General features: G+C 71.5%; 55 protein-coding genes and 3 pseudogenes. 30 read left to right on the top strand and 28 right to left on the bottom strand.

Features of this window, described 5'->3' with window-relative positions:
- Window positions 1-636, bottom strand: a 636-nt coding sequence (locus tag EAO76_RS39215) for a non-oxidative hydroxyarylic acid decarboxylases subunit B (protein WP_148841099.1), incomplete at its 3' end; no start/stop codon positions are given.
- Between the two features lie 193 nt (window positions 637-829).
- On the opposite strand from EAO76_RS39215, the gene EAO76_RS39220 reads away from it, so the two are divergent.
- On the top strand, window positions 830-1,801 hold the full coding sequence (locus EAO76_RS39220; protein ID WP_148841016.1) for an AraC family transcriptional regulator: 972 nt from the start codon (window positions 830-832) through the stop codon (window positions 1,799-1,801).
- A gap of 254 nt (window positions 1,802-2,055) precedes the next feature.
- Here the strand turns inward: EAO76_RS39220 and EAO76_RS39225 are convergent, their stop codons facing one another.
- Window positions 2,056-2,457: a VOC family protein gene (locus EAO76_RS39225; protein ID WP_148841017.1), complete on the bottom strand. Its 402-nt coding sequence runs from the start codon at window positions 2,455-2,457 to the stop codon at window positions 2,056-2,058.
- Window positions 2,458-2,736: 279 nt separating this feature from the next.
- On the opposite strand from EAO76_RS39225, the gene EAO76_RS39230 reads away from it, so the two are divergent.
- Window positions 2,737-4,371, top strand: a complete 1,635-nt coding sequence (locus tag EAO76_RS39230; protein WP_148841018.1) for an amidohydrolase — start codon at window positions 2,737-2,739, stop codon at window positions 4,369-4,371.
- Between the two features lie 108 nt (window positions 4,372-4,479).
- Here the strand turns inward: EAO76_RS39230 and EAO76_RS39235 are convergent, their stop codons facing one another.
- Entirely contained in the window at window positions 4,480-5,241 is a 762-nt protein-coding gene (locus tag EAO76_RS39235) for a hypothetical protein (protein ID WP_148841019.1), read from the bottom strand.
- Between the two features lie 269 nt (window positions 5,242-5,510).
- Here EAO76_RS39235 and EAO76_RS39240 point away from each other — a divergent pair, with 269 nt between their 5' ends.
- Both EAO76_RS39240 and EAO76_RS39245 read left to right on the top strand, forming a co-directional pair.
- Window positions 5,511-6,269, top strand: coding sequence for a GntR family transcriptional regulator (locus tag EAO76_RS39240; protein WP_148841020.1), 759 nt, complete (start codon window positions 5,511-5,513; stop codon window positions 6,267-6,269).
- A gap of 123 nt (window positions 6,270-6,392) precedes the next feature.
- A complete protein-coding gene (locus tag EAO76_RS39245; protein ID WP_148841021.1) occupies window positions 6,393-7,652 on the top strand; it encodes an MFS transporter in 1,260 nt (419 codons plus the stop codon).
- A gap of 74 nt (window positions 7,653-7,726) precedes the next feature.
- On the opposite strand, the gene EAO76_RS39250 is transcribed toward EAO76_RS39245, so the two are convergent.
- Entirely contained in the window at window positions 7,727-8,002 is a 276-nt protein-coding gene (locus EAO76_RS39250) for a hypothetical protein (protein WP_148841022.1), read from the bottom strand.
- 113 nt (window positions 8,003-8,115) lie between these two features.
- On the opposite strand from EAO76_RS39250, the gene EAO76_RS39255 reads away from it, so the two are divergent.
- On the top strand, window positions 8,116-8,400 hold the full coding sequence (locus EAO76_RS39255; RefSeq protein WP_148841023.1) for a DUF6191 domain-containing protein: 285 nt from the start codon (window positions 8,116-8,118) through the stop codon (window positions 8,398-8,400).
- 127 nt (window positions 8,401-8,527) lie between these two features.
- On the opposite strand, the gene EAO76_RS39260 is transcribed toward EAO76_RS39255, so the two are convergent.
- On the bottom strand, window positions 8,528-8,995 hold the full coding sequence (locus tag EAO76_RS39260) for a DUF5707 domain-containing protein (RefSeq protein WP_148841024.1): 468 nt from the start codon (window positions 8,993-8,995) through the stop codon (window positions 8,528-8,530).
- Window positions 8,996-9,738: 743 nt separating this feature from the next.
- Between EAO76_RS39260 and EAO76_RS39270 the strand changes: the two genes are divergently transcribed.
- The 3 genes from EAO76_RS39270 (at window position 9,739) to EAO76_RS39280 (ending at window position 11,937) form a co-directional block, all read left to right on the top strand.
- Entirely contained in the window at window positions 9,739-10,689 is a 951-nt protein-coding gene (locus tag EAO76_RS39270) for an alpha/beta fold hydrolase (protein WP_148841025.1), read from the top strand.
- Entirely contained in the window at window positions 10,665-11,006 is a 342-nt protein-coding gene (locus EAO76_RS39275; protein ID WP_148841026.1) for a DUF5713 family protein, read from the top strand. Before EAO76_RS39270 ends, EAO76_RS39275 begins: the two co-directional genes overlap by 25 nt.
- Window positions 11,007-11,175: 169 nt before the next feature.
- Entirely contained in the window at window positions 11,176-11,937 is a 762-nt protein-coding gene (locus EAO76_RS39280) for a MerR family transcriptional regulator (protein ID WP_148841027.1), read from the top strand.
- 150 nt (window positions 11,938-12,087) lie between these two features.
- Here the strand turns inward: EAO76_RS39280 and EAO76_RS39285 are convergent, their stop codons facing one another.
- On the bottom strand, window positions 12,088-12,756 hold the full coding sequence (locus tag EAO76_RS39285; protein ID WP_148841028.1) for an NAD(P)-dependent oxidoreductase: 669 nt from the start codon (window positions 12,754-12,756) through the stop codon (window positions 12,088-12,090).
- Window positions 12,757-12,850: 94 nt separating this feature from the next.
- On the opposite strand from EAO76_RS39285, the gene EAO76_RS39290 reads away from it, so the two are divergent.
- A complete protein-coding gene (locus EAO76_RS39290) occupies window positions 12,851-13,285 on the top strand; it encodes a helix-turn-helix domain-containing protein (protein ID WP_148841029.1) in 435 nt (144 codons plus the stop codon).
- Between the two features lie 52 nt (window positions 13,286-13,337).
- On the opposite strand, the gene EAO76_RS39295 is transcribed toward EAO76_RS39290, so the two are convergent.
- Complete coding sequence (locus EAO76_RS39295) at window positions 13,338-14,183, bottom strand: class I SAM-dependent methyltransferase (RefSeq protein WP_148841030.1); 846 nt, start codon at window positions 14,181-14,183, stop codon at window positions 13,338-13,340.
- 131 nt (window positions 14,184-14,314) lie between these two features.
- On the opposite strand from EAO76_RS39295, the gene EAO76_RS39300 reads away from it, so the two are divergent.
- A complete protein-coding gene (locus EAO76_RS39300; RefSeq protein ID WP_148841031.1) occupies window positions 14,315-14,938 on the top strand; it encodes a TetR/AcrR family transcriptional regulator in 624 nt (207 codons plus the stop codon).
- Between the two features lie 366 nt (window positions 14,939-15,304).
- Here the strand turns inward: EAO76_RS39300 and EAO76_RS39305 are convergent, their stop codons facing one another.
- Complete coding sequence (locus EAO76_RS39305; protein WP_148841032.1) at window positions 15,305-17,605, bottom strand: leucine-rich repeat domain-containing protein; 2,301 nt, start codon at window positions 17,603-17,605, stop codon at window positions 15,305-15,307.
- Window positions 17,606-17,932: 327 nt separating this feature from the next.
- Here EAO76_RS39305 and EAO76_RS39310 point away from each other — a divergent pair, with 327 nt between their 5' ends.
- Both EAO76_RS39310 and EAO76_RS39315 read left to right on the top strand, forming a co-directional pair.
- A complete protein-coding gene (locus EAO76_RS39310; protein WP_148841033.1) occupies window positions 17,933-18,250 on the top strand; it encodes a hypothetical protein in 318 nt (105 codons plus the stop codon).
- A 63-nt stretch (window positions 18,251-18,313) separates the two neighbouring features.
- Window positions 18,314-19,054 carry a class I SAM-dependent methyltransferase gene (locus EAO76_RS39315; RefSeq protein ID WP_262376137.1) on the top strand — a complete coding sequence of 247 codons (741 nt, stop codon included), beginning with the start codon at window positions 18,314-18,316 and terminating at the stop codon, window positions 19,052-19,054.
- A 44-nt stretch (window positions 19,055-19,098) separates the two neighbouring features.
- Here EAO76_RS39315 and EAO76_RS39320 read toward each other — a convergent pair whose 3' ends face one another.
- Window positions 19,099-19,836 carry a GNAT family N-acetyltransferase gene (locus EAO76_RS39320; protein WP_148841034.1) on the bottom strand — a complete coding sequence of 246 codons (738 nt, stop codon included), beginning with the start codon at window positions 19,834-19,836 and terminating at the stop codon, window positions 19,099-19,101.
- A 91-nt stretch (window positions 19,837-19,927) separates the two neighbouring features.
- Window positions 19,928-20,725, bottom strand: a complete 798-nt coding sequence (locus tag EAO76_RS39325; protein ID WP_148841035.1) for an SDR family NAD(P)-dependent oxidoreductase — start codon at window positions 20,723-20,725, stop codon at window positions 19,928-19,930.
- Window positions 20,726-20,967: 242 nt separating this feature from the next.
- Here EAO76_RS39325 and EAO76_RS39330 point away from each other — a divergent pair, with 242 nt between their 5' ends.
- Window positions 20,968-21,462, top strand: coding sequence for a MarR family winged helix-turn-helix transcriptional regulator (locus tag EAO76_RS39330; protein WP_148841036.1), 495 nt, complete (start codon window positions 20,968-20,970; stop codon window positions 21,460-21,462).
- Between the two features lie 57 nt (window positions 21,463-21,519).
- Here the strand turns inward: EAO76_RS39330 and EAO76_RS39335 are convergent, their stop codons facing one another.
- Window positions 21,520-22,443, bottom strand: coding sequence for an aminoglycoside phosphotransferase family protein (locus EAO76_RS39335; protein ID WP_187438976.1), 924 nt, complete (start codon window positions 22,441-22,443; stop codon window positions 21,520-21,522).
- Window positions 22,444-22,528: 85 nt separating this feature from the next.
- Complete coding sequence (locus EAO76_RS39340; protein ID WP_148841037.1) at window positions 22,529-23,374, bottom strand: prephenate dehydratase; 846 nt, start codon at window positions 23,372-23,374, stop codon at window positions 22,529-22,531.
- A 477-nt stretch (window positions 23,375-23,851) separates the two neighbouring features.
- Here EAO76_RS39340 and EAO76_RS39345 point away from each other — a divergent pair, with 477 nt between their 5' ends.
- A complete protein-coding gene (locus tag EAO76_RS39345; protein WP_148841038.1) occupies window positions 23,852-24,604 on the top strand; it encodes a 2-phosphosulfolactate phosphatase in 753 nt (250 codons plus the stop codon).
- Between the two features lie 22 nt (window positions 24,605-24,626).
- Here EAO76_RS39345 and EAO76_RS39350 read toward each other — a convergent pair whose 3' ends face one another.
- Window positions 24,627-25,523: an alpha/beta fold hydrolase gene (locus EAO76_RS39350; RefSeq protein WP_148841039.1), complete on the bottom strand. Its 897-nt coding sequence runs from the start codon at window positions 25,521-25,523 to the stop codon at window positions 24,627-24,629.
- A 202-nt stretch (window positions 25,524-25,725) separates the two neighbouring features.
- Between EAO76_RS39350 and EAO76_RS39355 the strand changes: the two genes are divergently transcribed.
- On the top strand, window positions 25,726-27,804 hold the full coding sequence (locus EAO76_RS39355; RefSeq protein ID WP_148841040.1) for an AfsR/SARP family transcriptional regulator: 2,079 nt from the start codon (window positions 25,726-25,728) through the stop codon (window positions 27,802-27,804).
- Window positions 27,805-27,840: 36 nt separating this feature from the next.
- On the opposite strand, the gene EAO76_RS39360 is transcribed toward EAO76_RS39355, so the two are convergent.
- The 3 genes from EAO76_RS39360 to EAO76_RS39370 form a co-directional block, all read right to left on the bottom strand.
- On the bottom strand, window positions 27,841-28,149 hold the full coding sequence (locus EAO76_RS39360; RefSeq protein ID WP_148841041.1) for a hypothetical protein: 309 nt from the start codon (window positions 28,147-28,149) through the stop codon (window positions 27,841-27,843).
- Between the two features lie 372 nt (window positions 28,150-28,521).
- Entirely contained in the window at window positions 28,522-29,268 is a 747-nt protein-coding gene (locus EAO76_RS39365; RefSeq protein ID WP_148841042.1) for a GntR family transcriptional regulator, read from the bottom strand.
- Window positions 29,269-29,404: 136 nt separating this feature from the next.
- A complete protein-coding gene (locus EAO76_RS39370) occupies window positions 29,405-30,688 on the bottom strand; it encodes an amidohydrolase family protein (RefSeq protein WP_262376138.1) in 1,284 nt (427 codons plus the stop codon).
- A 114-nt stretch (window positions 30,689-30,802) separates the two neighbouring features.
- On the opposite strand from EAO76_RS39370, the pseudogene EAO76_RS47850 reads away from it, so the two are divergent.
- Window positions 30,803-31,000, top strand: a pseudogene (locus EAO76_RS47850) (ATP-binding protein); the annotation flags it as partial.
- 7 nt (window positions 31,001-31,007) lie between these two features.
- Window positions 31,008-31,403 (top strand): hypothetical protein, encoded by a 396-nt coding sequence (locus EAO76_RS39380; protein ID WP_148841044.1) that lies wholly within the window; start codon window positions 31,008-31,010, stop codon window positions 31,401-31,403.
- A gap of 7 nt (window positions 31,404-31,410) precedes the next feature.
- On the opposite strand, the gene EAO76_RS45020 is transcribed toward EAO76_RS39380, so the two are convergent.
- Window positions 31,411-31,566, bottom strand: a complete 156-nt coding sequence (locus tag EAO76_RS45020; protein ID WP_187438977.1) for a hypothetical protein — start codon at window positions 31,564-31,566, stop codon at window positions 31,411-31,413.
- A 962-nt stretch (window positions 31,567-32,528) separates the two neighbouring features.
- Between EAO76_RS45020 and EAO76_RS39390 the strand changes: the two are divergent.
- A pseudogene (locus tag EAO76_RS39390) lies at window positions 32,529-32,798 on the top strand (transposase family protein); the annotation flags it as partial.
- A 210-nt stretch (window positions 32,799-33,008) separates the two neighbouring features.
- Here EAO76_RS39390 and EAO76_RS39395 read toward each other — a convergent pair.
- On the bottom strand, window positions 33,009-33,590 hold the full coding sequence (locus EAO76_RS39395; protein WP_187438978.1) for a DUF4303 domain-containing protein: 582 nt from the start codon (window positions 33,588-33,590) through the stop codon (window positions 33,009-33,011).
- Between the two features lie 473 nt (window positions 33,591-34,063).
- Between EAO76_RS39395 and EAO76_RS39400 the strand changes: the two genes are divergently transcribed.
- From EAO76_RS39400 to EAO76_RS39410, 3 genes are all read left to right on the top strand, one after another.
- Window positions 34,064-34,504 (top strand): hypothetical protein, encoded by a 441-nt coding sequence (locus EAO76_RS39400; RefSeq protein ID WP_148841046.1) that lies wholly within the window; start codon window positions 34,064-34,066, stop codon window positions 34,502-34,504.
- Window positions 34,505-34,579: 75 nt separating this feature from the next.
- On the top strand, window positions 34,580-34,891 hold the full coding sequence (locus EAO76_RS39405) for a hypothetical protein (RefSeq protein WP_187438979.1): 312 nt from the start codon (window positions 34,580-34,582) through the stop codon (window positions 34,889-34,891).
- Window positions 34,892-35,090: 199 nt separating this feature from the next.
- Window positions 35,091-35,483, top strand: a complete 393-nt coding sequence (locus EAO76_RS39410; protein ID WP_148841047.1) for a DUF2185 domain-containing protein — start codon at window positions 35,091-35,093, stop codon at window positions 35,481-35,483.
- A gap of 235 nt (window positions 35,484-35,718) precedes the next feature.
- Here EAO76_RS39410 and EAO76_RS45025 read toward each other — a convergent pair whose 3' ends face one another.
- Window positions 35,719-35,895: a hypothetical protein gene (locus EAO76_RS45025; protein WP_187438980.1), complete on the bottom strand. Its 177-nt coding sequence runs from the start codon at window positions 35,893-35,895 to the stop codon at window positions 35,719-35,721.
- A 481-nt stretch (window positions 35,896-36,376) separates the two neighbouring features.
- Window positions 36,377-37,239, bottom strand: a protein-coding gene (locus EAO76_RS39415; protein WP_399463609.1) for an IS5 family transposase whose coding sequence is annotated in 2 segments (ribosomal slippage) — window positions 36,377-36,882 and window positions 36,882-37,239 — 864 coding nt in all. Because the reading frame shifts where the segments join, the coding sequence is not laid out codon by codon here.
- Between the two features lie 530 nt (window positions 37,240-37,769).
- Here EAO76_RS39415 and EAO76_RS39420 point away from each other — a divergent pair.
- From EAO76_RS39420 to EAO76_RS39445, 5 genes are all read left to right on the top strand, one after another.
- On the top strand, window positions 37,770-38,069 hold the full coding sequence (locus EAO76_RS39420; protein WP_148841048.1) for a hypothetical protein: 300 nt from the start codon (window positions 37,770-37,772) through the stop codon (window positions 38,067-38,069).
- A 251-nt stretch (window positions 38,070-38,320) separates the two neighbouring features.
- A complete protein-coding gene (locus EAO76_RS39425; protein WP_148841049.1) occupies window positions 38,321-38,959 on the top strand; it encodes a hypothetical protein in 639 nt (212 codons plus the stop codon).
- Window positions 38,959-39,201, top strand: coding sequence for a hypothetical protein (locus EAO76_RS39430; protein WP_148841050.1), 243 nt, complete (start codon window positions 38,959-38,961; stop codon window positions 39,199-39,201). Before EAO76_RS39425 ends, EAO76_RS39430 begins: the two co-directional genes overlap by 1 nt.
- Before the next feature lie 1,407 nt (window positions 39,202-40,608).
- On the top strand, window positions 40,609-42,087 hold the full coding sequence (locus EAO76_RS39440) for a phage/plasmid primase, P4 family (RefSeq protein WP_399463596.1): 1,479 nt from the start codon (window positions 40,609-40,611) through the stop codon (window positions 42,085-42,087).
- 205 nt (window positions 42,088-42,292) lie between these two features.
- Complete coding sequence (locus EAO76_RS39445) at window positions 42,293-42,676, top strand: DUF6009 family protein (RefSeq protein ID WP_148841051.1); 384 nt, start codon at window positions 42,293-42,295, stop codon at window positions 42,674-42,676.
- 161 nt (window positions 42,677-42,837) lie between these two features.
- Here EAO76_RS39445 and EAO76_RS39450 read toward each other — a convergent pair whose 3' ends face one another.
- The 6 genes from EAO76_RS39450 to EAO76_RS39480 all read right to left on the bottom strand — a co-directional run bounded on the left by EAO76_RS39450 (window position 42,838) and on the right by EAO76_RS39480 (window position 49,648).
- Window positions 42,838-43,377, bottom strand: coding sequence for a BlaI/MecI/CopY family transcriptional regulator (locus EAO76_RS39450; protein ID WP_187438981.1), 540 nt, complete (start codon window positions 43,375-43,377; stop codon window positions 42,838-42,840).
- Between the two features lie 139 nt (window positions 43,378-43,516).
- Window positions 43,517-44,071, bottom strand: a complete 555-nt coding sequence (locus tag EAO76_RS39455) for an ABATE domain-containing protein (RefSeq protein ID WP_148841052.1) — start codon at window positions 44,069-44,071, stop codon at window positions 43,517-43,519.
- A 107-nt stretch (window positions 44,072-44,178) separates the two neighbouring features.
- Window positions 44,179-46,014 carry an ABC-F family ATP-binding cassette domain-containing protein gene (locus tag EAO76_RS46990; protein WP_262376140.1) on the bottom strand — a complete coding sequence of 612 codons (1,836 nt, stop codon included), beginning with the start codon at window positions 46,012-46,014 and terminating at the stop codon, window positions 44,179-44,181.
- 81 nt (window positions 46,015-46,095) lie between these two features.
- Window positions 46,096-47,730: a ribosomal protection-like ABC-F family protein gene (gene abc-f, locus EAO76_RS39470; RefSeq protein WP_148841053.1), complete on the bottom strand. Its 1,635-nt coding sequence runs from the start codon at window positions 47,728-47,730 to the stop codon at window positions 46,096-46,098.
- A 563-nt stretch (window positions 47,731-48,293) separates the two neighbouring features.
- Window positions 48,294-48,494, bottom strand: coding sequence for a hypothetical protein (locus tag EAO76_RS39475; RefSeq protein WP_376043134.1), 201 nt, complete (start codon window positions 48,492-48,494; stop codon window positions 48,294-48,296).
- A gap of 107 nt (window positions 48,495-48,601) precedes the next feature.
- Window positions 48,602-49,648 carry an alpha/beta fold hydrolase gene (locus EAO76_RS39480; RefSeq protein ID WP_148841055.1) on the bottom strand — a complete coding sequence of 349 codons (1,047 nt, stop codon included), beginning with the start codon at window positions 49,646-49,648 and terminating at the stop codon, window positions 48,602-48,604.
- 348 nt (window positions 49,649-49,996) lie between these two features.
- On the opposite strand from EAO76_RS39480, the gene EAO76_RS39485 reads away from it, so the two are divergent.
- The 3 genes from EAO76_RS39485 (at window position 49,997) to EAO76_RS39495 (ending at window position 52,447) form a co-directional block, all read left to right on the top strand.
- Entirely contained in the window at window positions 49,997-50,644 is a 648-nt protein-coding gene (locus tag EAO76_RS39485) for a 4'-phosphopantetheinyl transferase superfamily protein (RefSeq protein ID WP_262376142.1), read from the top strand.
- A gap of 120 nt (window positions 50,645-50,764) precedes the next feature.
- On the top strand, window positions 50,765-51,439 hold the full coding sequence (locus EAO76_RS39490; protein WP_148841057.1) for a HEAT repeat domain-containing protein: 675 nt from the start codon (window positions 50,765-50,767) through the stop codon (window positions 51,437-51,439).
- A 3-nt stretch (window positions 51,440-51,442) separates the two neighbouring features.
- Window positions 51,443-52,447 carry a HEAT repeat domain-containing protein gene (locus tag EAO76_RS39495; protein WP_148841058.1) on the top strand — a complete coding sequence of 335 codons (1,005 nt, stop codon included), beginning with the start codon at window positions 51,443-51,445 and terminating at the stop codon, window positions 52,445-52,447.
- A gap of 252 nt (window positions 52,448-52,699) precedes the next feature.
- Here EAO76_RS39495 and EAO76_RS39500 read toward each other — a convergent pair whose 3' ends face one another.
- Window positions 52,700-52,912 carry a DUF5988 family protein gene (locus EAO76_RS39500; RefSeq protein WP_148841059.1) on the bottom strand — a complete coding sequence of 71 codons (213 nt, stop codon included), beginning with the start codon at window positions 52,910-52,912 and terminating at the stop codon, window positions 52,700-52,702.
- A gap of 149 nt (window positions 52,913-53,061) precedes the next feature.
- A complete protein-coding gene (locus EAO76_RS39505) occupies window positions 53,062-54,606 on the bottom strand; it encodes a DHA2 family efflux MFS transporter permease subunit (RefSeq protein WP_148841060.1) in 1,545 nt (514 codons plus the stop codon).
- 170 nt (window positions 54,607-54,776) lie between these two features.
- On the opposite strand from EAO76_RS39505, the pseudogene EAO76_RS39510 reads away from it, so the two are divergent.
- Window positions 54,777-55,043 (top strand): annotated as a pseudogene (locus tag EAO76_RS39510) (MarR family transcriptional regulator); the annotation flags it as partial.
- Window positions 55,044-55,144 lie beyond the last annotated feature (101 nt).

Consider the following 55,144-nt stretch of genomic DNA (forward strand, 5'->3'; position numbering starts at 1 on the left):
GCCCCGGGAGACCCCGCTGAACGAGATCCACCTGGAGAACATGCTGGGACTCGCGCGGATGGGGGCGCGCGCGGCCCGCATGCCGTTCCACCGGTGTTCGTCGGGCGCGGGGACACCGAGCTGGTCGAGGATGCGGACCACCATGTGGTCGACGAGGTCGTCGATGGTGCGGGGGTGGTTGTAGAAGGCCGGCATCGGCGGAACGATGCGCGCCCCCATCCGCGCGAGTCCCAGCATGTTCTCCAGGTGGATCTCGTTCAGCGGGGTCTCCCGGGGCACCAGGACCAGCGGCCGGCCCTCCTTGAGCACGACGTCCGCCGCCCGGCCCACGAGGCCGTCCGCGTAACCCGTGCGGATCCCGGCCAGCGTCTTCATGCTGCACGGCGCGATCACCATGCCGTCGGTGCGGAACGACCCGGAGGAGATGGCGGCTCCCTGGTCGTCCGGGCCGTACGTGGCGTCGGCGAGTTCGGACAGCTCGCGGACCGACCGGCCCGTCTCCAGCTCGACCGTGGCCCGCGCCCAGCGGCTGAGCACCAGATGCGTCTCGATCCGCGGGTCCGCGGCAAGGCGTTCCAGCAGCCCGAGCCCGATCACCGCGCCGGTCGCCCCGGTCATGCCCACGATCAGTCGCATACGCCCCGTCCCTCTCCTCCGCACGGCCCGGACGGACCTGCGCAATATCAGTCGTACGAACCCATGGCCACGGCCCTGCCGGGCAGGGTGGATCCCTACCGGATTCGTGGCGGATTCGCGGTGGGTTCACCACGTCTTCCCTGCTCACGCTAGGGGGACGGGAGAGAGGCGACGGGATAGACTCGGACGCGAAATGAGCAGAAACGGACAGCTTGACGAGCTCCCGGATTTTCCGTTCCCGACCACTCCCGGCGGCCCTCCCGGGGTGGAGGTCACCGATCTGCCCGGCCTCACGGCCCGGATCCGGCGGCTCGGTGTGGAGGCGGACGCGCCCGTGCGCCTGGCGTTCCATCTGCTGGTGACCGTGCGCTCGGGTCGGCTGCCCTGCTCGGTGGACACCACCGACTGCGTCGTCGGGAGCGGCTCATGGCTGTGGGTCCGGCCGGGCCAGCTCTTCCGGCTCCGGCCGACGACGGACCGTACCGGCGCTCCCCGGAAGAACGGCGAGGCCCCGTATCCGACACCCGCTCCTGCTACCGCGAACGTGCCCATGAACGCGACGGTGGTCCTGTTCCAGGCGAGTTTCCTGAACGCGGTCACTGTCGACGCGGCCCGGCTGGACCGCAGGGCCTGGCGGCTCCCCCTGTCACCCGCGCCCGGTGCGGCGGAGCCGGTGGAGCGGACCCTGGAGTTGCTGGAGAGCCAGTACCACCGGCCGCGCGACCTGCCGTTGGAGGTCCATGTCGAGGTCGTGCGCCATCTGCTCTCGGTCCTCGTGCTGCGGCTGTCCCATCTCCCGGGCGGGCACCGGAAACAGGCCGCCGGCGACGAGACCTTCCGCCGCTTCCGGGCCGCGGTCGAGAGCAACTTCGCGCACAGCCATCAGGTCCAGGACTACGCCGCCATGCTCGGTTACAGCGTCCGTTCGCTGACCCGGGCCAGCAACGCGGCGGTCGGGCGCAGCGCCAAGGCCCTGATCGACGACCGTCTGGTCCTGGAGGCCAAACGGCTGCTCGTGCACACCCGGTTGCCCGCGTACGCGATCGCCGACCGGCTCGGCTTCCCGGGCACCACGGTCTTCACCCGCTTCTTCCGGCACCGTACGGCCGAGACCCCCACCGGCTTCCGACGACGGGCACGCGCGGAGCCGACCGGAACCGACTGACTACCGAGGACGCACGTGGCCGACCGGAACCGACTGACGACCGAGGACGGTCGTGACCAACCGGAACCCAGTGACGACCGAAGACTCTCGTGGCCGACCGGAACCGCGTGACGACCGGGCACCTCACACGGTCGGGGCACACGTGGATGCGTGGATACGTCGGCCCCACGCGCCAGCCAGGACATGCGCAAGGACCGCGTACCGACCGGGGCGGAGATCCCCGGCCCGGCCGACGCGGTCGGTCCTCGCGCGTCCTACGACTCCGTCGACTCCGGGTCGTAGCCGTACGGGCGGGTGATGATCTCCATGCCGTGACCGGCCGGATCCATGAAGTACAGGCCGCGCCCGCTGTGGTGACGGTTGATCTCGCCCGGCTGCTTCATGTGCGGGTCGGCGTAGTACGTGATGCCCGCCTCCTCGATCCGCGCGAAGGCCGCGTCGAACTCCTCGTCCGAGATCAGGAACGCGTAGTGCTGCGCGACGATCGACTCCGCCGGGATGGTGGCGAAGTCCAAGGTGACCCCGTTCTCGGTGGCGACCGGAACGAACGGGCCCCACGCCGTTCCGACTTCCAGCCCCAGTATTCGGGCCAGGAACTCGGCGGACTCCCGGTTGTCCCGGGCGTGGATGATGGTGTGATTCAACTCGATTGACATGTTCGGAATGCCTCCGCAAGGCATCTCGGCACCTCCATGCCTCACCCAGTCGGTGACCGGCACGCGATGCTGCACACATGATCGAACACTGCTCCTCGCGTTGTCCAGGGAATCTCGCGAAGCCAGACGACTTCCGGCCATCGAGGCCCACGACACACCGGGCCGTCGTGCCATCCGACCCGACCCCGCCGGGGCCTTATGTCAACATCATTGACATCTGACCGGACGCCCGGTTTCCATGGCGCCCACCACCCGTCGCCACCCGTTCCGGAGCATTCCATGACCGCAGCCGACCTGGTCTTCACCCGCGGCCCCGTTCTCACGACGGATCCGGCCCGCACCCGGGCGACCTCCCTCGCCGTGGTCGGCGAGCGGATCGCGGCCGTCGGCCACGACGAGGTGCGGGAGCTGATCGGCCCGCGCACCGAGGTCGTCGACCTGGCCGGAAAACTACTGGTGCCCGGCTTCCAGGACGCCCATGTCCACGCCGTCTACGGCGGCTCGGAGCTGGCCGAGTGCGACCTGACCGGCACCGTCGGCACCGCCGATTACCTGGCCCGGATCCGTTCGTACGCCGATGCCCACCCGGACCACGAGTGGATCACCGGCAGCGGCTGGTCGATGGAGAGCTTCGACGGCGGGCTGCCCACCCGGCAGCTCCTCGACTCCGTCGTGCCGGACCGCCCGGTCCTGCTGTCGAACCGGGACCACCACGGTGCCTGGGCCAACACACGGGCATTGGAACTGGCCGGGCTCACCGCCGACACCCCCGACCCCACCGACGGCCGGATCGAGCGCGAGCCGGACGGCACCCCCAGCGGCATGCTCCAGGAGGGCGCCACCGCGCTCGTCGCCCGACTGGTACCGGCGGCCACCCCCGCGGACCGGCTGGCCGGGCTGCTGCGCGCCCAGAAGCTGCTGCACTCCCTGGGCATCACCGGCTGGCAGGACGCGCTGCTCGGCGAGTTCGGCGGCCGACCCGATCCGTCGGACGCCTACGCGACCGCGGCCCGCGACGGTTCGCTCACCGCCCGGGTGACCGGCGCCCTGTGGTGGAACCGGGAGCGCGGCGCCGAACAGATCCCCGAACTGGTCGCCCGACGCGCCGAGTCGGGCCACGGACGGTTCCGGACGGGTTCGGTGAAGATCATGCAGGACGGCATCGCGGAGAACTTCACCGCCGCGATGACCGCCCCCTACCTGGACGGCTGCGGCTGCGCCACCGCCAACAACGGCCTGAGCTTCATCGACCCCGTCGCGCTGCGCGAGTACGTCACCGAGCTGGACGCCCTCGACTTCCAGGTCCACTTCCACGCCCTGGGCGACCGCGCGGTCCGCGAGGCCCTCGACGCCGTGGAGGCCGCGGTGACCGCCAATGGCCGGCGCGGCAACCGCCACCACCTCGCCCATCTCCAGGTCGTCCACCCCGACGACGTCCCGCGGTTCGCGGCGCTCGGCGCGATCGCCAACATCCAGCCGCTGTGGGCCGCCCACGAACCCCAGATGGACGAGCTGACCATCCCGTTCCTCGGCCCCGAACGCGCCGCCTGGCAATACCCGTTCAACGACCTGCTGCGTTCCGGCGCGACCCTGGCCGCCGGCAGCGACTGGCCGGTCAGCAGCCCGAACCCGCTCGAAGGCATCCACGTGGCGGTGAACCGAAGGGAACCGGGCACCGCCGACGACCGGGTGTTCCTGCCCGAGCAGCGCATCGACCTCACCACCGCCCTGGCCGCCTACACCGCCGGCTCCGCCCATGTGAACGGCCACGACGACGCGGGCAGCCTGCGCGCCGGGAACCTCGCCGACCTGGTGGTCCTGGACCGGGACCTCTTCGCGGCCCCGCCGGAGGAGATCGCGTCGGCGCGGGTGGAACGGACCTACGTCGGCGGCCGACTCGTACACGCCTCCTGACCGCGCGCCGCACCCGCAACCCGCAGCCCGCAGCCCGCAGCCCGCAGCTCGCAACCGTGCCCCGTACCCGGCGGAGGTGGTCGGCGGCGTGTCGGTGGTCGGCGGCGTTCAGAACATCTCGGGTTCCTTGTAGCGCTCGGCGGCGCCCGGCTCGTGCGCGCTGTCCAGGTCCTCCTCCAGGTAGAACTCGGCACCGTCGTCGAGGTACCAGACCAGGACGCTGCCGCCCACGACGGGGACGTCCGCGGGTGCGGTCGCGATCGTCTCCACGACGGTGCGGGTTCCGGAAGGTGTCCCGAAGCGCGCCTCCACGGTGAGCACCGGTCCGCCGTGACTCCAGGAGGAGCCGTGGCCGACGCCGACGACCTCGGCCCGCACCTTGGTTCCGTGCCCCCTGACGCGCGCGATGCGGTCGTGCCGGGCAGCGATCCTCCGTGCTTCACGCATCCGGCCGCGCGTGACGAGGGCGGCGGCGAGAGCGGCGACCGTGCCGATGGCGGCCACCACTGTGCGGGCCCTCCCGTCCTCGGTCACGAGGGCGGCGGCGCACGCGACGGCGATGCCGGTCAGGGCCGGTGCGAAGCCCTCGGAGTCCTCACCGAGCTCTCGCGCGCCGCGGCCGGCGATGCCGGGGACCTCGTCGATGTTCGGCGGCAGCACGCGGGTCCGCCGGTACAGCCGCCGAGCGACGCGCGAGCACGGGATCGTGAGGAGCGCGCAGATCGGCACGGCCAGGATCGTCCAGTCCCCCGGATCCCCGCCTTCGGGACCGCCGACGGACATCGAGACGATGCCACGGATCGCCAACAGCGTCGCGGTGCCCGCCAGGAGGGCGATCACCACACGCATCGCGTACAGCATTCGCGTCATCCCCTCGCCCCTTTCGCCCCGTGCCTTCTCCCACTCATACCCGTATACCGGATGAAGTCCCCGGCCGGGAGCGGATGCGTCGGCTCCCGGGGGGATCGGCCGAGTCGACGCAGGTCCCGGCATGTTCCCGCAGGAGGTCGCCCGCGCACCGAGCGTGTTTCTGCTCCATCAGCTTTCGCCCGGTGCAGTAGCTTGCCGACGTCGCCCGAACCACCGACGGGACCGACGAGGAAGTGTCGGGAAGCCGTCGAGAAACCGGAGAATCACCCATGCCCCGAGAGGCCCCGTACCTCGCAGTGGCCGACGCGCTGCGCGCCCGGGTCCTCGCGGGGGAATGGTCGGTCGGAGAGCGTCTGCCGTCCCGGGCGCGGCTCGCCGAGGAGTACGGGGTCGGGCGCAACGTCGTGCAACGGGCCGTGGACGGCCTGATCATCGCGGGGCTCCTCGAAGGACGCGCGGGCTCGGGCACCTACGTCCGCACCCCGCGCGAGCGCCTGCGGATGGTGCGTTCGCGACACCTCGGGCGCCGGGGCGGGCCACCCTGCCTCGCCGGCATGAAGGAGCGGGGCAGGGCCGGTGCCTGGGACGCGCACAGTCAGGTACGGGTCCCCGCCCCTGCGGCGATCGCCGAGCGGCTCGCCGTCGGCCCCGGGGACCTCTGCGTCAACACGCACTACGAGTTCCTCGCCGACGGGCAGCCCGTCCAGCTCTCCGAGTCGTGGGAGCCGATGGCCCTCACGGACGGAACACCGATCATGCTGCCCGAGATGGGGCCCCTCGCGGGCAAGGGCGTGGTCGAGCGGATGCGTTCCATCGGTGTGGTCGTCGAGACCGTGGTCGAGCTGCCGCGCCCGGCCCGTGCCACCCGGGCCCAGGCGAATCTGCTGGGTATCGGCGTCGGGGACCTGGTGCTCCGGATCGAGCGGATCATCTACGACACCGACGGGCGTCCGGTGGAGACCGCCGACATCGTCATCCCCGATGTGCGCCGTGAAGTGGCCTACGAGTTCGGGATCGACCGGTCATAGCCACCGCGTCGGGCAAGGACGTCAGGCAAGGACATCGGACGAAGACATCGGCGGGGCGTCCGCTGAACACCCCTGCCGGAACGGAAATCCGAGTTCGACGACATTCGAAAGCAGGTGATGTGCATGAAAAATTCTTCCTGGCCCGGGCTCCTCCGCGATCCGGACTTCGGGCGGCTGTTCGCCGCCACGGCGCTCGGTCAGCTGGGCGACCGCGTCATCTTCCTCGCGCTGCCCCTGGTCGCGCTCGTGGCCCTGGACGCCGACGAGTTCCAGATGGGCCTGCTGACCGCGATGACCACGGTGGGTTCGCTCCTGGTCGGGCTGCCGGCCGGAGCGTGGGTGGACCGCATGCGCAAGCGCTCGGTGATGATCGGCACCGACGCCGCGAGGTCGCTGCTTCTCCTGACGGTACCGGTGGCGTGGTGGGCCGGTCTGCTGACGATCCCGTGGCTCTACGCGGTCGCGTTGGCCCATGGGGTGCTGACGGTCTTCTTCGACGTCGCCCACATCAGTTATCTGCCGCATCTGGTGGGACGCGGGAATCTCGTCGAGGGGAATTCGAAACTCTCGGCGATACGCTCGGTGACCAGTATCGGCGGACCGGCGACGGCGGGCCCGTTGGTCGGCTGGATCGGAGCCCCCGCGACACTCCTGGTGAGTTCGGTGGGAATGGCCGCATCGGGTGTCCTCGCGTTCCGCATCCGGAAGCACGAGCAGAAGCCGGAGACCGATCGGCGTCCTCGGTTGCGTCAGGACGTCGGGGAAGGTCTGCGGTTCGTCCTCGGGCATCCCGTCCTGCGCGCGACCATGACGGGGGACGCGGTGTTCAACCTCTCCCTGGTGATGTACCAGACCATGTTGTTGGTCTTCCTGAAGAGGGAGTTGGGCCTCGGGTCCTTCGGCATCGGGCTCGTCCTGTCGGGCATGGGGTGCGGCGCGTTGCTGGGCGCGCTGCTGGCGACCAAGCTCTCGAAGCTGGTCGGGCAGGGCCCTGTGGTGTGGCTCGCCCCCCTGATCACCTGCCCGTTGACGGCCCTGATGCCGTTGGCGCGGCCCGGCTGGAGCGTGTACGCGGCGGCGGTCGGACTAGCGGCTCTTTCGCTGGGCGGGGTCGTCCGCGTCGTGGCCCAGTCCAGTTTCCAACAGGCCCTCACACCGGACCGCCTCCTGGGCCGGATGAGCGCGACGGTCCGGTTCGTGTCCTGGGGCGGTCTTCCCCTGGGCGGGCTGCTGGGCGGAATATCGGGCTCCGCGCTCGGGGCGACGGCCACGCTGTGGCTCGGCGCGGGCGGTATGACGCTGAGCTTTCTCCCGAACTTCCTGTCACCGCTCCGGTCCCTGCGCACACCGCCCGGGGAGAACGCCCCCGAGACCGTGCGTTGAGGTGCGCCCCTTCACCGTTCCGGGGCGCGGGCCCCAAGCCTTCCGGGGTCAAAACCCCTGCGACGTCCGGGCGTTCACCCGAGAGCCCGGTACTCGGCCGGCGGGCCGGTCAGCTCGGGATGGTCCACGGTGTACCGGTCCCCGTGGATCGCCAGCATCGCCCAGTGCCACGACTCGTCGTGGAAGACGAGCCCGCGGAACGGCGCGTCGGCCGGTTCGTAGGGGTACCAGTCCAGAGCCTCCGCCCAGGCCCTCTCCGGTGTCCGGTTGCCGTACCGCTGCATCACCCACGCATAGCTGCGGCGCTCGCTCTGCAGGTACTCGACGTACTCCGCCTCGCTCCAGGTCATACGGCGATTTTAGTGACTCGGCTCGCATCATCGGCCGGGCGATCGACATGCTGCCCGATGGGTGGCACAGACTGTCGGCGGGCAGACGTCGGCGTCCAGAAGGAGACATCCTCATGCTGCTCACGATCGGCGGTATCGTCATCGTTCTTTGGGTTGCCCTCTTCGCATGGGCAGGCCGGCGTCGGCGCAAGTACGGCGGTGGAGGAGCGTCGGCCGTCGAGACGTGGGGCGAGGTTTTCCACCCGTCACAGCGACACGTCCAACAGGAGCGGGAACGCCGACTCGTCCTCCGGGACGACGCCGGCTCCGGTGCACCGCCCAACTCTGTCGACCTCGACTCCGGCAAGGCTTTCATCCGCCCCGGGCAGGACCGCGCGAGCAGACACGACGCACCCTGACGGCTCGCCACGTGTCCCTGGCCGGGTCGACGTCATGCTGCGCATCAGCCGGATCGAGAACCGGCTCCGCAGGGCATGCCGCTGTTGCCCGGCGCGATCCGGGAGAACCTGGCGTGCGCCGACGAGGTCACCGGGCGCCGGGCGGTCCTTCGGGCAGTTCGAAGGCGGCGGCACGGGGTACGAACGTCGTGTCGCCGTCCTCGGCCGTCGCCAGTGCCGATACGTACCAGGTGCCGGTGGCCGCCCCGGCCGCCTCCTCCTCGGTGATCCGGAGTGTGTAGGTGCAGCGGGACGTCTCGGCCGTGGTGCGCAGGCACGTGGCGTCCTCCACGGAGCGGAGCTCCGCCTCGGTCGGGTCCAGTTTCGAACTCGCGGGCCAGACAAGGACCTTGAGGCCCCGGATGCCCGAATCGTCGCTCACGTCGGCGGTGAAGACGAGTGTGCCCGCGGCGGCTTCGGACGGGGCCGTGTAGCGGGCCGAGCCGTTCTCCAGGATCGGCGCCGTGGTGGTCGACGCCATGGCGAGGCCGCCCGCGGCCACCGCTCCGAGAGCGGCGGCGCCGATGAGGGACGACACGAGAATGCGCTTGGACATGGGGTTCCTCACTGAATTCCGGATGCGGCGGAAGGATCGGTGCTCGTTGGTTTCTCGGGCTCGTCGGTTTCCCTGATTCGTCCGTTTCCCTGGCTCGTCCGTTTCCGGTGCGGTCGGGCACCGGCGCGGTCGGTCCGATGTGGTCGAGCCTATGGTCCGGAGCTCCGCGCGGGCCTCGCGCCACGGGGTGATTACCACGTCGAACCGGAGATGGAGAGACCGGGAACGGAATCCGTCTCCAACCGGAGACGAGCCCCTCGCCTGCGGACACGGCCCGGTTCCGTCCTGAAGCGAACCGACGACCGGCTGCTCCCGGCCCCGCTGATCCGTGCCCGGGCGGCGGTGCGGCCCGGCGCCGGGCCGATGCGCGGGACCATCCCGTCCGCGTCCGCCCTTCTCCTGGCGAGCGCGGCCGCCGACCCGGCGGTGACCGGGCCGCCCGCGCAGGCCGAGGCGCGGCGAGAACGAATCGGAGGGCCGAGTCGGTGCGCACCCGGGTCGGCCGGAGGAATCCGCGGGCGGAGACGAGGAAGCCACCGCCCATGACACGGGCGCGGTCGACGCGCCGCGCGAGTGCCGCCGCGGCCGGGGCCGTCCGACTCCGGGCCGACGGAAACGGCCCGGCCCCATTCGTGAGCCCATAACCAGCCACCCCCAACCCATCCATTTCAATACATCTAAAGCGATTGGTTATGTTGTGGGCGTGACCGCCGCCACGGCGGCCGCACCCACAGGAGGACGACATGACCCCAGTCCGGAACGCCACGCTCTCCGTGCCCGGAGCCGAGCTGTACTACGAAGTCCGGGGCGATGGACCGCTGTTGCTCGTATCGGAGAGCGGCGAGGGCGACGCCCGCCGCAGCATCGACCTGGTCGGCCGCCTCGTCACCGACCACACCGTGGTGACGTACGACCGCCGGGGGCTGTCGCGCAGCATCCGTACCGACCCGGCGGTCCCGATCACCCTCGCCCGGCACGCCGACGACGTCCACCGGCTGCTCGCCGAGCTCACCGACGGACCGGTCACCGTGCTGGGCCTCAGCCTCGGCGCCGTCATCGGGCTCCACCTCGCCGTCGAGCACCCCGACCGGCCGCTCACCCTGATCGCGCACGAGCCGGTGGCCCCCCGGCTGCTGCCGGCCGCCGAGCGCGCCCGCCACGAACACGAACTCGCCGACATCCAGCGGCTCTACACGAGCCGGGGGCTGAACGCGGCCTTCGGGGAGGTGGCACGGGTCCTCGGCATCGACCTCACCGCCCAGGACGCGGAACCCGGCCTGACCGCACAGCCGTTGACGCCCCGGCGCATCGCCAACTTCGACTTCTTCCTCACCCACGACTTCACCGCGGTCATCGACGACACCCTGAGTGCCGAACGGGTGGCCGCGCTGCGGGACACGGCGGTCCGGATCGTTCCGGCCCTCGGCCGCACCACACCGCACACCGTCTTCGACCACCGCTGCGCCCGGGAGCTGTCCGCCCTCCTCGACACCGAACCGGTGGAGTTCCCCGGCGGCCACAACGGCAATCTCACCCACCCCGCCGCATACGCGTCCCGGCTCCGCGAGGTGCTCGCGACCGCCCCCGGGCCCCGGACACGACGGGACCGGCCTGTCAGTGGGGTGGTGCATGATCGGCATGTCGGACTCCACCGAGCGAACGAGGCGCCATGCCGATCACGAACCAGCAAGTGAACGAGGACTCCTTCCTGCACCAGATGTACGTGGACGAGTACTTCCCGGATCACATCGTCGACAAGGGCAAGGCGATCCTGCTGCGGCTGTGCGAGCGGATCGAGGCGGAGCAGCCCGCGGACCTGCCGGCCCTGTACGTGCTCACGCAGGCGGCGACGGAGGAGTTCAACCTCCTGGAGAGCGAGTTCGAGGCGGCGGGAAGCGAGATCGAGACCGTCGCGCGGGAGGAGATAGGCGAGAGCTTCTGGCTCGTGGCGATGGCCTACGGGTTCACGGACGCGGACGTGGAGGAGCTGATCGCCACCCGGGACTGGTGAGCGGGGGCCGCGAGCGGAGGCCGGGGCGGCAACGAGCCCGGCCTCGGAGTTCGGGGTCCGTGGCTCAGGGCTCAGGGCTTGAAACTGCCGCAGCGGAAGCTCCTACCGTCCTGACCAGGGCCGGAGAAACCGGCCCGGCGAAGCACTCGTGAGGGAGACGGAGGCGACGATGGCCTGGCCCACCGCGGAGGTCGCCCGGATGTCGGGCGTGACGGCCCGGACCCTGCGGCACTACGACGAGATCGGGCTGCTGCCGCCCGCGTGGGTCGGCAGCAACGGCCACCGCTACTACGAGGAAGGCGAGTTGCTGCGGTTGCAGCAGATCCTCGTGCTGCGGGCACTGGGCCTGGGGCTGCCCGAGATCGGCGGGGTCCTGGCCGAGCAGGTCGACGAGGTGGAGGCCCTGCGAGGTCATCACCGTCGCCTGCTCGCCGAGCGCGACCGGCTCGACGCCCTGGCCGACACCGTCTCCCGCACGATCGCCGAACTGGAGCAGTCCAGGAAGGACGGCAGAGCCATGACCACCATCAACCGACCGGAGAACCTCTTCGAGGGCGTCCGGCCCGCCCAGTACGAGGAGAGCCTGCGGGACTTCCCCGGGCTGGCCGAGGACATCGAGCGGTACACCTCGACGATGAGCGAGGACCGGATCGAGACCGGGCACCGCGAGCGCACGGCGCAGATGATCCGGCTGGCCGAGCTGCTGGTCGCGGGCGTGCCCGCCGACGCCGCCCCGGTGCAGGCCGAGATCGATGCCCAGTACCGGGCACTGACCGGGCTCCGGGCGGTCTCCGTCGAGGAGTACCGCGCGATCGGACGCTCCTGCGTGGACAACGAGCAGTGGCGTGCGGCGTACGAGTCGATCGCGACGGGCCTGGCCGCGTACCAGCGGGACGCCATCGAGGCGTACGCCACGACCCGACTGGGCTGAGCACCCCGTACCCCTGCCGTCCGCAGGCACCGGACTCCGGTGCCTGCGGCGCCTGCGGAACGGCGTCACGCCTCGCGCACCCGGGTCAGCGGCTCCATCAGCCGTCGGCTCTCCGCTGATCCCCCGCACCCCCGTTCCCCTGACCGTGTTTCAGTCGAACACCGAGACCTGGGCGCGGTGGTGTCGCGGAGCGTCGATCTCGTCCAGCAGCGCCACCGCCAGATCCGCGTAGGACAGGTGTGCCGGGCCCGTCTCCGGCACAGCTTCTCCCCCGGTGCGGTAGCGGCCGGTCCGGGGAGCGTCCGCCTCCAGCAGAGCCGGCGGGGTCAGCACGAGCCAGTCGACCGGTGTCCTTGCCGCCCGGAGCCTTTCCAGCCCGGCCCGGTGCGCGAGGGCGAACGGCCGGATCTGTGGCGGGAACAGCTCGGGATCGTCCATCACCAGCCCGCCGCCGGGGGTTTCGAGGTTCGCGAACAGGCCGACCACGACGAGCCGCGGCACCCGCGCCTCCGCGAGGCCCCGCAGCAGCGCGTCGGCGGCCCGGACGAAGAACTCGGGGTCGAGACCGTCGAAACCCTGCTCGGGCCCCGAGAACGGACTCACCGCATGCACCGCGGCGGCATGCCCGCCGCTCGCCCCGGCCACCGAGCGCGGGTCCCTGATGTCGCCGCGGAGGACACGGATGCCATCCGCCTCGATGCCTGCGTGCTTCTCGGGGTCGCGGACAACCGCGGTGACCAGGTGCCCGCGGGCACGTGCCTCGGCGGTGACGGCCCGGCCCGCGCGGCCACCGGCCCCGAAAACAACGATCTCACTCATGTGTGCCCCTCCCGGCGGCGACTTCCACCACCGGGAAGGACGGTATCCAGAAGATACTGGTTACCTCAAAGATACTGGGGCTACCCTCGCGTCCATGACCGAGCCGTTGGATCCCGAAATGTTCGACCCCATCTGCCCGTCCAACGCCATGCCGATCCGGATCGGCGACAAATGGACGGGGATGGTCGTGCTCTGCCTGGAGGACGGGGCACGGAGGTTCAGCGACCTCCGGACGCCCCTGCGGGGCATCACCCCGAAGGTGCTCACCCAGACCCTGCGGTCCATGGAGCGCGACGGCCTGGTGACCCGCACCGCGTACGACGAGAACCCGCCCCGGGTCGAGTACGAGCTGACGGCGCTGGGGCGCAGCCTCTTCCCGCTGATCGCGGCCGCGCGGGCCTGGAGCAGGGAACATCTGCCCTCCCTGCTCCGGGCCCGCGCCTCGTACGGGACACCGCCCGACGGGGTCCCGCTCCGGCCACGACCGGCCACCGGCGCCGACCGGCCGGAGTCCGTCACCTCGACATGATGAAGTAGCGATGGTCATGGGCTTTCCCGGGGGCGGCGAGCGGTCGGGGCGGTCATTCGGGGCGGGCCGCGGTGACCAGCCAGGCGGTGCTGAGCAGGCGGACCGATCCGTTCTCCTCGTGGTCGCGCAGGTGCTCCTCCAGTGCTTCGCGGGCACGGTCCGCGGCCTCCCGGGACACCTGACCGGTCAGATGGCGCCCCGGTCCGGTGCCCAGAAGGAAGGCCGCCGCTTCCTCGGCGTTCCGCCCCCAGTTCCCGTACGCCTCGACCCGTCGCAGAGCCGTGCGTACGAAACCGGCTCCGGACAGCACCTCACGGATGCGGTCCGGGTCCGCCAGGGAGAACATCCCGGGGCGCCCCGGTACTCCGAAGTCCCCGAGGGGCAGGTGGTCCCGCAGCGCCGTCATGGCCCGCACCCACCCGTTGAGGTCGGCGTCCGCGGCGCAGATGAACGCCAGCCGGCCGCCGGGGCGCAGGGCGCCTCCGATGTTGGCGAACGCGGCCGTGGGGTCGGCGAAGAACATCACCCCGTAGCGGCTGACCGCCGCGTCGAAGGCGCCGGGTCCGAAGGGGTGGACCTGGGCGTCCGCGTGCTCGAACGTCACGTTGCCGAGGCCCTCCCGCTCCGCGCTCGCGCGGGCGCGTTCGAGCATGGGGTCCGACAGGTCGACACCGAGGGCCCGTCCGTTCACCGCCCGGCGCGCGGCGAGCCGCGTCGTCCGCCCCGATCCGCATCCGACGTCGAGCACCCGGTCGTGCCCGCCGATGGCCGCGGCGGTGAGCAACGGCTGGTCGAAGCCCGCGTTCACGGCGTCCCAACGGTCCTGGTTGCGGGCCCAGTACGTGCCTTCGTAGCCGTTCCACGCCTGGGCCTGTTCGGTGTTGACGACGTTGCGCATCGGGTGCCTTCCTGTCGGACGCCGGGTGGGCGAGCCTATGATGGGCGTGTGCCCATACAGTATGGGCACACGCCCATACCGGCAATCCCCAAAGTGACCGGGGCGGACAGCGACAACATCGGGAGGGGCTCATGTCACCGCGTGGAGTGGCGATGCCCGACGTCAGGGAGCGGCTGTTCGCCGCCGCGGAGCGCGTGCTGGAACGGGACGGTCCGGGTGCCCTGACCAGCAGGGCGATCACCACCGAGGCGGGCTGCGCCAAGGGCATGCTGCACGCCCGCTTCGCCGGGCTGGACGAGTTCGTCGCCGAGCTGTGCCTGGACAGGTTCGCGCGCACCGCGCGGCTGGCCGAGGAGCTTCCCGGTCTGGCGGGCTCGGACACGGTGGTGGCGAACCTCATGGGCGTCGCCACCGCGCTGTTCGACTCCGGCGGCCCCGTGATCGCCGGTCTGGCCATGACGCGCCCGGCCGCCGCCCTCCGGATACGCCAGGAACTGGAGGGCGGGGCACCGGGGTTCGCGGCCGTCCAGGAAGCGATCGCGCGTTATCTGGACGCCGAACAGCGTCTCGGCCGCATCGCGGAGGGCACCGACACGGCCGCTGTCGCGCTCGCGCTGGTCGGAGCCGTTCACCATCTCCTGATGACCGGTTGGCCCGGCGCGCCGGATCCGCGCGAGCAGGTGGACGGGCTGGTGGCCATGCTGGTGAGCGGGGCCACCGGGTCCGTGCGCGGCGGTACTCCGGCCGAGGAGTGACGCCCGGGCCCGACGACCCCGGCGACCGGGCCCGGCACCCTGACGACCGGCCCGTCGCGACCGGACCCGGCGAAGGGGCGCCCCGCAAAAGGTGCGTCCCGCAAAAGAGTTCGCCCCGTCGGGCCCGGTCCTCTACGCTCCCCGCAGCGGGACTGCGCAGTTCCCGCAGGTTGCGGGGCTGTGGCAGAGCGGCCCATTGCGATCGGTGTGGGTGAGGCCCTCCCACATCGACTTACGGGGACCAGGGCGGGCCTGCCCCCCACCGTCCGCGGGTTCAAATCCCGTCGGCACCCGCAACCGACCGGATGCCGTCACCTCATGGACGTTTCTCCCGGCGTGCGAGGTCCGGGGGCCTGGGTCCGCGGGTCATCGGGCGTCCCCGAGCGCCCTGCCGATGCGCCGGGTCTGCCGCCACCGCTGGAACTCGGGCAGGTTCGCGAGGTCGGCGAGGTCCTCGAAACCGGGGTCGCGGGTGAGGACCTGGTCGGCCACCCGGTAGGCATCGTCGGTGCGGCCGAGGGCGAGCAGGACGCGGACCCGGGTGTCGTGGATGAAGTCGTGCGACGGGCCCTCGGCCTCGACCAGCGCCTGTTCCACGGCGGTCAGCGCGCGCTCCGGCTCGCCCATGCGCAGCAGATGCCAGGCCAGGGCGTTGCCGGTGCGGCGCCCGACCTCTTCCTGGAAGGCGCCCTCGTCGGTGAAGTGCCAGATCGTGTCGGGCAGCAGGGCCAAGGTCCGTTCGGCGTACCGGACGAGTTCGGCGTCCAGGACGGGGCGGTCGGCGTCCGACGCGTTGCCGGCGAGCTCGCCCAGGGTGTTGACCAGGGCGTAGTGGGCGTAGAGCCGGTCGTGACCGGAGTAGCACGCGCCCGGCACGCAGAGCGCGATGGCCTGCTCGTAGGCGGCGACCGCCGCCTCGCCCCCCTTGGCGGAACCTTCCCTGACCAGGGCGTGCACGGCCTGCCAGTTCGGATCGTGGACGACCTCCTCGGCCCCGGTGCCCCTCAGGTCGATTCGGGTGCCGGGGAACGTCGCGCGCAGCCGGTCCAGGGTCGGCCGGTCGAGCTCGGTGTCCCGGAGATTCACGGACTCCAGGTGGCGCAGGGCGAAGAAGGCTTCGGGAAGGGTCGTGAGCTCGTTGAACGCCAGGTCGATGTGGCGGAGGTTCGGCGTACGGACGAAGGCGTCTTCGGGCAGGGACCTGAACGCGGTGCGTATCTTCTCCCCCTCGAAGGTCTCCTGGCCCCAGCGGTCGAGTTCCAGGTGCTCCAGGGTGGTGATGTCCCAGATGCCGGTGAGCAGGTCCCTGGAGGCCGGGGGCTGTCCGGTCCACGGGGTGTGACCGCTGAGCCGCAGCACCCGCAGGCGGGGCAGCCGGGCCAGCTCGGGCAGCCGGGTCAGCCGGGCGGACGCGCAGGAGTTGAGGTTCAGCTCCTCCAGCGCGGTCAGGTCCAGCAGCGTGTCGGGGACGGACTCCAGCCAGGTGTCGGACAGGTCGAGGGAGCGCAGTCCCGTCAGTCGGGTGACGGCCTCGGGGAACGGGACCAGGGTGTCGCAGTAGTAGCGCCCCTGGTTCAGGCAGGACAGGTCCAGCTCGCGCAGGGCGTGCAGCCGGTCGATCCATTCGGGGAGCCGGCAGGTCAGATGTCCGGCGCGCAGGACCTCCAGGCGGCCGAGGTCGCCGAGGGACTCGGGGAGTTCCGTGAAGCGGTTGCCGGATATCTCCAGCACCCTGAGGTTCCGGAGGGCGCCGATGGATTCGGGCAGCCCGGTCAGCCCCGTTCCCGACACGTCGAGTTCTTCCAGAGCGGTGAGTTCGCCGATGCGTGCGTCGAGTGCGCCGAGGTCGGCGTTGTCCGCGAGGGACAGGACGCGCAGTCGGGGGAAGGCGAGCAGCTGCTCCGGGAAGCCGCGGAGCCCGCATTCGGAGAGGTCGAGTTCGGTGACCTCGTCGGCCCGGTCCAGCAGCGAGTCCAGCTCCTCCAGCGCGATGACGCGGCTCGGGCGCACCCCGGCGCGCAGCACCTGGCGTCCCTCGCCCATGGCCTCCTGGATCTTCCTCGAGTCGGCCTCGCCGTGCTTGTTCAGCAGTTCGGGCAGCAGGATGCCGCTCAGTTCCCCGTCGGTGAAGTCGACGGGGACGTTGGTGCGGCAGGGGTCGCCGACGAGGAGGGACTGCGGCTGCTCGGCGAAGTCCAGAATGAAGTACAGCATGCCGATGACGATCGACGCGCGGGTGCTGCCGCGCACCGTGAGGATGCCGCCGTCGTCCCCGTACGAGCCGCGAATACCGCCCGTCACCTCCAGGTTCCCGCGCACCAGCACGTTCGGGCAGCCGTACAGGAACACGTTCCGGGCCCGCAGGGTGCCCGTCACGACGAGGAAGTTGCCGCCGCTGTTGTCCCACCAGTCCAGGTCGCCGTCGACGGTGAGGTCGCCGTCCACCACGGTGTTGTACGGGATCCAGTCCTCGTCGCCCTCCGGTTCCAGGTGCCCCGCGACGTGCAGCCCGCCCTCGTACAGCCGGATCTCCTGCTCGTCGGCGAAATCGGCGTACGGGTAGCCGATCCCGTCGGAGATCCGGAAGCGTTCCTCCGCCTCCTCGACGGTGATGACGCGGTACCCGGCGGGTGAGTTGACCGTGGTCATGGGGTCCTGGTCGGTCATTCCTGGTCGCTCCCTCGTTGCTGGCTGTCCAAGTGGCCCGGGGGCCTGTTCGGTGGGGCTGCGTACGGGTCGGGCGGCCGAGGGGACGGGCCCGGGGCGGTGCTCCCGCGGCTCTCGACGCCTCCGAGGTCCTCGGTGCTCCGGGGCATGCCGGTCGTGGCGACGACCCCTCTGCCGGTGTCCGCCAGCAGCGTTCTACAGCACGGCTGTGACAACGCCGTCCCCGTGCCCACGACGGCGGGACCGGGAGCGGTCGGCGGTGCGACACCGTCGAGTAGCCTCTGCGGGAACGAACCCGACCGAATCCGAACGACCTGTGAGCGACCAGTGATTCGAGACCTGTACAACGTCCGGTGGCAGCCCGCGGAGGACGGTCCCACTCCGCTCACCGACGAGGAGGAGCGGCGCGCACGGGCGGTGCTGTTCAGCGAGCTCGGCAACACGATCGCCGACCGGGGCTGGGTCCGGTTCCCCGCGTACTCCCCCGAGGAGCGCCGTCGGCTGGTCGACGTCGCGCACCGTCTCACCTCCCACTGGGGGCAGCAGGTGTTCGTCGAGGCCGAGGACCAGTGCTCGTTGCGGCTCTTCCTCGCCGGGTACGGGACCCGGCCCGCGCAGCCGTCACTGCCGCAGCCGCAGCCGTAACTGCTGTCGCGGCCATGGTCCTGGCCGTGGCTCCGCCCGGGAAATCGCACTACGCTCGTGACCGTGCCCGCATACCCGTCGAACGAAGCGGCCATCCAGCGGTGGAACGGTTTTCCCCGCGAGGCGATGGAGGCGATGGACCCCGACGGCGACTTCGCCAAACGCCATCTGGTCAATCCGGTGCTGCTGCGCATGCTCGGTGACCTGCGCGGCAGGAACGTCCTGGACGCCGGTTGCGGGCAGGGCTACTTCAGCCGCATGCTCGCCGACCGCGGGGCCCGGGTCACCGCCGTCGAGCCCACCGACGCGATGGTCGGCTACGCCCGGGAGCGGGAGGAGGCCCTGCGGCAGGGCATCCGGTACGTCCAGGCCGACCTCGCCCGGCTGCCCGAGCGGATCGGCGGCTTCGATGCCGTGATGTGCAGCATGGTGCTGGCGTCCGTCCCCGACTGGAAGCCCGCCATGCGGGCCTGTGTGCGGGCCGTGCGACCGGGCGGACTGTTCGTCTTCTCCGTCAACCACCCCGCCTTCGAACAGCTCCTGGCCACCTGGCGCACCCACGGCGCCCACCGCACGGACCGGTATCTGGAGGAGTACGAGATCCCCCAGCCCCACGCCTCCGACTTCCACCGCCCGGTCTCGGCCTACCTCAACGAACTCGTCTCCCTGGGTTGCCGGTTGCGCGAAATCGCCGAGCCCGGCCTCGACCCCGGGGTGGCCGAGGAGGCGCGTCCGGCCACGCCCGGCATCGAGAGCTACGTCCACCTGCCCAACTTCTTGATCGTCGCGGCCGAGCGCGACTGAACCGGCGGTCGGACGCGGCTGAACCGGCCGCCGGGCCGGCCCGATCACCCGGGCAGGTCCCGGACGATCTCGACGCTCAGCTGGAAGCCCAGCTCCTCGAAGCCCAGCGCGTCCGCGACGCGCCGGGAGGCGGGAAGCCGCGCACGCCATTGCGGCAGCAGTCCGGCGGCGAGGGCGTGGGCGACCGTCGCCGAACCCGTCGTCCTCGCCAGTCCCCTCCCCCGGGCCGCCGACGCGGTCAGCACGCCGATGTGGGCGGTCCGGTCCGGCCAGGTCCGATAACCGGCGGCAGCGACGACCCTGCCGTGCTCACGGACCACGAAGGCGGGCGATGTGATCTCGTCCAGCGCGGCCTCTCCGGCGTCGTCGTCACCGACCGACCGTTCCAGGAGCCGCAACTCCGGGTGGTCACACGGCAGTTGCTCCACCACCGGCCCGCTCGTTCCCACCGGGCGAAAACCCTCGGGGGACACGTACGACAGCGCCGCCGGTCCGAGCACCCCCGCGGCGGGCAGCACTTCCCGGACCCGGGCACCGTCCACGACGGCCCCCGCCGGCAGCCGCCCCAGCGCCTCCCGGACGATCACGGCGGCATCCTCGGTCGGTACGGTCACGATCACCGAGCCGCCCAGGGCCACCACCCCGGCCCAACCGGCCGGGCACAGCCCCGATGACGGGGAGATCGCCACGTTCACCCCGCCCATCGGTGCGAACGACACCGGCACCCCGGCCAGGTTCTCCCACAGCCCGCGGGCCCGGAGCAGCAACGCATCCTTCGACATGGCCCCGATCCTGCCAGCCGGGGGCGGAGCCGGGGCCAAAATCGGGGTCGGGGTCGAGGTCGGGGCCGGAAGCCGACGGGAGGGGTCGGGGTCAGCCGGGGAGCATGGCGCGTCGGCCGGGGGCCGCGGAGGACTGCATGCTCATGCCGCCGTCGACGACGAGGAGTTGTCCGGTGAGGTAGCGGGACTCGTCGGAGGCGAGGAACACCATGGTGTGGCCGATGTCCTCGGGAGAGCCCAGGTACGGCAGGGCGTTGCCCTTCCTCAGCGCCTCGACGACGTCCGCGGGGAGGTTGTTCTCCAGGGCGGGGGTCATGACCGCGCCGGGGGCGATGGCGTTGCAGCGCACGTTCTGCGGACCGTACTGGACGGCGATCGACTTCGTGATGCTGACCACCGCCGCCTTGACCGCGCCGTAGGAGGTCTGCAGGACGTCGCCGACGAGAGCGGCCACGGAGGCCGTGTTGACGATGGAGCCGCCACCGGCCCGGATCATGTGGGGCACCGCGTGCCGGGAACCCAGGAGGGTGCTGCGCATGTTGAGGGCGACGGCCCGGTCGAACTCGTCCATGTCCATGCGCAGCAGGTCCAGGTCCTTGCGCGGGTTCGTCCCGCCGACGTGGTTGCACAGGACGTGCAGGGAGCCGAACTCCCCCACGGTCGCGGCCACCATGTCGGCGACCGAGCCCTCGTCGGTGACGTCCACGGTGACGGGCAGCGCCCGGCCGCCCGCGGCCTCGATGATCCCGGCGGCCTCCTCGGCGCTCCGCGCGTCGTGGTCGGCGACCACGACGCGGGCGCCCTGCCCGCTCATCAACTCGGCGGCGGCCCTTCCGATGCCGCTGCCCGCGCCGGTGATGACCGCGACCTTGTCCTTGAGGCGTTCCATGGCCATGTCCTTTCGAGGCGGATTCCCGCCGTGGAGCGAGCGGTACGTACGGGGTCGCGGGAGGCCGCTTCCCCGCGTGCACGGATGCCGGGAGCGGTCTCACCGAGCCCGATGAGCATCGCGCACACAATATGCACAGTACACATGATGTGCATTGTGCACAAACATGGTGACGCGGCCCCCGTGTCGGAAACGGAATGGGCGATGATGAGGGGAACCGATGGTGGAAGAGGTCCGAGGGCATGAGTGAGCAAGAGCGTCGGCTGGGTGATCTGGAACGGGAGCTGACCCTGTTGTCCCGGCATTTCGTCGCCGCGCGGGGACCTCGCATCGGTCAGAGCCTGGAACGCTCGGCCTACGTCCTGCTCACCCGGCTGGAGGTCGGTGAGCCCCTCACGCTGAAGGAGCTGGCACACACCTTCCAGGTCGACGTCTCCACCATCAACCGCCAGATCAGCGCCATGCTCCGCAACGGCCTGGTGGAGCGCATCCCCGACCCCGACGGCGGGCTGGCCCGCAAGTTCCGCCCGACCGAACTCGGTCTGGAGCGTCTGGAGGCCGATCGCGCCATCAGCCGCGCGGGGACCACGCGCCTCATCGGGGCGACGGGGTGGACGGACCGGCGGACCGAGCAGTTCCTCACCCTGCTGGTCGAGTTCAACCAGGGCATCGAGCGGCTCGAAGGGCTCTCCTGGTCCCGCACGGCCGGGACGGAGAGCCCCCCGGTCGCGGACTGAACCGGTACGCGGACCGGCCCTGCGCGCGAAACAGCCGGGAGAAGGGCCCGGTCGGCGTCATGCCGTGGCGAACCACTCCTCGGCGAGCGCGGACAGCGTCCGCTTCTCCGGTGTCCCCAGTTCCCGCAGATACCAGGAGAGGTTGCTGTACACGTGCAGCAACGTGTACGCGAGGAGCCGGTCCGGTTCGAAGGTGCGGCCGTACGCCCCCGCGAGCCGGGCGAGCAGTCGCGGATCGCCCCGGGTGACGAACACGCCGACCCCGACGAAGTCGTACGCGCGGTCCCCGATCATGGCCGGTTCGAAGTCGAAGAGCCCGGTCAGACGCCATCCGTCGGGATCGACCAGGAAGTGCTGCCGCATGACCTCGGTGTGCAGCAGGGAACGGTGCGGGTCGCGGGGCAGCGCGGTCGAAGCGAGGAACTCCGGGATCTGCTCCAGCCACTCGGCCGACAGGCCGTGTCTGCGCTGCTGTTCCACGGTCTCGTCGCGCCGCCGGTCCACGAAGGCACCCCAGTCGCCGGGGCCGAGGACGTCCGCGAGGGGGCCGGGGTCGAGGGAGTGCAGGACCGCGAGGGCCTCACCGATCTCGGCGACGAGCCGTTCGCGGTCGGCCCGCGGCACCCGGTCCCAGGCATGGGCCAGGTTCTCGCCGCGGAGCCGGGACATCAGCACGTACCGCCAGCCGTTCTCGTACGCCCCGGCCTCACGCACCCGCGGCGTCTCCACGGGCAGCCGCCCCTGGAGGTGGGACAGGACGCCGCCCTCGGCGACGCCGTCCCGCGCGGCGGCACCCGGGAACAGTTTGAGGACGTGTTCGTCGCCCACCGCGTAGACCGGCTGCGATCCCTCGGAGAACCGGGTCAGCGGTTCACCGGCCAGCCCGAGGCGCGCGCAGAGATCCTCCGCCCCGGGCCGCATCACCGTCTCGTCGGGGACGACCGCGTCCCACTCCTCGTCCGTTTCCACCGGGGGCAGCATGATCCGGACCGTAGGCGGCCCGGCCCGGTGGAAGCAACGGAATTTCCCGTACGCCGGAATCTCCCGTACGGCAATGCCCGACCGCTCAGCCGATGTGCTCCCTGCGCCGGTGCGGGTGGGCCGGGTACACGCCGAGGATGCGCACCTCGGACGAGAAGAAACGCAGCTCGTGCAGGGCGAGTCCGACCCGGGACTCGTCGGGGTGTCCCTCGATCTCGACATAGAAGCGGCTGGCGTTCAGCCCGGCGCCCATCTGGTAGCTCTCGATCTTGGTGAGGTTCACCCCGCTGCTCGCGAACCCGCCGAGCGCCTTGAACAAGGCGCTGGGGATGTTCCGCACGCTGAAGAAGAGGCTGGTCATCGTCGGTTCGCCGGTGTTCGGCGCGAAAACGGAATCGCGTGAGAGGACGACGAACCGCGTGGTGTTCTCCGGGTCGTCCTCGACCTGCGGGCGCAGCACCTCCAGGCCGTAGAGCTCCGCGGCGGCCGGCGGGGCGAGCGCCGCGTGCCGCGGGTCGCCCAGCTCCGCCACCTCGCGGGCCGCCCCCGCGGTGTCGTCGCTCACGAGGGTGCGCCAGCCGCCCTCGCGCAGAACCTTCCGGCACTGTCCCAGGGCGTGCACATGGCTGCGTACGTACTCCACCCCGTCGGGCGTCGCACCGGGAACGCCCATGAGGTCGAAGCGGATGGCGAGGAAGTACTCGGCGATGACGAACAGGCCCGACTCCGGCAGCAGTTGGTGCACGTCCGCGACGCGTCCGGCCGCGGAGTTGTCCACCGGGATCACCGCCACGTCGGCCATGCCGAACGTCACGGCGTCCAGGGCCTGCTCGAAGCTCGTGCAGGCCAGCTCACGCCCCTCGGGGTACAGGACGCGGGCGGCGGTCGCCGAGTTGGACCCGGGCTCACCTTGGTATGCGACGGTCGTCACCGTGTTTGGCCTTCCGCTGTGAAATGTCTCGCCGGGTGGAAGAAGGTCCACCGCGAGCCGTATGTGCTGCAAGTGGCAGTAGCAGTATCGACGCGTCTCCCGTGGCCGGGGAACGCGGGAACGGCGGTCGGCACCGCCGTCCGCGCGACGGGAGACCGGCCGGTTCCGCCCGGATCACCCCTCGCCGACGCCGTGCTCCCCATTGCGCCGTAACAGGTCCTGGTATTACGCCGTAATAGGTTCCGGACCCGTCCCGAAGGGTTCCTCCTCCGGGCCCCGGCCGCGGGGCCACTGCTCCCGGCACCCGGTCGGGCGATAGGAAGCGTCCACCCCGGTGCGTGTCCGACTGCTCGTCAAGTTCCCCTTTCTATCGCATCCTTGGCCCCGCTTCCATCGCGCCCTCGCCCCCCTGGCCTCACTTCCGTCGTGTCCCCGACCCGCCCGCGCGCCCCGCCGGACGCTGGCATGATCTCGGCCATGGGTAACTGGTTCATGCAGACGGGCCACGGCGTGCGGTTCGAATGGGGCCCCGACGGGGCGGCCCTCCTCGCGCAGGACGCCGCCTGTCTGGTCGTCGTCGACGTGCTGTCGTTCACCACGTCGGTGACGGTCGCGGTGGAATCGGGAACCAGGGTGTTTCCCCACCACCGGCGCGACGAGACCGCGGCGGCCCTCGCCGCCGAGGTGGGAGCCCGTCTGGCCGTGGGCCGGAGCATGGTCACCGAGTCCTCGCCGTGGTCGCTGTCCCCGGCCGCGCTGCGCCGTGCTCCCGCCGTTCCCCGACTGGTGCTCCCCTCGCCCAACGGCTCCACCATCGCCGCGACGGCCGGGGACTCGACCGTGGTCGCCGGATCGCTGCGGAACCCGAGCGCCGTCGGCCGGTGGCTGGCCGACGGCGGCTACGGAACGGTCGAGAGGCCCGTCGCGGTGATCGCCTCGGGCGAGCGCCGGCCCGACGGCGGTCTCAGGCCGGCCCTCGAGGACCTGCTCGGCGCCGGGGCCGTGATCGCCGCGCTGCGCCGGCACGGCCGGGACCGGCTCTCACCGGAGGCCGCCATGGCGGCCGCGGTCTTCGACGGGACGCGGGACATCGGCGCCGCCGTCGCGGACTGCGCCTCGGGGCGCGAGCTCATCGGCATCGGTCACGCCGACGACGTCGCCGTCGCGACGGAGCTGGACGCCTGCGAAATCGCGCCCGTCCTCGTCGACGGAGCGTTCACCGCCGCCTGAGCCCCCTCCCGTCCTCCTTCCTTCACCCGTTCCTTTCGGGGCTGCGGGCCAGCAGGTCGCGCAGTGCCTTCACGACGTCGGCCGGGGCCTCCTCCGCCATGAAGTGACCGCACGAGACGGTGGTGTGTTCCAGGTCCGCGGCCCAGGCGCCCCACAGGGCGGCGGCCTCGTACCCGAGCGCGGCGCCCCAGTCCTGCTGGAGGACCGAGACCGGCATCGTGAGCCGCCTCCCGGCCGCGCGGTCGGCCCTGTCGTGCTCCACGTCGATGCCGGCGGAAGCCCGGTAGTCCGCGACGATGGACGGCACCGCGTTCCGGCATGCCTCCAGGTAGGCGTCGCGGATGTCGGCCGGCAGGGCGTCGGGATCGTCGGTCCAGCCGTCGAGGAAGTGGGAGAAGAACGCGTCGGCGCTCGCCCCGATCATCGTCTCGGGCAGGCCGGGCGGCTGGGCCATCAGGTACAGGTGGAAGCCGACGGCGGCCGTCGTGCCGTGCATCACCTCCCACATGTCCAGGGTGGGGAGGACGTCCAGGCAGGCCAGGTGGGTGACGGCGGCCGGATGGTCGAGTCCGGCGCGGAACGCCACCAGGGCGCCCCGGTCGTGCCCCGCCAGCGCGAACCGGTCGTGCCCCAGACTCCGCGCGAGCGCGACGACGTCGGCCGCCATGGTCCGCTTGGAGTAGGTGCCGGGCCCCTGTTCCCGCGGCTTGTCGCTGTCGCCGTAGCCGCGCAGGTCGGGGCAGATGACCGTGTGGTCGGCCGCGAGGTCCGCGGCGACGTGCCGCCACATCAGGTGGGTCTGCGGGAAGCCGTGCAGCAGGACGACGGGCGGCCCGCTGCCGCCGACGGCGACGTTGAGCTCGACGCCCTCGTCCACCCGGGTCCGCCGGTACTCGAATCCCGGAACGGTGCGGTCCATGGTGCTTCTCCTTGCTCCGAACGAATCCTTCCCGGACCTCGGCGGCGATGACCGCCCGTCCGGTGCCTCCACCCTGCGGGGCTCCGATCAGCAACGGATCAGCGCTTGTAGGTTGGAACGGCTCCAGCGGGGCCACGCCACCGGGACGGCTCCGGCGGGTTGCCCGCCGCGTGCGCGGGAGCGGAAAGAAAGGGCGACGAGGGTGCGTGTGGAATTCGGGGTGCTCGGGGCGGTGATCGCCCGGAACGGGGCGGGGGACCTGCTTCCGCTCAAGGGCCCCAGGCACCGCGCGGTCCTGGCCAGGCTCGTCGTCGCCCACCGGCGGGTCGTGCCGGTGGCGCGGCTGGTGGAGGACCTGTGGGACGAGCCCCCGGCCGATGCCGTGGGCGCCGTGCGCACCTTCGTCGGTGATCTGCGCCGGGCCGTCGAGCCCGACCGGCCGCCCAGGACCCCGCCCCGGCTGCTGGTCACGGAGGGGCCCGGATACGCCCTGCGGGTCCCGAAGGACGATGTCGACGCGTGGCGGTTCGAGGCCGTGCTGGACGGGCTGGGCGACGCCGGGCCGGACCGGGTGGCCGACCGTCTCGCCGAGGCGCTGGGCTGGTGGCGCGGCCCCGCCTTCGCGGACTTCGGCGACGAACGCTGGCTGCGCACCGAGCGCTCCCGGCTGACCGAGTTGCGCCTGCACGCCGTCGAGCGCCGGGCGGAGGCCCGCATCCGCCTGGGCGACGCGGCCGGTGCCGTACCCGATCTGGACGCGCACGTGGCGGAGCACCCGTGGCGTGAGGAGGGCTGGCGGCTGCTCGCGCTGGCGCTGTACCGCTCAGCCCGGCAGGCCGACGCGCTGTCCGTCCTGCGGCGGGCGCGCGGCATGCTGCACGAGCACCTGGGGGTGGACCCCGGGCCCCGGTTGCGGCGGCTGGAGGAGGACGTGCTGCGGCACGCCGGTCATCTGGACCCCGACGCCCCGTCCGCGGTGGACCTGGTGTGGAGCCGGGCGACCGCCGCGTACGAGAGTTCCCTGGCCGCCCGGGCCCGTACCCGACTGGAATCGACGGCCGGTCTGATGCGGGATCTGGCGGTCACGGGCGGGGGTGGGCTGGAGTCGGCGCGGCAGCACAGGGTCGCGGCCGTGGCCGCCGCGGAGCAGTTGGGCGACCCCGAGCTGACGGCGCGCGTCATCGGGCTGTACGACGTACCGGCCGTCTGGACCCGGTCCGACGACCCGGAGCAGGCGCGGTGGCTGGTGGGGGCGGCGGAACGGACCCTTCGGCTGCTGCCGTCCGGGGGCCACGACGCGACGCGCTGCCGGCTGCTGGCGACCGTCGCCGTGGAGTCACGGGGCGTCCTGCCGACGGACGGGTCGGTGTCCGAACCGGTGTCCGAACCGATGAACGGGCCGGTGTCCGAGCCGGGGGAAGGAACGGTGGACGGGTCGGTGTCCGGAGCTGCGGCCCGGCCCCTCCTGGCGGCCCGGCGGGCGGAGGAGATCGCCCGTCGGCTCGACGACGCCTCGCTGCTCGCCTTCGCCCTGAACGGCACCTTCATGCAGACGTTCCGGCGGACCGGGCTGGCCGCCCGCCGGGACGCCGTCGGGGCGGAGCTGGTGGCCCTGTCGGCACGCCACCAGCTGGTCAGGTACGAGGTGCTCGGCCATCTCGTCCGGATCCAGGCCCGGTCCGCGGTGGCGGACCTGGCCGGGGCCGACCGGCACGCGGCGGCGGCCGACGCCCTGGCCGCCCGGCACGATCTGCCGCTGGTCTCCGTCTTCACCACCTGGTACCGGGCGCTGCGGACCGCGATGACCGAACCACCGGCCGCGGCCCTGGCCGCCTACGAGGAGGCCGCGCGGTGCCTGCCCGGTTCGGGGATGCCCGGGCTGCACAGCGGCCTGCTGCCGTTGGCGCTGCTGAGCGTGCGCCTGCGGCACGGGGAGCCGGTCGTCGCGGACCGCGATGCCGACTGGGGACCGTACGAGCCCTGGGTGCGCCCGGTGCTCCTGGTGGGCGAGGGGCGGGTCGAGGAGGCCGGCGAGGCGCTGCGGGCCGCCCCGGCACCGCCGCGCGACCTGATGTCCGAGGCCATGTGGTGTCTGGTCGCACGCGCAGCCGTCGCCGTCGGCGACCGGGACGTGATGGCGCGGGCGCGGGCTGAGCTCGCCCCCGCCGCGTCCGAGCAGGGCGGGGCGGGCAGCGGCCTGATCACGCTGGGACCGGTGGCGGACCACCTCGGCATGCTGGCCTCGGCCTCGGCATCAGCCCCGGTCTCGGACTCGGACTGACCGACCGGGGCGGCGCCGCGGCTCGCGGGGCGCCGGTCACCTCTCGGCCGTGGGGCCGTCGTCCTCGCCCGAGGACTTGTCCGGGTCGTCCGCCTCGGTGATCCGTGTGGCGACGCCCTTCTCCAGTACGACCGTCGCGAACACCCCGCCCTCGCCCGCCCGTTCCAGGTCGTCCTGGGTGCAGCGGCCGGCCGCCTCCGGGGCGGGCTCGCCGCAGATGGTCCCGGCGCCGCGGATCTCGGTCTCCTCGGAGACGGCGAACGGCCGGCTCTCGCCGGACACGTGTATGGAGTACCTGCCCGGCGTCAGGTACGAGACCGTGCCCGGCCCGAACGTTCCGCTCACGCCGTCGGCGGCGGACGGGTTCTGCGAGCCCCCCGTCGAGGTCTCCGCCGAACCGGGCGCCCCGAGGCGGAGTCACCCCCCTGACACGCCGTCAGGAGTGGCACCCCGGCGGCGAACGCGGCCGCGATCAGCAGGGACTTGGCGCCGCGGATCGAGCGCATGGTCTGTGCACCTTTCGACATGGGCCCGCCCGTGTTCCCGTGGGGCCCGGCGGGAAGCCGTTGCAGAGTGGTCCCACAGCTTCCCGCCCGCCCCGGCCCGAAGTCGGGTGGTCATGACCGTCCCGTCACCGACTCGCGACACTCCCCGGTGCGCACGCCACCGCGGAGGGCCGTCCCGGCGGTCGGCCGGCGCAGCGGGTCGTACCGCTGGTCAGGGACGCGGTCCCGGCTCCGCGGCCGGTGCGGGGGCGGCCGTGCCGGTCACCGCGCCCAGGGCGAGTTCCCGGCTCCTGCGGACGTGGAGGAGGGTGATCGCCCCTGCGGCGTCGGCGTCCCCGGCGGCGATGCGCTCGTACATCTCGCCGTGCTGCGCGCGCATGGGGGCGGGTTCCGTGTTCAGGCCGAACAGCAGCCGCAGCTGGCCGCTCAGCCGCTGCATGAGCTGGGCGAGCAACGGGTTGTCGGCGAGGGCCACGACCTCGTCGTGGAAGGCGGTGCCGGCGTCGTTCTCCCGCGTCCGGTCCCCGGCGGCGGCCGCGGCCTCCGCCCGTTCCAGTACGGCCCGCAGATCCGCCATGATGCCGGGTCCGCCGGGACCCGCGAGGGCCACCCGGCGGGCCGCGAGGCGGGACGCCTGGATGGCCAGGGGCTCCCACACGTCGTACAGGTGCTCCACGTCGGCGCGCTCCAGCCTGCGCACCCGCACGCCGCTGTGCGGCAGCAGGTCGAGCAGTCCTTCCTCCACCAGGGCCCGCAGCGCCTCCCGCACCGGTACCCGTGACATCCGGAGGTCCTCGGCGATCTCGCGCTCCACGACCCGGGTGCCCTGTGCGTAGCTGCCGTCGATGATGCGTTCCCTGACGGCCCGGCGCGCGACCTCGCTCAGCGGTGTGCGCGCCGTCGGCGCGGACGGCCGTTCTCCGTCCCCGTCTTCCTTCCGGCCGGTGCCTGCCGTCACGTGTGCCGCCCTCCCTGTGCCTTCCTGCCCTGTCCCGGGGTGGGCGCGGCGTCGGGGCCGCACGGTCGCCGGGCGTCCCGTCACCCTATGCGCGAGGCGGGGCGACGGGACGCCGTCGGGGCGGGAAGGAGGGTCCTCAGACCAGTCGGCCGTCGCGGGCGACCACCCGTCCGCCGTGCACCACCATGTCGCGGGCGGGCATGTCCACCACGACCTGCGGCAGGCACTCGGCGCGCAGCAGGACGAAGTCGGCCGGCGAGCCCGGGGAGAGGTCGGCGCGGGGCAGCCGCATGACGTCGGATCCGCCGTGCGCACCGGCCTCGTAACAGGCGTTCAGTTCCTTGTCGAGGCGCACGTCCGTGACCCAGCCGAGCAGGTGGGTCCGGTGGAACATGTCCGCGTTGCCGAAGGGGCTCCAGGAGTCGCGGACCCCGTCGGAGCCGAGTCCGACCCGTACGCCGTGCTCGCGCAGCCTCTCGATCGGCAGGACCAGCGACGCGCTCGGCGCCACGGTGGTCAGGGCGATGTCCAGCTCGCTCAGGTCCGCGGCCGTCCTGGCCAGTTCGGCGGCGGAGAGGCCGGGCAGGCAGAAGACGTGGCTGACGGTCACCTTGCCCTTCAGCGACAGCGCCCGGGTGCGGTCGATGATGGCGCGCAGCACCGTCAGGCCCGTCTCGCCCCGGTCGTGGAGGTGGATGTCGACGCCGACGCCGTACTGGTCCGCGAGGCCGAAGAGCAGGTCCAGCTGCTCGTCCATGGCGTGGTCGAAGCTGATCGGGTCGAGTCCGCCGACCATGTCGACGAGTCCGCCTCGGGCGGCCTCCTTCAGCAGTTCCGCGGTGCCGGGGGTGCGGATGACGCCGTGTTGCGGGAAGGCCACGATCTGGACGTCGAGCGCGTGCTTGAGCCGTTCGCGCGCCTGCCCCACGCCTTCCACGGAGGCCAGGCCGTAGGCGGGGGCGATGTCGGCGTGCGCCCGCATGGCGCGCGTGCCGCGGGTCACGGCGTGCGACATCAGCGCGTACGCCCGCTCGGCCACCGGGCGGCGCTGGCTGCGGAACAACTCCGCGTCCTGCTGGGCGAGTTCCTCGATGGTGTCGGCCGGCTTGCGCGACACCCACGCACCGCCCCACGTCGTCTTGTCGGGGTGGATGTGCGCGTCGACCAGGGACGGCAGGGCGATGCGGCCGCCGCCGTCGATCACCTTGGCGCCCCTGGGGGCCCGGTCACTCGTGATGCGGCCGTCGACGACCGTGAGGTCCACCGGCTTCGCCGCGCCCAGGGGCCGTACGTCGCGGAAGACCACCGCGTCGCGGTGCGCGCCGCGGGAGTCGGCCGCGGCCGGCGACACGCCCGCGGACATGGCGACACCGGCACCGGCCAGGGAGGCGGCACCGGCGAGGACACCGCGTCGGGACATCGGGGAGGGAGGGGGCGTCATGAGGGCCGGGGCCGTCGACCGCGGTACGGCGGCGGGCCCGGCCGCGGCCGGGCCATCGGCACGAGGGGAACCCGGGGCGCGGATTCCCCTCGCATCGACGAACTCGGCCACATGGAACTCGACCGCCACGGCGCCGGGTTCCTCTTCCAGGTCCTGACCGAACGCGAGGAGAAGAACAGCGTCGCCATCGCCTCGAACGAGTCGTTCGGCAAAGCGCACGTGTTCCGGCGAACCTGTGCCAGGCAGCGCCGAAACTTCACGGGTTTCGGCAGGAACGCGGATGCTGCATGATCGAACGATGCTGGTCGAACTGGTGAAGGTCGCAAAGTTTCCCTGGAGTCCCTGGCTGGCCCAGGTCCGGACGCCGTTCGGCGGGACAGCGGTCCGCTGGTGCGGTGACCAGGCCGCGAAGCCGGGCAAGTACCACGTTGAGTGGACGGTCGATGAGGACATCGCCTGGGGTCGGAACGCGAAACCGGCTGTCGGCGTCGGACCGGGAGTCCGGCCTGGCGGGCACTGCGTTGTCCTGCGCGGACGGCTGGACCTCACCGTGGACGGCGCCGCCGTGCTGGACTTCGATGGCTCGCAGATTCTGCTGGACCTTGCTGATCCGCTGCCCGAAGGTGTTGCCGGCACGTGGGTCGAGCTCTTCATGGAGCGCGAGAAAATCGCTCTCCACCCGTACGAACTCTGATCAGAGATCAGTCGTTGGCCGCCGCCCACTCCGCCAAGCGGGTCTCATCAATGCGGTCGGACAGATAGATCATGGTGGCCTCGGGGTCCATGCCGAAGGCGGCGGGCAGCGGGACGCAGCGCGGGGACGGCAGCGGGTGGTGACCAGACCTCCAGCAACGCACCCGCGTGAACGGCTTGGCAGTGGGTTGGGGGCGTCGGCGGGCAGGCCCGACGRCGCGAAGCGGGGCAGGGCGGTCGGCCGACGCGCAGCAGCGGCCGCCGCGGCAAGGGTGAACTGTGTACCCGGACACCGGCGTTACACCCCGGCCCGGGCAGAACAACCGGGCACGACGACAAGCCGGGCCACGGACGACAACAGGGACAGGAGCGGGGCGGGCGGAGAACGTCGTCGACGACGCGGCACGACGAGGCAGCGGGCCGGCACGCGACGGGAGGTACCACCGCGGGCCGGGCCAGGCAGCGGGCTGCGGGCGAGGGTGGGCGGACATCGACGGACAGGCCGAGCGACGACACAGGGCAGAACGGGCAGGCGGCGGCACGCGGCGGGCGGGGCGAACGAGAAAGGTCGTCGACGACACGGTGAGGCCGCGGGACCGGGCGGGCGACGGTGGCATGCGGCGAGGCAGGAGGCGCAGCGCGGGCCGGGCCATCGGCACCCGCCGCAGCGGCGCGGTGGCATGACGGCGGCCGGGCCCGGGTTCGTCCGGGCCCGGGGAACCCACGGTGTCTCTGATGCCATCCATGGAGAGGCAAGTCAACGCCCTGCCCTGGAGCTCCGGCGCCGTCGAAGGCCAGGTCACGCGGATCAAGCTGATCAAACGGCGGTCATACGGTCGAGCTTCCTTCGCTCTCTTGCGAACACTGGTCCTTGCTCAGCCGCCGTGACCGTCACGAGACCCACCACAGCCGCTTTGAGAAGCGTCTCATCAGAGCCGAGGGCAGCGAGCACGGCGAGGTAGTTGATGTCGACGCGGAAACGGTTCCGGACGAAAAGAGAGCCGACCTGGCCATGCGGACGCGGCACATATCCCGGACCGGGAAGCATGGCATGATCACGCGCAAGGTGGCCCGTAATCGGCCCCGGACCGAGGTCGGGCGGCCGGGCTCAAGGGCTACGGGTGGGGCAGACGCACTTACCGAGGCCGGCCTCAAGTGCTGGGCCGACAAGGCGTACCAGGGCGCCGGCGGCTCCATCCGGATGCCCTTCCGCGGCCGCCGCCTCAAACGGTGGCAGCGTCGGCACAACAGCACACACGCCAAGATCCGCTGCGTCGGCGAACAGGCCATGGCCACCCTGAAGGGCTGGCGCCCCCTACGGAAGCTCCGCTGAAGCACCAACCGCATCACCAACGTCGTGAAGGCCGTCCTCGTCCTTCACCACGCGTCAGCGTGAGGTTGGAAAAGGCTCCATGCCCACAACAACGCACCCGAAATCGTAGGAGCACTCACCGACTTCTTCCGTACCCACGGCCACCTCGCCCCGCCACCAGACCTCGCCGACCGGCGCGCGGCAGTTCGCCGCCCCCGCAGCCGATGAGAAGGGTGCAGCCAAGGACGAGCAGCGCTCCCGTCCTGGCATCCGTCGCCGTGCGGACGATCCGCCTCAGAGGGGGTCGATCTGCAGGAACTCCCGGAACTCCGCCATGCCGGCCTGATCGTTCAGCGCGGTGTTCCACCGCGCGATGTCGTCTTCCGAGACGTCGGCGTCGAGTGGTAGGAAGACCCGGACGGCGTTCGGCCACTGCTCGAAGAACCCACGGGCGACCGAGTCCGTCAGCGCCTGTGAGATCGAGTCCCACACCACCCTCCGGAATTCGCGAAGGCCCGGCACCGCGACGAGGTCGGCGCTCGGACCGATGAAGCGTTGCTCCGCCTGTTCTGCCTCGGCGCGGATCGGCTCCAGCGGATCGTCGATCCCCTCAACTCCGACGATGTCCATGTCCCACTCGCCGAGGTGCCATTTCACGTCGATGACGAACTCCGGGTCCTCGGCGATCATCTCGTCGAGATGTTGCCGCGAGTGCGCGAAGGCGACGATCGACGTGGCGCTGGCGTCGGTCGCGATGCCGACGCCGACCACGTCGTCCGCCGGCAACTGTCCTGCGACCGCCGAGACGGCCCGCTCGAGCGCCGGTCCGAGGCGATCGGACCAATCGCGTGCCCACGCGCAGAGCTCAAGATCCATGACTCCATTGTCGTCTCTCTCTGCTCGGATGTCGCCGACGCCGACGACCATGAACCCGGCGGGGTCCCAGCGCAGGCACCGRGCCGGCYCGGTGCCTGCGCCTGGCGGCGTGACACGCCCGTTGGCAGAAGGCTCCGGCAGCAGCTGCATCGGTGCAGGCTCAGCTGACGACCAGCCATCTGGACCGCGATGCCGAGCCCATCCGGCAGTGCTTGCCCGAAGGCACCGAGGCACTGGAGGAATCCGGCGGGCACTGTCACGTTGACTGACCGGGTGGGATGATCTTGTGGTCGCTCGTGTGGGCCGATGGCCCGACGGTGGAACAGATCCAGGAAGCCGTCCGGCTGCTGGCACCGGAGACGGGGGGGGGAAGGGTCGACTTCCGGCGCGCCCTGTCAAAGACGGCGGTGGCGCTCGGCGCGATCCGCGTGGCGGCGACTCCGAGTCCCCTGGCCTGCGGAATTCCTCTGCCGGTGACGCCAGACGCCATCGAGTCGTTGTGGTGGAACGTGTCGCTGCCCGCCCCGAGTACCCCGCGCGAGGACGCGCTCGTGTACGCGCTTCTCTACGAGGTACACGACGACCACCGACGTAACCATGTCACTGCCGACGAGATCTGCACGGCCATAAGACGACGGGGCATCGCACCGCTGCTCCTGCGCTCGGGGGCAGAGCTGACCCCGGCCGAGACCCTGACCGCACGCTACGCCGCCTCTCACGGATACCTCGCCTGGCGCCAACGTCTGGCGACCATGCCGGTTCCGGTGCTGCTGCGGGCGGTCCGCGACGACCTGCGGCCCCCGCCCGGCTGTCTCGCTGCGGCGCTCACCCTCGCCGTCGACTCGGGAGAGTCGGACACGACGACTGCCGAGCTCCGTACCCGCCTCGCTCACTCCGCCCAGGGCGGCGAGTGAGACAGCTCCGGCCGACGCGCCGAGCAAGTCATCCCACGTGCCGCTGCGGCGCACGCCGGTCCGAGGAAGGCACACATGACGAGGTTCCAAAGCTCCCACCCGGTCATGCCCATCTCCGGCGAGAGCCGGCTGGTCGCGGTCGGCCGCGCCCTCTTCGCCAAGCTCGCGGACGATCCGGTGGTGAGCGTCGTCGAGCTCCCCGACGGCCTCGGTGTCTGCCTTGTGCACGCCGCCCGCGGCGGCGGCAAGATCTACGTCGCGCCCGACGAGACGGCCCTCTTCGTGGGTTCGGCGGTCGACTTCGAAGCCGGCCTCAAAGCGTTCCGGGACGGCGTGCGCACGCCGCTCGAGAAGTTCGACATCGATCGAGGGGAAGCAGACGCCTGATCGCTCCCCCCCGGTCGCCAGCGCCCAGGGAAGCGGCGTCGGGACGTCGCGGAAGGGATCACAGCAGCCCCCGCGCGGAGGTTCAGGACGGACGTACGCGGCGCCTCGGATCCCCCGTCGGCAGGCAGGAAGACGACTGCGGGCCGGGCGCCCGGCGCGGCCCATGGGACACTCGCCCAGACCACCTGAGGAGGAACGCATGTCCCGGTCGTACCCCGAGTTCATCCCCGGCGCTGGAGCGAGCCTGGTGACGAGGAGCGTCCTCGCGGGCGAGAGTCGCGTCCGCTGGGTGCACCGCAAACCCTCCCGGCAGCCGGCTGACAACGGCTGGCGCGTCCTGGGCGACACCGACACGAGCGCATACCTGTCGGACACGAAGAACTGGGTGATCGCCGATTTCAACGAGCTCTGCGCCATCGAGCCAGCCCTCATCGGCATCTACGACTTCCCGATCGGTTCGGACCTCCAGATCGTGCGCGAAGGCCAGGGAATACGCATCGTCGACATCACCTCGGGCCACGAGGTCCCGCGCACCGCGTTCTACGTACCGCCGCAGCACCGCGCGGACACGAACCCGGAGCACGGCTCCTGACGACCTGTGGCGGCGGTCGGCAGCGCACGTCGGATCGAGTCGCACCCGCCGACGTCATCGGGCGCTGCAGGAGTGCCTGACGCCCGGCGAGGACGTCGATGGGGTCCCTGGCCTGGCCCCGGTCTGACCCTCGCTCGTGGGAGCCCGTCAAATCGGACATCGCCCGTTGTTCCTGGTCAGCCCGGGTGGGCAAGCCGCCCGTGAGGACGGCTTGCCCAGCAGGAGACGGCTGGGCTCAGGAGCCGAGCGCGGGCGGGTTGCTGTGGTGGCGCAGCCGAGGCCACAAGGGATGTTCGGCGAGGGCGTCGAGCAGGATCGCGGCCACCGATCGGTCGACGGTCCGGGTGCGCTTGGCCTCGTCGATCACGAAGGGCACTCCCCGGGCCCACAGCTCGCGGGCGGCCGTGTTCATCCGCCGGCTGACGACACCCTGGCTTTATCGACGTCACACGACAGCAGTTGTCGACGATCTCCGGAGGCATCCGCCGGGCCCGGATCTCGATGTCGACGAGAACGGGAGGCACCTGCCGGCACCCGGCAACGGCGGGACGGCGGCCGCCACCTGCGCCCGTAGCCAGCACCTTTGCCCCGGGCCCCGGACGAGCCGCACACGGCGTCTTGCCGGTCGGCACCGAGCTGCTGTCCGAAGCCATCGATATTCGACGCGGGCAACGCCTCCCGAACTGCCCGAGAAACGCTGCTCCTCGTCATCGACAGAGCCAGACTCCTCGGCGAACCGCTCCACGCCGTCACGATCGTCGCGGTGGCCCTGATCCTGTGCGCCGCCGTCCTCACGCAGAAGCCGTCTTCTTCAACCACCCGGCAAAGACCCGGTGAGAAGGCCACTCCCGAAACGGTCACGGCCCGTCCGCAGGAATAGGCAGCCTCGTTCGTCACCAGGCAGACCAGAGGAAGATACCCGCGACGTGGAGTCCGGCCAGGTAGATGGCGGCGGTCTTTTCGTAGCGAGTGGCGATGCCTCTCCACTGTTTGAGGCGGTTGATGCACCGCTCGACGGTGTTGCGCTGCTTGTATGCTTCGCGGTCGAAGTTCGGCGGTCTGCCGCCTGCCTGTCCGCGCCGCCGCCGGTTGGCCTGCTGGTCGGCCCGCTCCGGGATCACCGCCCGGATACCGCGTCCGCGTAGGTGGTCGCGGATCGCGCGGGAGGAATACGCCTTGTCGGCCAGGACCAGGTCCGGCCTGGTGCGGGGCCGTCCAAAAGGGCGGGGAACGCGCAGGCGGGCCATGACCTCCCTGAAGGCGGGTGCATCTGCGGCCTGGCCGGCGGTGAGAACGAACGCAAGTGGCCGACACCGGCCGTCGGCCGCGAGGTGGATCTTCGTGGTCAGCCCGCCGCGGGACCGACCGATGGTGTGATCGTCCGGCTCACCGACCGGAGCCCCTTTTTGCGGGCCCCGGCCGCATGCTGGTGAGCCCGCACGACGGTGGAGTCCACCGAGACGGCCCAGCTGACGTCTTCGTTCGCATCAGCCTGGGCCACCAGGGCGGTGAACACCCGCTCCCAGGTGCCGTCAACGGCCCACATTCGCAGGCGGTTGTAGATACCTCGCCAATTGCCGTACTTCTCCGGCAGATGCACCCACTGGGTACCGGTCTGGAACTTGAAGGCGATCGCATCGATCACCTCACGATGGTCCCGCCAGCGGCCACCCCGCTTCGGCATCCGGTCCGGGAGCAACGGCTCGATCCGCGTCCACTGCGCATCAGTCAACGGCACACCCGGACCAACGACCAGCTGATCCAAACGAAACTGCCTAGGCCGCCACCGCAGTGCTGGTCCGCGGTGTTGGCTCCGACGTTCTCCAGGGTGGTGTTGGGCAGCGGGCGGCCGGGGGCGGCGGCATGCGGCGCGGCACGAGACTGCGGCCCGGCACCGCGGCTCGGGGCGCGGGGCCGGGCGGCGCAGGGCCCCGCCGCCGCGGCCCTGCGGCAAGAACGAACTGTTTACCCGGACACAGGCGTTGCACCCGGCACGGCGAAACAGCACGGTACGGAACGGCGCGGCACGGCGGCAGGGCGGGGCCGGGCGGGCCGTCGACCACCGCGCGAACGGCCCGGCAGCGGACCAGCTGATGCTGTGGCATGGGCGCGAGGCTCCACGGGTCCTGGAGGAGCCGGTGCGGACCCGGAGCGTGGTCCTGTTGGCTGCCTGTCTCCGGGACCGGGCAGCAGAGGCGGGCCTGGAGAGGGTGCGGAGGTCGCCCAGGTGCAGCTCGGACAGGCGGCGACGATGCTGGACCGGTACCCGGTCTCCGCCCTGGAGGCGTGCCGGACCGCCCGGCCGCAGAGGGCAGCGACGTCGTCGTCGACCAGCTCCTCGCCGACTACGGCACCCCCGCTTTTGAGGCCGTCCGTCGGGCGGTGCGTCAGGCCCTGGACCACCACCGGGCCGACCGGCGGCCCGCACGTCAGGATCGCCGACCGGCGGCCCGCGCTGCGGGAGGCCGTCAGACCCGGGGCTGGAGACTGACACCCGCTGCGGTACGCGAGGTCGCCGAGGCGACAGCCGAAGCCGGTGTCGACGTGGTCCCGGCCGACGCGGAGATCTGGGTCCTGCCCGGCTGAGGACCCGTCGGCCAGGGTCTTCGCCGCGGCACCAAGCTGCCGCCCCCGCTTTGGGTGGCCGGTCAGTCAGGGAATTCGGGGATTTCCTCAGCTGTTCGGCCAGTCCCGAGGGTCCGTCGCGGGGCCATCGGCGTCGAGCGGCGGAAACCGGACAGGCTCTTGACACTCCGAGACCGGCACGGAACCGACCGCACACCCTCGCCGTTCTATGTGATGCAGCGCATACCGCACGGAAGGGATACTTGAACCGAATGGGCGACTCACTTCGGGTTGCGGCCACAGTCGGGTCCTGCATCGCCGCTTTTCTGGCCCTGGCCACAACCTTCTTCGTCTGGCGCAGATCACGCACGACCGCCCGGCTCCAGATCGTTCGCGACCTCCACGCGGAACTCATCACCGCCTCGGCAGCCCAGGACAGACACACCCTGGGGTGCCTGCACTGGCAAAACCGCGCAGTCAACCCCGATGAAGCGGAGCGGAGCAAGGTCATGCACGCGTACTTCGCGATGCTGTGGCGCTTCGAACAGCTTCACGCTGGCCGGAACGTCCTCCTCAAGGAAGTCGGCGGCAAACGGGACGTCGCGCTGAAGATGCTGGACGAACAGGTGTACACGCACGTCGCCGAGTACGTGTGCACGTTCCAGGTCATCAGGAAGAAGCTCACCGAGTCGAACAGGGACGATCCGGTATTCGACGGCGCCTACCGCGAGACCTTCAAGCAACTCTGCCTCTCTCTGGCCGACAGCTTCAACGACCAAGAAAGGAAGACACGCCTCGTGGCACACGGCAACAACACCGAGAAGTGCATCTGTGTGTGTCACGGAATGGAGGCGAAGCCGCCCCTTCCCACACAGCGCTGCCAGGGGGCGCCGGTGCCCGGGACTGCGTGATGACCCGTGGCCGCTACGGCACCCTGATGACCATCCGGCGGCTGCCCGCCCAGCCACCGGGCCTCCGGCGCAAGGGCACCTGCCCGAAGTGCTACGCCATGCAGGGCGAACAATGCCGCGACCGCCCCGGCACGCCACCGCCCAACGGGGTCCACGGCGAGCGGCTGCGTGCGAACGACGTCGCCCCCGCAGCACTCCCGCCCTACCGGGGCCGGCGGCGCGGACGCCACACACCCCGGTGACACACGCGAAAGCCCCGCCCGCGATGTCACCGGGGTGTTTCCTCCAGGAGCCGGTAGACGGTCCTTTTTGGCAGACGGATCCGTCCCTCGCACTCGTGCTACTTGTGCGAGAGGTCGCACGTGCCACGAGCACGGTCGGACGAAGGGCACGGACCCTTCGTCCGGCTTTGTGGTCTCGTCAACTCACAAGGTCCAGCGGTTTTTCCGGAGTGGGCGGTGAAGCACGGTGAGCCTCCGGCACCTCCCGAGCTCGCCTGCCAAGGAGGAGCCCTGCCTGCTCCTCGGTAGGCATCACCCAGAGCTTGAGGCCGCCTTGACAGCCCTGCGCGGAAACGGGCCACATGCCTCCCGGGCGGAGGGTGTTCCGTAGGGGCGCCCGCAGGTGCCGAGCGAAACCTTGCGGAGTTCGAAGTGCTGCTGGAAGTCGCGCCACTCCTGGGCTGTAGGCACGCGGTACGGGGCAGAGCACGGCGGTGCGACAGGAACCAGGGGTGCGAGGTCGTCGACCACGGTACGGCGGCGGGCGTGACCCCGACCGGACCATCGGCACGAGGGGAACCCAGGGCGCGGGTCCCCCTCGCATCGACGGCCCGGCGGCGCAGCCCGGTAGCCCGGCGGGGCGGGGCGCGGCCGCGGGCGCACCGTCAGGTCGACCATCGCGCGAACGGCCCGGCAGCAGGTCGGAGGCGCCAGCGGGTTGGGGGCGCCGGCGGCCGGTCCCGGACCCGACGGCGCGAAGCAGCGGGGCAGGGACGGCCGACCGCTGGCCGTCGCGCAGTGGGAGCGGCGGCAGGGCCGCCGGAGCCCGGCAACAGCGAGGCAGGGAAGGCACGATGGAACGCGCGGCGGCGCGGCGGCGACACGGGGCGGGGCCGCAGAGCAGGTGGTCGACGACGCGGAGCAGTGAGGCGGCGGCCCGGGGCAGGCGGTCGACGGTCCTGGGCCCAGCCCTCACCCTGCAACCGGCACCGCGGCCCCGAACCCGCCGCAGAGCCGGGCGGCGCGACGGGTGCCAGGCCGCCGACGCGGCAGGAACCCGGGACGCGGGGCCGGACCAACCGGCCACCGACCGCGGTACAGCACGGACCGCGGCAGCACGGAACGCGGGGCGCGGCGGAGCCGGGCGGGCCGTCGACGGCCCGGCGTCGGCCCGGAGGGCGGACGGGGAAGGAGGCCGACAGCGCGGGGCTGCGGCAAGAACGAACTGCGTACCCAGGCGCGGGCGTTACAACCCGGATGCGGACAGGCCGCCCGGGCACGGTAACAGGCAGGGCCGTGGAGTGGGTGGTCGACAGCCCGGAGCGGTGAGGCACCGGCCCGGAGGGGCAGGCGGTCGACGCCCCTGACCGAAACCCCGGCCCCGGTCCTGCGACTGGCCCCGGCACCGCCCCGGACGGGGCGGGGAAGATGGTCGACGACACGGTGAGGCCCCCCGCCCCCGGCCCGGAGCCCACACCGGCTCCCGGGCCGGCCCTCGGACCGGGAGCCGGCCCCGCCGGGGCCCCGTTGCCCCCGTCCCTTTCGGACCGGGGCAACGCACGGCTCTTCGTACAGCTGCACCGAGACCAGTTCCGCCATGTGGAGGGACTGGGCTGGTTCGTCTGGGACGGCTACCGCTGGAAGCGCGGCGGAGGGGAGAAAGCAGCGCTGTGGGCCGCGGGCGAGATGGCCGAGGACATGCCCGACACCGACGCGCGCGGCGTGTTCAGCAACCGCGAGATCGCCCAGCACAAGCGCCGCACCCTGTCCACCACCGGCATGAAGGCCCTCCTCACCCAGGCCAAGGCATCGCCGGACCTCTCCGTGGACCCGGACTGCCTGGACGGGGACCCCTACGCCCTGTGCACCCCCGCGGGCGTGGTCGACCTGAACAACGGCCATCTGCGCAAGGCCGACCCGACCCTGGACCTCCACTCCCGGGCCACCAGCGTCGCCCCGCAGCGCATGGAGACCCCTCGCTGGCACCGCTTCCTCGCCGACACCTTCGGCGATGACGCCGAAGGCCGGGAGATGATCGACTTCCTGCACCTGCTGCTCGGCCACTCCATCACCGGCGATGTGGGCGCGCAGGTGCTGCCCTTCCTCCACGGCGAGGGCAAGAACGGCAAGTCCGTCCTGCTCGACATCATGATCCAGATCCTCGGCGACTACGCGGACGCCGCCCCGCCGGGCTTCCTCATGGACCGCGGCGCCTTCTCCGAACACTCCACGGAGCTGACCGAACTGCACGGACGCCGCCTGATCGTGTGCAGCGAACTGAAGCCGAACGACAAGTTCGACGAGGCCCGCGTCCGCCTCCTGACCGGCGGCGACAAGATCAAGGCGCGCCGCATGCGGCAGGACTACTTCTCCTTCACACCCACCCACCACCTGTGGCTGCTGGGCAACCACCGACCCGAGGTCTCCACGGGCGGCTTCGCCTTCTGGCGTCGCATCCGCCTGCTGCCCTTCACCAGGACGGTGCCCGCCGAACGCAGGATCGACAACCTCGCCTTCGAGCTGGTCCGGGACGAGGGGCCGGGCATCCTCCAGTGGCTGATCGAGGGGGCGCAGCGGTACCTCGCCACCCGGGACCCCCTCGAAGGCCCCGACCGGGTGCGCATCGCCACGACCGCCTACGCCACCACCGAGGACCACATCGGGCGCTTCCTCGCGGAGTGCTGCACGCGCGACGGCGACCACGCCCGCGACCTGCGGGTGGAGCAGGGACTGCTGTACACCGAGTACAGCTCCTGGTGCCACGCGGGCGAGGGGATCAGGCCCGCGACGCCCCGGGCCTTCGCCAACCGGGTCCGCCAGGAGGTCGGTGTGGCCTCGCCGGCCGACATGATCAAGTCCAACGGGCGGAAGTACTACCCGGGCATCGCGCTGCTGGAGCACGCGTGACGCCCCGCCGGGACCGCCACCGTCCTCACCACGCGGCCTACACCGTTCCGGGTAAGCGTTCTACGATGAACGCCAGGCCCCGTACACGGCGGCTCCCACAGGACGGTCCGCCACTGCCCGAGGCGCGGGCCGGAGCACCACGCACACGATGCCGGGCCGCATCCCCCACCCCAGGGGGCACCCGGACGAAGGAGGGGCTGCAGCCATGAGCTCGCTGTTGACCGAGAGCGACCTCATCCACGAGGCAGAGGTGGTGTGGCTGGAGAACCTCGACGAGCTGGACTACGTGCGTCAGGCACTGGACAAGACCAGGCGTCGCAACACCAAGCCGCCCTATGCCAGGGACGGCCGCATGGTGGGTTACGCCCTCCTCGACGACCAGGCGTCCCCGGACCCGGACAGCGGTCTGTACAAGCGCCGGGTCTTCTTCCTCCTGCCGCACGATCGCGACAGTCTCCCCGACGGGCTCTACCGCGAGGGTGCGCCGGGGGAGGCCGTGGACCCCCGCACCATCGCGCCGAAGAAGCCCGGGGCGAAGACGCCCCGCTCCCAGTGCGGCTCCGGGGCCATAGCGACGTCCGCGCCGTGACCCACCGCCCGGACCCCGGAGGCGGCGCCCACGTCCCGGCCCCCGCCCGGGGTCGTGCGGGGGCGCGGGATTCCTGAGGGCCGGGCGGCGACGCGGGAGGGCGAAGCGCCTCTGCCCGCGGCCCTGTTCACATCGCGGCCCTGCTCAGGTCGTGGCCCTGTTCACGTGGTGGACGTGGCCTTTTTCGGAGCGGTCTTTTCCGGTTCCGCTTCGGTGGGGGAGTACATCACCGAGCGCTGCTGCTTGTGACGCTGGATGCGGCCCTTGGCGACGAGGGACTCCAGGGTGTTGCGCACGACCTGGGGCGTCGGCCTCCGCTCCGGATGTTTCTCCAGCAGCTCGTCGCGCAGCTCCTTCGCGAGCCGGGGTTCGCCGTGCGCGTTCAGCAGGTCCATGAGGACGTCCCCGAGCAGTGGCTGACGCGGCTTCCCCTCGGCATCGGCCGTCGTCGCGCGATGCGGCGTTTCTCCAGTGGCCCCGTTCTGCGTCCGTGCCGGCAGGGCCCCGGTGCCGGTGGTGTCGGCGGACGGCTCGAACCGCTCCGCGAGGTTCAGGATGTTCATCAGGAGGGCCTCCTCCTGCCGCAACACCTTGATCTTCTCTGCCAGTTCCTGCTGGCGGCGGCGATTCTCCCGCAGGTCCGACGCGGCTTGTTCGATGTACCGCGACCGGAGTGTGGTGCCAGTTGGTCGGCTGGTCACAACCGTTCACTCCCTCGTCAAGAATGGTACGGCGCATGCTACTCAGGGCCGTGGCGCCGACCTTTCCTCACCCGGCGGTTGATCGGTGCGACCGTGCGACGAAACCGACTGGGGGACGGGGCGTGGGGCCCGAAGCGGGTCAGTGGGCGGCCGCGGTCTTCTTGCGGGCGCGGTAGGCGGCGGCCTTGATCTTGTTCCCGCAGGACTCCATCCCGCACCATTGCCGCCGCGTGCCCCGGGAGCGGTCGATGTAGACGCGGGTGCACTCGGGGTTGCCGCACTCCTTGAGCAGGGGGACGTCCGGCCCGCTCAGGACCTCGACCGCGAGGCGGGCCACGGCGGCCAGGGCCTCGTCCGGCGTTGCCTCCGTCCAGCGCCCCGACGAGGTGAGCTGCGGGGCGGCCGTCGGCTTGCGCGCCGCGCCGTTCAGCACCTCCAGCGCCTCGTCCGCGTACTCCTCACCGAGGCGACGGGCCGTGATCAGTTGGTAGAGGGCCTCCCGCACGGCCTTCGCACGCTCGACGTCGGCCTCCCGGCAGGGGGAGACCGCGTCGACGATGCCGGACTCCAGATACCATGCGCCCAGCCTGTCCGGCGTCACGAACATCTCGAACCGCGTCGAGCGCCGCGCCCTGAGCGTCGCGGCGAAGTCGAGGGCCGGATTTCCGCATACGAAGACATGGTCCAGGTTCACATCACCATTTTGGCAGGTGACGAATGGGCCTGCAAGGCTTCGTCACCTGCCGGGCCGGTGGTCGTTCCGTTGCCTCCCGTTTCCTTCCGTTGCACTCCCGTGCCGGATCACCGCACCACGGCGTTGTCGTCCGCCCGGCCCCGGGCCGCGGAGAGCCGGAGTTCGCGCCCCTGCCAGCGCCCGCGCAGCCAGCGGTCGTGACTGGCCAGGACGATCGCCCCGGGCCCGGGGCCCAGAGCGGCCTCCAGTTCGTCGCACAGCCGCGGGGACAGGTGGTTCGTGGGCTCGTCGAGCAGCAGCAGTTCCGGCGGGCGCGCCACCAGGAGCGCCAGCGCGAGCCGGCGGCGCTGGCCCACCGACAGCAGGCCGACCGGCTTGCCCAGGTCCGCCTCGTGCATCAGTCCCAGTGATTTCAGCGGAACCGCCTCCGCCCGTTCCGCGCCGAGCGAGAGCTCGTAGGTGTCGCGCACGGTCCGGTCGGGCCGCGCGAACACGGTGTCCTGGGTCAGCAGTCCCACGGTCACTCCCTGCCGTCGCCGTACGTCGCCCTCGGCCGCGAGCCGTCCGGCGAGCACCGACAGGAGCGTCGACTTGCCCGTGCCGTTGCCTCCCGTGACGAGGAGGCGCTCGGTGGTGAGCACGTCCAGGCGCCCGACGGACAGCCTGCCCGGCACGCTCACCCCGCGCAGGGAGACGAGGGCGCCGCCCACCGGCACCTCGGGCGTCATCGGCACCTCGGACACCACCGGTGCCTCGGACGTCCCGGACACCACCGGCACCCCGGACATCCCGGATGCCATCGGCACCCCGGACGTCCCGGGCGCCACCGATACCTCGGTGGCCGCAGATGTCCCGGATGCCGCTGGTGCTTCGGACGCTTCGGATGCCTCCGGCTCCCGTCCCTCGGCGAGTGCGGTGACGTGGAAGCGCAGCGGCTGCGGCGGCTCACCGACCTGCGTGCGCTCCAGCCCGTCCAGCCTGCGGGAGGCGTTGCGCACCCGCCGCGAGATCTGGCTCTGCACCCGGCCGCCCCGGTGGCCGTACCCCATCTTCTCGTTGTCCGTGCGCCCCCGGTCCGGGGCGACCCGGCGCGCGGTCACACCGACCGAGCGGCGCAACGCCGCCAACTCCTCCTGCTCCTCGGCGTACCGCCGCTCCCAGCGCTCCCGCTCCGCCCGCTTCTCGGACTGGTAGGCGCTGTAGTTGCCGCCGTACCGGACGGGACCGTCCACGGCCGGGTCGAGGTCGATCAGATCCGTGCAGACGGCGTCGAGGAAGGCCCGGTCGTGGGCGGCCACCACGACGACGCCGGGCAGCCCGCGCACCTGCTCCTCCAGGAACGCGGCGGCCCCGTCGTCGAGGTGGTTGGTCGGCTCGTCCAGCAGGAGTGCCGAAGGGCGGCGGACCAGCAGGGCGGCCAGTGCGAGGCGCCCGCGCTGGCCGCCGGACAGGGAACCGAGCGCCCGGTCGTGCCGGAACGCGCCGAGGCCCAGTCCGTCGAGCACGATCGCGGCACGCCGGTCGGCGTCCCAGGACTCCCGTTCCTGGGCCCGTTCGAGCCGACGGCCGTACAGGTCGAGCAGTTCGGCACAGTCGGGGGAGTCCTGCGGGACACGGGCCAGCTGTTCGGTGAGGCGGTCGAGCTCGGCCAGGTCGTCGCGGGCCTCGCGCAGGGCGTCGTCCAGCACGTCGGCGATCGTCGACGTGGCGTCGAACGGCATCTCCTGGTGCAGGAAGCCCAGGTCGGCCGGGCGTGTGATGCTTCCGGCGTCGGGTTCGTCCACTCCGGCGAGCAGCCGCAGCAGGGTCGACTTGCCGACGCCGTTCTCCCCGATCAGTCCGATGCGGTGGCCGGGGGAGGCAGTGAGGGAGACGCCGTCGAGCACTCGCCGGGTGCCGAGGGTGCGGATGACGTCGTGGGCGAGCAGGGCGGGTCGGGGCATGGTGGTTCCACCTGACGTGATGCGGTGTTCGGCCCGCGGGGTGACACACCTCGGCGCGGGCCCGGTCGACACGTCGGCGGGTCACACCTCGGGCGCCCCCGTCTCCTTCAACTCGCCGCCGGCCAGCCGGAGCCACCGGTTCACCCCGATCCGGGAGAGGAACCGCTCGTCGTGGCTGACCACCACGAACGCCCCCTGGTAGGAACCGAGCGCACCCTCCAGCTGACCGGCGCTGACCAGGTCGAGGTTGTTCGTCGGCTCGTCGAGGAGCAGCAGCTGCGGGGCCGGTTCGGCGCACAGGACGCAGGCCAGGGTGGCGCGCAGCCGCTCGCCGCCGGATAGCACGCTCACCGGGAGGTGGGCCCGGGGGCCGCGGAAGAGGAAGCGGGCGAGCAGGTTCATCCGCTCCGCCTCCGGCCTGTTCGGGGCGAACGCGGTGAAGTTCTCGGCGACGGTGCGGTCGGGGTCCAGCAGGTCGAGCCGTTGCGAGAGGTAGGCGATCCGGCCGTCGGCCCGCTTGATCTGTCCGCCGTCCAGGTCGAGGTCGCCGTTGAGCAGCCGCAGCAGAGTGGTCTTCCCGGAGCCGTTGGGGCCGGTCAGCGCGATGCGTTCGGGGCCCCGGATCGTGAGGTCCACCCCCGCTGCGGCGAACAGGGTCCGTCCGTCGTGGCGGACCTGCATCTGTTCGCCGAGGACGAGCGTGCGTCCGGCGGGCACCCCGGTGTCCGGGAGGTCCAGGGTGATGCGCTGCTCGTCGCGCAGGGCCCGCCCCGCCTCGTCCAGCCGGGCCTTGGCCTCGCCGACCCGGGAGGCGTGCATCTGCCCCGCCCGGCCCGCGGACTCCTGGGCGCCGCGCTTCATGTTCCCGGCGAAGATGCGCGGCAGCCCCGCGCTCTTGAGGTTGCGGGCGGCGTTGCTCGCCCGGCGCTCGGCGCGTTCGCGGGCCTGCTGCATCTCCCGCTTCTCCCGCCTCAGCTCCTGCTCGGCGTTGCGGACGTTCTTCTCGGCGACTTCCTGCTCGGCCCGGACCGCCTCTTCGTACTCGGTGAAGTTACCGCCGTAGAAGCGGAGTTCGCCGCGTTCGAGTTCCGCGATGCGTTCCATGCGGTCGAGCAGGGCCCGGTCGTGGCTGACCAGCAGGAGACAGCCGCCGAAGTCCTCCAGCACGTCGTAGAGCTTGTGGCGGGCGTCGAGGTCGAGGTTGTTCGTCGGCTCGTCGAGCAGCAGTACGTCGGGCCGCTTCAGCAGCTGGGCCGCCAGGCCGAGCGAGACGATCTGACCGCCGCTGAGCGTGCTCAGGCTCCGGTCGAGAGCGAGGCCGGCGAGACCGAGCCGGTCCAACTGGGCACGGGTGCGCTCCTCGATGTCCCAGTCGTCGCCGATGGTCGTGAAGTGTTCCTCGGCGACGTCCCCGGATTCCACGGCGTCCAGGGCCCGGATCACCTCGGCGATGCCCAGGACCTCGGCCACGGTGAGGTCGCCGGTCAGGGGGAGGTTCTGCGGGAGGTAGCCGAGCGTGCCGCCCACGGACACGGACCCGGTGCCGGGCCGCAGTTCACCGGCGATCAGTTTGAGCAGGGTGCTCTTCCCGGAGCCGTTGGGCGCCACCAGGCCGGTGCGGCCGCTGCCCAGGGTGAAGGACAGCTCTTCGAACACCGGGGTGTCGTCGGGCCAGGCGAAGGAGACGTTCGAGCAGATGACGGAGGCGTCGGACATGGAGAGACCTCGGGTGAAGAAACGGGCAGGCTCATGGGCCGATACCCGGAAACGGACTGAGGAGACGACGAAACGGGCCACGACGGCGGCGCTCCTGGGCACCTGCCGATGGCCTGTCGGGTCGGGGTATCACCCCGAGATGTCGTCTTCACCCACCATGTCCGGCTCTCCTTCATTGCGTATGTTGCACGCGTTGCGCACATTGCACGATCAACGCCCGTCGAGCTTAACAGCAGGGCCTCGGAGGGGCTCCTGATTTACGGGCCCGGGGATTCGGGGGCCTGCGACGGGGCCCCGTGATGGGGCCTGCGGCGGTTGCGGAACGGCATCGAGTTCGTGGTCGGTGATCGAGAAGGCCGCCGCTGTGAGTTCCCGAAGCTGTGGCACCTGAGCAGGGCGGCACGGCCGGAGGCTGGACGGGAGCCGGTTCCGTGACGCCGACGAGGCGTGGGCATCGGTGAGCACACCGGACGGCCCCGGGGTGCTGCTGTGGGCCGGATCGGACCGAACGCGGCGATCGGCTGTCCGTCCCGGGACGGACAGCCGGCTTCTTCGGGTCGGGGCTACAGGCCGAGGTCCGCGGCCCAGCAGGAGAAGGACATCCACGAGCTCTCCGGGTCGTACGTGTCCTTCGTGGACTTCTCCGGGGAAGCGGGCCTCACCTCGACCATGTCCTCGTAGGAGATGCGCTCGGGCAGCTTGCCGAACCTTTCGTGCCGGGCTGCCGCGGCCTGGTCCGTCGTCGTCGTGCCGTTGGTGTTCACAGTCAACCTCCGCTCCATGGGTGGCGGATCGTGCCGTCTGTTCCTGGGTACGAGGCTTGCACCACTTGCGTCACCTGTCAAGCCGGTGACGCAAGTGAGGGGCGGCCTCAGAGGTGGTCCACGTCGACCACGGCCCGCACGAAGTCGGCCGGCGCCTCCTGCGGAAGGTTGTGGCCGATGCCCTTCGAGGTGCGGTGGTCGTAGGCGCCCGTGAACCTGTCCCGGTACGACATGTCGCCGTCCGGCGCGGTGAAGGGGTCGTGCTCGGCGTCGAGGGTGATGGTGGGCACCTCGATGAACGGTCGCGCGGCGAGCTGCTTCTCGTAACGGTCGTAGCGGCGTTCGCCGTCGGCGAGGCCCAGCCGCCAGCGGTAGTTGTGGATCACGACGGCGGCGTAGTCGGGGTTCTCGAAGGCCCGCGCCGTGCGCTCGAAGGTCGCGTCGTCGAAGTCCCAGGTGGGGGAGACGGTGTCCCAGACGAGGCGGGTGAGGGCGTGGCGGTCGGCGGGGGTCTCCATGGCGGTGCGGCCGCGTTCGGTGGCGAAGTAGTACTGGTACCACCAGGCATGCTCGGCCTTCGCGGGCAGCGGCCGCTTCTGGGCCTCCCGGTCGGTGATGAGGTAACCGCTCACCGACACCAGTGCCTTGACGCGTTCGGGCCACAGGGCGGCGACGATGTCGGCGGTGCGGGACCCCCAGTCGAAACCGGCCAGTACGGCCTTCTCGATCTTGAGGGCGTCCATCAGGGCGAGGACGTCGAGGGCGATCGCCGACTGCTGGGCGTTGCGGAACGTCCGTGCGGACAGGAAGCGCGTCGTGCCGTGGCCGCGGAGGTGGGGAACGATCACGCGGTAGCCCTCCGCCGCCAGCAGGGGCGCGACGTCGGCGAAGCTGTGGATGTCGTAGGGCCAGCCGTGCAGGCAGATGACCACGGGGCCGTGGGCGGGGCCGACCTCGGCGTAACCGACGTCCAGCAGACCGGCCCTGACCTGTTTCGTCCGGGTGAAGGACGGGTGGATGCCGGGGGAGGGCGAAGGCGGCGTCGGCGGCGTCGCGGCGGAGGCCGCCGGAAGCCCCCGCAGGCCCGTCAGGGAAACGGCGGCCGCCCCGGTGCCCAGTCCCAGTGCCTTGCTGAAGGTACGCCTGTCGAACATGTGAAGCCCTCCATACGTTTCGGTGTGCGGAGCTACGTGTCGAGAGAGGTGTGAGGAGTGCGGGGGCATGTGTTGCGGGGTGGCAAACGTGTCATGCGCCCGATCTCCGCGCCCGGCCCTGTTCGTGATGGTGCGGTGGATCGTGTGCGGGACGACCTTCACACGCGTTTCGTCACCTGTCAAACCGGTGACGATTCTTTGTGGGGGCGCCGACACGGTGAACGCGCTCTGGTTGAATGAAAGTTGTCGGGCCGGGACACCGAGGGGGATCGCGGATCTTCGATGGGGACGACGGCGGCTTCGGGAGCGGGCACCGGTCCGGGTGTTCCGGATGAGGTGCGGGTGTGGGTGCTGCGGGTTCCGACGGCGGCGGCCGGGCCGTCCTCCGCGATCGACGCGTCGGTGCTGGACGAGGAGGAGCGGCGGCGCATGGCCGCTTTCGTCCGGGACGAGGACCGCGTGCGCTACGGCTTCGCCCGTACGGCGCTCCGTACGATCCTGTCCGCGCGGACCGGTGAGGCCCCCGACGCCCTCCGGTTCGCCCGTGACCCCTGCCCCTGCTGCGACGAGCCGCACGGGCGTCCCGTGCTCACCTCCGCGGCGGCGGAGTTCTCACTGTCCTACGGCAGCTCCCTGGTCCTGATCGGCGTCGCGTCGGTGCCGGTGGGCGTGGACGTGGAGCCCGTGCCCGACCCCGGGGCGGCGGAGCGGCTCGCGAGGATGCTGCATCCGGCGGAGTCCGCGGAGGTCCTGGCCGTGCCCCCGCAGGAGCGCCCGGCGGCCTTCGCCGTGCTGTGGGCCCGGAAGGAGGCGTACCTCAAGGGGCTGGGCACGGGCTTCGGCCGTGACATCGCGGCGGACGACGTCCGGGGGGACCTCCCCGGCTGGTGCGTCACCGACATCCCGGTGGGCCCCGGTCACGCCGCCGCCGTCGCGGCAGGCTCCGCGCGGGCCCGCACGGTCGTCCGTGTCCACCACGCCCTTCCGGAGCTGTGAACCCGTCTCCATCCGGTGCTTTTCGTCCGTTTCGTTCCGTGCGGGGTCTCCTTCCGGGCCGGTTCGGCTTGACCTTGACACGTTGACAAGGTCTTCACTGTGGCCGAGGAGGTGATCCCGATGATCATGCCGAAAGAGGACACGAACACGATGCGAGCGCTCCGGGGACTGGAGAACGACAGCTCGTCGACCCGGCTGCAGGCGGCGCTGGCGGTCGGCACGCACCCGGACCCGGGGTTCATCGGCAAGCTCGTCGAGCGATGCGCGATCGAGCCCGAGTTCTACGTGCGCGAGATGCTGACGTGGGCACTCACCCGTCACGCGGCGTCGATGACGGTCCCGGTGCTCCTCGACGAAGTCCGGGCGGGGGGCGCGCAGGCACGGAGCCAGGCGTTGCACACGCTGTCCAAGATCGGGGACCGGCAGGCGTGGCCGGTGATCACGCCGGCGTTGCTGGCCGATGCCGACGACGAGGTGGCCCGGAGCGCCTGGCGGGCGGCCGTCGTGCTCGTACCCGAAGGTGAGGAGCGCGAGTTGGCCGTAGTGTTGGCGACGCAGCTCGGGCGCGGCGAACGCGAGACGCAGCTGAGTCTCAGCCGGGCGCTGATCGGGCTCGGAGAGGTGATGCTGCCGGTCCTGGGTGCGGCGACCACGGACCCCGACCCCCGCGTGCGCGCGCACGCGATCGCCACGGAACGGCTGTGGCGCGACCCGGACACCGGATTCGAGTTCGCGATCGAGGAGGCGAAGCGCGTCGTGGCCCTCGGCGGGGACGGCCGGGAGGAGGAGCGGTAGGCGGTGCTGATCGGTGATGTCGCACGACGGGCCGGGGTGAGCGCCCGCATGCTCAGGCATTACGAATCGCTCGGCCTGGTGCGGCCGACGGGTCGTACCGACTCCGGCTACCGGGAGTACTCCGGCGAGGACATCCGGCGGATCTTCCACATCGAGAGCCTGCGGTCGTTGGGGCTGTCGCTGCGCGAGGTCGGGCGCGCGCTCGACGATCCCGGATTCGCCCCCGCGGAGCTGGTCGACGACCTCATCCGGCAGACGCGGGACCGCCTCGCGGCGGAGACGGAACTGCTCACGCGACTCCGCCGGATCGACGCCGCGGAACCCGCCGACTGGGAGGACGTCCTCCAGACCGTCGCCCTCCTCCAGGCGCTGGGGTCGAAGAGCGCGGGAGCGCGGCAGCGTGCGGCCCTGTCCGCGGCCGATGAGGTGCCCGTGCCGGTGGAGGCGCTGGTCGAGGCCGTGCTCGACGAGTCGGACCCGAACGTCGCCGGAGCCCTCCGTTGGGCTCTGGCGCAATCGGGCGAGGGCGGGGCGGCGCTGCTGGCGGAGGGCCTCGGCTCGGCCTCGGCCGAGGTGCGGAAGCGTGCCGTCCAGTCCCTCGCCGAACTCCCGGACGACGGGACGACCGCACTGCTGCGCGACGCGCTCGCGAACCCCGACGCCGTGGTCCGCGGGTACGCGGCTCTGGCGCTCGGGGCGCGCGGCGCAGCCGACGTGGTCCCGGTGCTCATCGACATGATCGCCGAGGAGCGGAACGACGTCGACGCGGCCGATGTGCTGAGTGCGCTGGCGAGCGACCCCGAGGTGGCGGACCGGATCGCCACCGGGCTCCTCGACCGCCTCGCCCACGAGGCCATGGGACCGTCCGCACGCCGACGGCTGACCCAGGCCCTCGCGGACATCCCGGGGGACCTGACGGCAGGCGCGCTCGTGGACCTGTCGCACGACGAGGACCGTGCCGTCGCGTTCACCGCGACGTACATCCTCAAGCTGCGCGGGACGCGATAGCGGGCCGGCGGTTTTTGCGCCTTTACCGGGGCTTGAGCGGGGTCGTTCCTGCGGTGGTGTTGCAACGGTGTTGAGGCTGTGATGGTGCTGAGGCTGAGGCTGAGGCTGATGTTGAGGTGAAGGCGAAGGCGAAGGCTGAGGCCGAGGTGAAGGCGCGGAGGGCGGGTGCGGGGGAGCGAGTACGGAAAAGGGGCAGCGGCCCGGCGTGGTGCCGGGCCGCTGCCCCGTGGATCGTTCTCCGCCGTTCTACGTCTACTCGGCGACGTAGGTGCAGCCGCTCCAGGCGAATACCTGGAGCTCCTGGTCGTCCTCGACGACGGTCTCGTCGGTCGGCTCGAAGTGCTCGTACCGGTTGCCCGAAAGTACCTTCACTTTGGAGTCCCTGTCCGCGACGTAGCGCACGCGGTCCTTCTCGTGGATGAGGAAGGTAGGGCCACCGGTGAGAATGACGTTGGGATTCTCCATGACTGCCGTCTCCTTCGGCGCAGGTGCGGATTGTTCGGAAGTCCTCGGTGCTTCGGCCTGGCAGTAGGGGGTGCTTCGCTGCGCGCAGGATCGGCGGTCGCTCTAAAGCCCGTCTAAAGAGCTCAAAGCGTTCAAAGTGTTCAGGGCGCTCAGGGCGTTTTCCGGTCGGCCGGCCCCGCTGCCGCCGAGGCGCCGACGGCCTGGCCGGTGCGGAGGTCGACTTCGGCCGGAGGGGTGGCGGCGGGCGTGACCGGAGGGGTGGCGGTGGCAGGTGTGGGCTGGGTGGTGGCGGGTGTGCGGGGCTTGGTGTGGTTGCGGATCAGGAGGCAGGCGAGCAGACCGGCCATCAGGACCGCGATGGGCAGGGCCACCGTGCTGTGCAGTGTGGCGAGGAAGGCGGCGGAGTAGCTCTGGCCGGCCGAGATCCCGGCGGAGAGCTGCCCCTGTACGAGGGCGCCGACCGCGGCGGCACCGATGACCGAACCGATCTGGCGGACGGTGTTGTTGACGCCGGAGGCGGCACCGGCGAGCCGGGGCGGCACGTTGCGCATGGCCTCGGCGGACATCGGGGCGACGATGCATCCGACGCCGAGCCCGGTGAGCAGGGTGGCGGGGACGAAGGCGTACCAGGAGGTCGCGGGGCCCGCGATCAGGGCGATGGCGAGGATGCCGGACGCGTACAGGGCCAGGCCGGTGATGAGCAGGTACTTGCCGCCGATCCGGTCGGACATGCGCCCGGCGAACGGGCCGAGGGCCATCGACACCAGGGAGGAGGGGGCCAGCACCAGGCCCGCCTTCATCGCGCTCATGTGCAGGACGGACTGGAGGTAGAGGTTGAAGGGCAGCGCCAGCCCCAGCATGGCGATCGAGACGAGTCCGACCAGCACGGTCATCACGGTGAAGTTGCGGTCCTTGAAGAGCGCGAAGGGCACGAGCGGCTCACGGTCCTGGCGGCCGCGCTGGTGCAGCAGGAACCCGACGGCCAGGGCCGCGGCCGCGGCGAGCAGCGCCCAGATGCCCGGACCCCAGTGGTAGCGCTCGCCCTCCTGGAGACCGAACGCCAGGCAGAACAGGGTGGCGGTGGCGAGGAGGACGCCCATCAGGTCGAAGCGGTGGGTACGGGCGGGGCGGATGTCGGGGACGAGCAGGAACGTGAGGACGAGCGCGGCGATCCCGATCGGCACGTTCACCAGGAAGATCCAACGCCAGCCCACGGCCGAGACCAGCATGCCCCCGAGGGTCGGTCCGGACAGGGTGGCCAGGCCCGCGACCGTGCCCCAGATGCCCAGTGCGGAGCCGCGTCGTGAAGCCGGGAAGACGGAGACGATCAAGGTCATCGTCTGCGGCACGAGGAGGGCGGCGCCCAGCCCCTGCACTCCGCGGGCGGCGATCAGGGCCGCCGCGTTCGGGGCGAATCCGCAGGCGATGCTCGCCAGGGTGAAGACGACCAGGCCCGCGGCGAACAGGTTGCGCGGGCCGCGCATGTCGCCGAGCCGGCTCGCGGTGATCAGCAGTACGGAGAGCGCCAGCGCGTAGGCGCTCACCACCCACAGGGTCTGGTCGAGCGAGGCTCCCAGGCCGTTGATCATGTCGGGGATCGCGATGTTCACGATCGTCAGGTCCAGCAGGGTCATGAAGAACCCGAGCGAGAGCGTCACCAGGACTGCCCAGGGGTTCCCGCGCCACTTGAGCACGACCGTCTCCTTCGTCCGTCGATGGCCGGTGTCCCGGCGCCTGCTCCGAAGGTAACCCATCTTCTTCGATGCATCAAGATAGATATATTGAGGGAGATGTATTGGCGAGAGATGCATCTTCAGTGGATGCATCTCTGGAAGATGCATCGAACTCGATGTAATGTGGTGGCATGGATGGAGTCGAGCTGTTCTTGCTGGGACGCACTCTCATGAAGATCGGGGAGGGCGCGATGCCCGAGCCCGAGGGCGGCGCCGCCCGTTACGGAGGCGGTGTGCGTTCGGTCCTCATCGTGGTGAGCGATCTGGCCACCCACCCCGACAGCGCGGTCGGCGAGATCGCGGCCCGTACCGGCCTTCCGCAGAGCCAGGTCTCCACCGCGGTGGCCCGGCTGAAGGAGGCCGGCGCCGTGGTCACCAACCCCGACCCCGCCGAACGCACACCGCCTCCGTAACGGGCGGCGCCGCCCTCGGGCTCGGGCATCGCGCCCTCCCCGATCTTCATGAGAGTGCGTCCCAGCAAGAACAGCTCGACTCCATC

This window comes from Streptomyces sp. sk2.1, from assembly GCF_008120935.1.
Lineage (GTDB): Bacteria > Actinomycetota > Actinomycetes > Streptomycetales > Streptomycetaceae > Streptomyces.

Bases quoted from the DNA above. Each gene is read 5' to 3' on its own strand.
- EAO76_RS39220 (WP_148841016.1), top strand. From the start codon at position 830: ATGAGCAGAAACGGACAGCTTGACGAGCTCCCGGATTTTCCGTTCCCG.
- EAO76_RS39225 (WP_148841017.1), bottom strand. From the start codon at position 2,457: ATGTCAATCGAGTTGAATCACACCATCATCCACGCCCGGGACAACCGG.
- EAO76_RS39230 (WP_148841018.1), top strand. From the start codon at position 2,737: ATGACCGCAGCCGACCTGGTCTTCACCCGCGGCCCCGTTCTCACGACG.
- EAO76_RS39235 (WP_148841019.1), bottom strand. From the start codon at position 5,241: ATGACGCGAATGCTGTACGCGATGCGTGTGGTGATCGCCCTCCTGGCG.
- EAO76_RS39240 (WP_148841020.1), top strand. From the start codon at position 5,511: ATGCCCCGAGAGGCCCCGTACCTCGCAGTGGCCGACGCGCTGCGCGCC.
- EAO76_RS39245 (WP_148841021.1), top strand. From the start codon at position 6,393: ATGAAAAATTCTTCCTGGCCCGGGCTCCTCCGCGATCCGGACTTCGGG.
- EAO76_RS39250 (WP_148841022.1), bottom strand. From the start codon at position 8,002: ATGACCTGGAGCGAGGCGGAGTACGTCGAGTACCTGCAGAGCGAGCGC.
- EAO76_RS39255 (WP_148841023.1), top strand. From the start codon at position 8,116: ATGCTGCTCACGATCGGCGGTATCGTCATCGTTCTTTGGGTTGCCCTC.
- EAO76_RS39260 (WP_148841024.1), bottom strand. From the start codon at position 8,995: ATGTCCAAGCGCATTCTCGTGTCGTCCCTCATCGGCGCCGCCGCTCTC.
- EAO76_RS39270 (WP_148841025.1), top strand. From the start codon at position 9,739: ATGACCCCAGTCCGGAACGCCACGCTCTCCGTGCCCGGAGCCGAGCTG.
- EAO76_RS39275 (WP_148841026.1), top strand. From the start codon at position 10,665: ATGCCGATCACGAACCAGCAAGTGAACGAGGACTCCTTCCTGCACCAG.
- EAO76_RS39280 (WP_148841027.1), top strand. From the start codon at position 11,176: ATGGCCTGGCCCACCGCGGAGGTCGCCCGGATGTCGGGCGTGACGGCC.
- EAO76_RS39285 (WP_148841028.1), bottom strand. From the start codon at position 12,756: ATGAGTGAGATCGTTGTTTTCGGGGCCGGTGGCCGCGCGGGCCGGGCC.
- EAO76_RS39290 (WP_148841029.1), top strand. From the start codon at position 12,851: ATGACCGAGCCGTTGGATCCCGAAATGTTCGACCCCATCTGCCCGTCC.
- EAO76_RS39295 (WP_148841030.1), bottom strand. From the start codon at position 14,183: ATGCGCAACGTCGTCAACACCGAACAGGCCCAGGCGTGGAACGGCTAC.
- EAO76_RS39300 (WP_148841031.1), top strand. From the start codon at position 14,315: ATGTCACCGCGTGGAGTGGCGATGCCCGACGTCAGGGAGCGGCTGTTC.
- EAO76_RS39305 (WP_148841032.1), bottom strand. From the start codon at position 17,605: ATGACCGACCAGGACCCCATGACCACGGTCAACTCACCCGCCGGGTAC.
- EAO76_RS39320 (WP_148841034.1), bottom strand. From the start codon at position 19,836: ATGTCGAAGGATGCGTTGCTGCTCCGGGCCCGCGGGCTGTGGGAGAAC.
- EAO76_RS39325 (WP_148841035.1), bottom strand. From the start codon at position 20,725: ATGGAACGCCTCAAGGACAAGGTCGCGGTCATCACCGGCGCGGGCAGC.
- EAO76_RS39330 (WP_148841036.1), top strand. From the start codon at position 20,968: ATGAGTGAGCAAGAGCGTCGGCTGGGTGATCTGGAACGGGAGCTGACC.
- EAO76_RS39335 (WP_187438976.1), bottom strand. From the start codon at position 22,443: ATGCTGCCCCCGGTGGAAACGGACGAGGAGTGGGACGCGGTCGTCCCC.
- EAO76_RS39345 (WP_148841038.1), top strand. From the start codon at position 23,852: ATGGGTAACTGGTTCATGCAGACGGGCCACGGCGTGCGGTTCGAATGG.
- EAO76_RS39350 (WP_148841039.1), bottom strand. From the start codon at position 25,523: ATGGACCGCACCGTTCCGGGATTCGAGTACCGGCGGACCCGGGTGGAC.
- EAO76_RS39370 (WP_262376138.1), bottom strand. From the start codon at position 30,688: ATGTCCCGACGCGGTGTCCTCGCCGGTGCCGCCTCCCTGGCCGGTGCC.
- EAO76_RS39380 (WP_148841044.1), top strand. From the start codon at position 31,008: ATGCTGGTCGAACTGGTGAAGGTCGCAAAGTTTCCCTGGAGTCCCTGG.
- EAO76_RS39395 (WP_187438978.1), bottom strand. From the start codon at position 33,590: ATGGATCTTGAGCTCTGCGCGTGGGCACGCGATTGGTCCGATCGCCTC.
- EAO76_RS39405 (WP_187438979.1), top strand. From the start codon at position 34,580: ATGACGAGGTTCCAAAGCTCCCACCCGGTCATGCCCATCTCCGGCGAG.
- EAO76_RS39410 (WP_148841047.1), top strand. From the start codon at position 35,091: ATGTCCCGGTCGTACCCCGAGTTCATCCCCGGCGCTGGAGCGAGCCTG.
- EAO76_RS45025 (WP_187438980.1), bottom strand. From the start codon at position 35,895: ATGAACACGGCCGCCCGCGAGCTGTGGGCCCGGGGAGTGCCCTTCGTG.
- EAO76_RS39425 (WP_148841049.1), top strand. From the start codon at position 38,321: ATGGGCGACTCACTTCGGGTTGCGGCCACAGTCGGGTCCTGCATCGCC.
- EAO76_RS39430 (WP_148841050.1), top strand. From the start codon at position 38,959: ATGACCCGTGGCCGCTACGGCACCCTGATGACCATCCGGCGGCTGCCC.
- EAO76_RS39440 (WP_399463596.1), top strand. From the start codon at position 40,609: ATGGTCGACGACACGGTGAGGCCCCCCGCCCCCGGCCCGGAGCCCACA.
- EAO76_RS39445 (WP_148841051.1), top strand. From the start codon at position 42,293: ATGAGCTCGCTGTTGACCGAGAGCGACCTCATCCACGAGGCAGAGGTG.
- EAO76_RS46990 (WP_262376140.1), bottom strand. From the start codon at position 46,014: ATGCCCCGACCCGCCCTGCTCGCCCACGACGTCATCCGCACCCTCGGC.
- abc-f (WP_148841053.1), bottom strand. From the start codon at position 47,730: ATGTCCGACGCCTCCGTCATCTGCTCGAACGTCTCCTTCGCCTGGCCC.
- EAO76_RS39480 (WP_148841055.1), bottom strand. From the start codon at position 49,648: ATGTTCGACAGGCGTACCTTCAGCAAGGCACTGGGACTGGGCACCGGG.
- EAO76_RS39490 (WP_148841057.1), top strand. From the start codon at position 50,765: ATGATCATGCCGAAAGAGGACACGAACACGATGCGAGCGCTCCGGGGA.
- EAO76_RS39500 (WP_148841059.1), bottom strand. From the start codon at position 52,912: ATGGAGAATCCCAACGTCATTCTCACCGGTGGCCCTACCTTCCTCATC.